Source organism: Segatella asaccharophila (assembly GCF_054687055.1).
The window spans coordinates 1-57,671 of sequence record NZ_BAACAN010000002.1; the positions used below are offsets into that span (position 1 = coordinate 1).

A 57,671-nucleotide genomic window follows, 5' to 3' on the forward strand; every position below is an offset into this window, starting at 1 on the left:
CAGCCGCGAGATGAGAACTCCACAAGAGAGGGCCGTCAGAGACGATGACGTAGATAGGGTGCAGGTGTAAAGGCGGTGACGTCAAAGCCGAGCACTACTAATTGCCCGAAAGCTTTCCCGTCTGCTGAAAGAGGTTCATACTTGTAGCTGCGTGCGGGTCAGTTCCCGCATGGAAGGTCAGTCCTGCTTCAGTGTCATTATTGTCAGACCCATATCAGGTGGTCATGGCGGTGGGGTCACACCTCTTCCCATTCCGAACAGAGAAGTTAAGCCCACAGGCGCCGATGGTACTGCAATGCAATGCGGGAGAGTAGGCAGCCGCCTCCTTTTTATCAAGAATAAGGAAAGAAAAGGAAGAGAGGGGCCCGGGAAGCAGGATACTGCATCCCGGGCCCCTTTTCATGTCAGGGCATGTCATATCGGATAAGGAATTTCTTTTCCAGGGTGTGGAAATGGATGAATCGTAGTCACTGATTCTCACGACGATAGTCACTCGTGACCGATATGGTGCATTATGGTACCCCGAAATGGTGCATATTGCTCCTCCATGAGGATACCGCCCGGAATCAGGCGTCAAGGCCAGTGATTTTAAGGCCTTAAAATCAGGGGTGTACCGTAAAACGGCAACCCTGTTATTGGAATCTCTTTATCCCTGAAACATAATAAGATGGTCAGCCCCCCCGACTTTATAAAATGATCCGCTTATGTCCGGAATTACACGGGTTATTCTTCTTCTAAGGGCATAGGCTTTTTGACGAAGACCAGTTCTTCAGGCATCTTTAACCATTTTCGGTTTCGCGCAATCTTCAGGGTACTTCCCTTGATCTGTTTCAGGGTATAAGTGCTGTCCTTATTCATGGTGAGGGTAGCCGTTAAATCTTCGCTGCCATAATCATTTATAACAGCGAGTTTAGCTATATTTGATGAGGTTATTTTGGCGGACGTGAACAGCCACTTCCGGCCATCGTGTATGTCTCCGAAGAAGCCTGGCAATTTTCCGAAAATCTCTTGATGAGGGACAGTAATATCATTCTGATAGAAATTGATCACCATGTACACTTCATATTTTGCATTATAGAGATACCCCCTGAATGTCTGGTTATCAGACTGTGCCTGGGCAGTAAAAGCCAGACATATAAATAATAATGTAAATAAGATTTTCTTCATATTTTTCCGTTTCTTGCAAAGTTATTGATTTTAGTTAATAATTCCAACGTTTTTAGAAATAATTCTGGATTAAATTGCAATATTACTATTTTTGGTTTATCTTTGTGAAGTTTTAGCAGAAGCATCATGGAAAAAAACAGACTATTTCCGGATTATATTTTTGAGTCGAGTTGGGAAGTATGCAACAAGGTAGGTGGAATCTATGCCGTTTTGTCTACAAGGGCAAAGACATTACAGGAGGTGATGAAGGATCATATCTTTTTTATTGGTCCGGATTTCAGGGATCAGAAAGTGAACCCTTATTTTAAGGCGGATGATTCTTTGTTTCCTTCATGGAAAGAGGATGCTGCAAAAAGGGGTCTTCATATAAGGATCGGACGCTGGCTTATACCCGGAGAACCGATAACTTTTCTGGTAGATTTCCAGCCTTATTTTAAATTAAAAAACCAGTTATATGGTCGCCTTTGGGATTTATTCCGTGTGGATAGTCTTCACGGCTATGGTGACTATGATGAAGCCTCAATGTTCTCATACGCTTCGGGATTGGTAGTAGAGAGTTTTTACAGATTTTATCTGAATGAGACTTATAAGGTGGTTTATCATGGCAATGAGTGGATGACAGGATTGGGACTTTTATATGTTCATTATAAATTGCCTTTTGTTGCCACTATGTTTACTACTCATGCCACGAGCATCGGCCGAAGTATAGCAGGAAACAATAAACCTCTTTACGCTTATCTGTATAATTATAATGGAGATCAGATGGCGGAAGAGTTAAATATGCAGAGCAAGCATTCCGTGGAGAAACAGACCGCTAAATATGTGGACTGTTTTACTACGGTGAGTGATATTACTGCCAGGGAATGCAAGGAGTTATTGGATAAACCTGTAGATCAGGTCCTGCCTAATGGTTTTGAAGACGATTTCGTCCCTCGCGAACCATTGTTTTCCCGAAAACGTGCTGCGGCGAGGGAGAAAATGCTGGAGGTAGCTAATGCTTTATTAGGAACTTCCCTTGATGATCATACCTTGATCGTGTCGACCAGTGGGAGATATGAGTTCCGCAATAAGGGTATTGATGAATTTATTGAAGCGATGAATCGGTTAAGGAAAGATGCCACACTGAGACGCCCAATTTTGGCTTTTATTGACGTGCCAGGTTGGGTTTCGGAACCTAGAGCTGATCTCCTTGCCCGTCTGAAGAGTGGGCAGAAAGCAAATATCCCTCTGGAGAAGCCTTATCTGACCCATTGGTTACATAATATGAATGACGACCGGGTCCTCAGTATGATGAATTATTTGAATTTCCATAATAGCAGCAATGATCAGGTAAAATTGATCTTCCTGCCCTGCTATCTGAATGGTCAGGATGGTATATTCAATATGACGTATTATGATGTGATATTAGGGAATGATTTGTGTGTTTATCCTTCTTATTATGAGCCGTGGGGGTATACCCCTCTTGAGGCGATTGCTTTTAAGGTATCTTGTATAACTACAGATCTCGCAGGGTTTGGACTGTGGGTGAATAAGGAACTTGGGAGAAGTGGTGAAATAGAAGATGGTGTCAAAGTGGTTCATCGTACAGACTTCAATTATTTTGATGTAGCTGATTCTATTATGAATACGGTACATAAATATGCTCAAATGACGCCCTCGCAGGTAGAGGAATGCAGGATGAAAGCTCGAAAACTCTCTCAAAAGGCTCTGTGGAGCCGTTTCTTTATCTATTATCGGGAGGCCTATGATCTGGCCCTTCGTAAGGTTTTGGAGAGAAGAAAATAGAAATGAATTGACTTTTAGAGAAATATAATTAAACTTCACGAGTATGAAAATTAAAGCAGATTATTCAAATACTCCTCAGTGGAAGGACCTGACGATCAAGTCACGACTTCCAGAGCAGTTAAAAGGTCTAAATGAACTTGCACATAATATGTGGTGGTCCTGGAACTATGAAGCTCGTAATATGTTCAAGAGTTTGGACGAACAACTTTATGAGGAAGTAGGGCATAATCCGGTTTTGTTGCTGGAACGTTTGAGCTATGATCGGAAAATGGATATTGTCAAGGATAAGGCCATGATGAAGAGGGTTGATGATGTCTGCACAAAGTTCCATAACTACATGAATGTCAAGCCAGACAAGACTCGCCCTTCTGTAGCCTATTTCAGTATGGAATATGGACTCGATCAAACTCTTAAAATTTATTCAGGCGGATTAGGAATGCTGGCTGGAGATTACTTGAAAGAAGCATCGGACAGTAATGTGGATCTGGTAGGAGTGGGATTCCTCTATCGGTATGGTTATTTCCAGCAATCGTTGAACATGGATGGCCAGCAGATTGCTAAATATGATGCTCAGGACTTCAACTCTCTTCCTATAGAGCGCGTCCTGGATAAGGATGGTAACCCGGTTATCGTAGATGTACCGTATGTCAATTATCAGGTACATGCTTATGTGTGGCGTGTGAATGTAGGGCGTATAAAACTCTATCTATTGGATACCGACAATGATCTGAACTCTCAATATGATCGTCCGATTACCTATAATTTATATGGAGGTGACTGGGAAAATCGCCTGAAGCAGGAAATTCTATTGGGCATGGGAGGTATTCTGATGCTTAAAAAACTGGGCATTAAGAAGACTCTTTACCATTGCAATGAAGGCCATGCTGCACTCTGTAATTTACAACGACTATTGGACTATGTCAAGACCGGCCTTGATTTTAATCAGGCTCTTGAATTAGTCCGTGCATCTTCGCTCTATACCGTCCATACGCCTGTACCAGCAGGACATGATTATTTTGATGAAGGACTTTTCGGAAAGTATATGGGAGGTTATCCTGCAAAATTAGGAATATCATGGGATGAATTCATCGGTATGGGGCGCCAGAACCCTGAAGATCATAGCGAGAAATTCTGTATGTCCACTTTTGCCTGTAACACTTGTCAGGAAATCAATGGGGTCAGCAAACTCCATGGGTGGACTTCTCAGAAAATGTTCGCTCCTATCTGGAAAGGCTATTATCCGGAGGAAAATCATGTGGGTTATGTTACCAATGGAGTACATTTCCCGACCTGGTGTGCATCGGAATGGCGTAAACTTTATGACGCTTATTTTGATCCGACTTTTATGAATGATCAAAGTAATGAAGAGTTGTGGCATGCCATTTATCATGTTGATGATGCGGAGATCTGGCAGACCCGTATGGCACTGAAGAAGAAACTGGTGGACTATATCCGTGAAAAGTTTACTCAAACCTGGCTGAAGAACCAGGGTGATCCTGCACGGGTTGTATCGTTGTTGGAGCGGATTAATCCAAATGCGTTGATGATCGGTTTCTGCCGCCGTTTTGCTACATATAAGCGGGCAAATTTGCTTTTTACGGATCTTGACCGTCTGTCTAAGATCGTGAATGATCCGGAACATCCGGTCTTGTTCTTCTTTTCCGGGAAAGCACATCCTGCTGATGGAGCTGGACAGGGATTAATCAAGATGATATTTGAAATTAGCCAGAGACCGGAGTTTTTAGGTAAAATCATCTTTCTGGAAAATTACGATATGCAACTGGCTCATCGTCTGGTTTCTGGTTGTGATATTTGGATGAATACGCCTACTCGTCCTTTGGAAGCATCCGGTACATCCGGTGAGAAGGCAGAGATGAATGGAGTGGTTAACCTGTCTGTTCTCGATGGCTGGTGGGTTGAAGGCTATCGTAAAGGTGCCGGTTGGGCACTTCCTCAGAAAAGGACTTACCAGAACCAGGCTTATCAGGATAAACTGGATGCTGCTACTATTTATAACCTTCTGGAGAATGAAATCGTTCCTCTTTATTACGATCAGGGGAAAGATGGTTATAGTCATAATTGGGTCAGCGTAATCAAAAATTCCATTGCTACGATCGCACCCCATTATACGATGAAGCGGCAGTTGGATGACTATTATAATAAGTTTTATATCAAAGAGGCAGAACGTTTTAAGAAACTGTCTGCGAATGATAATCGTCTGGCAAAAGAGATTGCTCTTTGGAAAGAAGAAGTGGCCCAGCGCTGGGATTCTATTAAAGTAGTATCCAAGGATACTTCCGTGCTCAGCAACGGTGGAGAAACTGGAATGAAGTACCGGTTGAATTACACTGTGGATGAGCAGGGATTAAATGATGCCATTGGCCTGGAACTGGTTACCTTGAAACCGGTCAGCTCAGATGATGAGCGTCAGGTATATAAAGTCTATCCATTTAAATTGAAGGGGCACGAGGGTAATAATTACACCTATGAGGCCGTAATAGAACCTGAGGAATCTGGGACGTTCCGGAGTTGTGTACGGATGTATCCTAAAAATCCAAATCTTCCTCATCGCCAGGATTTCTGTTATGTGAAGTGGCTGAGTTGAAAGACTTGGAGACATAGCGGCCTATGGTCAGCTGTGGAGGAATAAAAGAAGGGCGTCTGAATATTTTCGGACGCCCTTCTTCCTTTATACGAAAAGGAATATCATACTAAATACTGTGATGAAATACTTTCGTTAGCTTCTACCCGTCGGATAGTTTCAGCAAACATGGCTGCAACTGAAATCTGTTTGACTTTTGCACAACGGTTAGAATAAGGGATAGAATCGGTGAATACGATTTCTTCCAGAGCCGAGTTTTGAACTCTTTCAGATGCGGGACCACTCATGACACAATGTGATGCGCATGCCCTGACACTTTTGGCTCCTGCCTGTTTCATAATATCCGCAGCTTTGGTAATTGTGCCGGCAGTGTCTACCATGTCATCGATGATCACGACATTCTTCCCCCTTACATCACCGATAATCTGCATGCTTCCCACAACATTTGCACGATCCCGGGTCTTGTTGCAAAGAACCAGGGGACAGCCTAAATATTTGGCGTAGGTGTTGGCACGTTTTGATCCACCGACATCTGGTGAAGCGATGACTAGATCCTTGATGTGCAAGGACTGAACATAAGGCAGTAAAACGGCAGAAGCATAAAGATGATCTACGGGAACGTTGAAGAAGCCCTGGATCTGATCTGCATGAAGGTCCATTGTGATCAGACGGTCAATGCCGGCTACACTGAGTAAGTCGGCAACCAGTTTGGCGCCAATGCTTACTCTGGGTTTGTCCTTGCGATCCTGACGTGCCCAACCGAAATAAGGGATGACTGCAATGATGTTTCTTGCAGAGGCGCGTTTGGCGGCATCAATCATCAAGAGCAGTTCCATGAGATTGTCCGAATTAGGGAATGTACTTTGTACCAGGAACACGTCACGCCCCCGGATAGACTCTTCATAGGAGACGGCAAATTCACCGTCAGAGAACCGTGTAACTTGTAATTTGCCTAAAGGGACACCTAAACTTGCGCAGATTTTTTCTGCTAAATACCTTGTGTTTGTACCAGAAAATACCAAAAAAGAGTTTTTTTCGCTCATTACTATAAGTTTATGTTTGAAATATTGGTTTATCTTCAACTTCTTCAGTTATGGTCTGCCCGTTTGGCAATGTCCTCTCGTTTTGTAAGAAAAAATTGATGCTGACGGAATGCAGGATAACTGTTGTAATCAAACTCTCACTTTATCATTGGACGATCTAATCGGATGCAAAAGTAACTATTTTCTATCAGAAATTGCAAAATATCCGAAATAAAAAATTAACTTTGTGCGAAAAATCAAGATAAGACAATGATGAAAGTGAATTCAAAAACTTTTCAGGAAGTTCATGAACCGATGTATATTCTTGAAGAGAACCTTCTAAGGCGGAATTTGCAGTTGATCCATTCGATAGCTGACTCGGCAGATGTAGAAATTATTTTGGCCTTGAAGGCTTATGCCCTATGGAAAACATTCCCTATTTTCCGGGAATATATTCCGGCCACTACTGCCAGTTCTTTAAACGAAGCTCGTCTAGCTTTCGAGGAATTTGGTTGCCCGGTTCATACCTATACACCGGCCTATACTGAAGAGATGATAGACGAGATTGCAGGCTATTCGAGTCATTTGGTTTTCAATTCCTGGTCACAGTATGCCCGTTATCATGAACGGGTCTCCCGTGCGAATCCTCGGGTTAGCATTGGCATCCGGGTCAACCCCGAGTATTCAGAGATTAAAACGGCCTTGTATAATCCTTGTGCTCCAGGATCAAGGTTTGGAATTCTGGCTGGACAACTACCGGATCAGTTACCTTCGGATATTAAAGGTTTTCATGTGCATTGTCATTGTGAGAGTAGTGCTGATACTTTTCAGCGGACCCTTGCTCATATTGAAGATAAATTTGGCAAATGGTTTCCTCAGTTGGAATGGATTAATTTCGGTGGAGGGCATCTGGTGACTCATAAAAAATACGACACTCTTCTGTTGATCCATCTTTTGAAAGCTTTTCATTATCGTCATCCAGATCTGAAGATAATTATGGAGCCGGGCAGTGCTTTTGCCTGGCATACCGGCCCCTTAATAGCCCAAGTGGTTGATGTTGTTGAGAATAACGGGATTAGAACGGCTATTCTTAATGTGAGTTTTACTTGTCACATGCCAGACTGTCTAGAGATGCCGTATAAGCCTGATATACGAGGGGCGGAGAAATTATCTCTGGCCAAGGCGAAAGCTCCTTCAGAGGCACATATTTATCGTTTGGGTGGCAATTCCTGTCTGAGTGGAGATTTTATGGGAAGTTGGAAATTTAAACATGAATTGCAGATTGGAGAAAACATCATCTTTGAAGATATGATCCATTATACCATGGTAAAGACCAACATGTTCAATGGTATCAGCCATCCTTCTATTGCCTTGCTGCATTCCGATGGTGAGTTAGAAATACTTCGCCGTTTCGGTTATGATGATTATAAGGATCGTATGGATTGACAATCGTTTGTACAACTATACATCTGTACTGCCGCCCAGATCTGGTTTTGTCTATTTCTAAAAAAAGACACGAAAAATTTGTCAGGTTGGAAAAAAACTATTACCTTTGCAATCGCATTTGGAGAAATGTCCCTATAAGGGGGAAAGGCGGCAATAGCTCAGTTGGTAGAGCGCGACCTTGCCAAGGTCGAGGTCGCGGGTCCGAGTCCCGTTTGCCGCTCAACATTCTGAATAGATAAAAGGGTCTGACCTTTAAAAGCCCAGGTGGCGGAATTGGTAGACGCGCACGTTTCAGGTGCGTGTGTTTTACGACGTGCAGGTTCGAGTCCTGTTCTGGGCACTAATCTATTCAGAATGATTTATTGTTGGAGAGGTGGCGGAATTGGTAGACGCGCTACTTTGAGGGGGTAGTGAAAATTATTTCGTGGGAGTTCGAGTCTCCTCCTCTTCACAATTATTTTTGATTTTGCGGCAATAGCTCAGTTGGTAGAGCGCGACCTTGCCAAGGTCGAGGTCGCGGGTCCGAGTCCCGTTTGCCGCTCTTTTTTTATTTAAGGGAAACATACATTTTCATGAATTTATATCTTAGATATTTTGATAAAGAGACATTAGTTTCTAATGTCGATGAAGCCATTGATTTCTTGCGTAGTATACCTGAAATAAGTCTGGATGAAACTCTGGTTGAGGACATCCGGGATTATGTTGCTAGTGACGTGATGTATCCAAAACGCTATAAAGTCCGTCCGCGGGTTTACTTTATTATCATTAAGACAACTGCGGCGACGATGCTGGATTTCAAGGAAAAAAAAGCTGTGCATCCGAACGTGAGCGGAGTGTCCCCTGCAGCTGAGCGGCATGACCTGGCAGCTACTGCCATGACACGGCTTACGGTAGAGCATCAGGGATGGTATGAAGGTTCTCTGGATTTTAAACGCGTAGTAATGATCCCGGCAACGGGGAAGCATGAATATCGGGATACGCATTTTGTGGCTGATGTCAAGGCTGTCTCTGGTCAGGATTGTTATAATCGTATTGTTGAACACCTTCGTGCCCGTGTAGACAGCCGTAGTCAGTTTCCTTCTGCTAAGGGGAAAAATTTCCAGTTTAAATATTTGGGAATGTGGAAATAAGGTGAGCCTATGAATAAGGTTATGTTAATAGGAAATGTCGGAATGGATCCTGAAGTCAGATATTATGATCGTGACCAGGCTGTCGCGCAGGTGAGCCTTGCTACCACCGAGCGTGGCTATACGCTTCAGAATGGCACTCAGGTTCCGGATCATACAGATTGGCATCATCTGGTTTTTAACCGCGGCTTAGCGAAGGTTGTCGAGAAATATGTGCATAAAGGGGATAAACTTTATGTTGAAGGGCGGATCCGTTATCGTTCTTATGATGATAAGCAGGGACGCCGTCATTCTGTGACGGAGATTCTCGTTGAGAATATGGAAATGCTTTCTCCACGTGACAAGATGGAGCCTTCACACCCGGATGTGAAATCTTCTGATGCTGGCCAGCTTGATCCTTCTCAATCTCAATCTTCAACAGATAGAGAAGTAGAGAAGGGTTCGTTACCATTTTAGTTATTAAAGTTTTACGGATTTGTTCGCAGCATTTACATGTCAGATTAGTACGTTGGTAAGCTTCAAGCCTATCACGATGGGCATGGTGGCAGCGGCTGTTTTAACCGTTGTTCTTCTTCTCTTTTCAGGATTTGCCAGTGGATCAGAGATAGCCTTTTTCAGCCTTTCTCCGGAAGATCTTGATGACCTGGATCCGGAAAAAAGCATGAAAGACCGATGGATTCAGAAACTCCGTGATGATTCTGAACGTACTCTTGCAGCCATTCTTATTGCCAATGATTTTGTCAATGTGATGGTTATTATGCTCAGTAACTATATTCTCACTTCCTGGGTTCACTTTAAAGTCATCTGGCTTCAGTTTGTCTGCATTACGGTGCTTCTCACATTTCTTCTTCTCCTTTTCGGGGAGATTATGCCGAAATTATATAGCCGGCAGAATCCACTTCATTTTTGCAGGAAAGCCGTGGGAGGAATAGTCTTTCTGAGAAAGTTGTTTTGGCCTCTTGAGAGTTTGTTGGTCAAGAGCGGCTCAATAGCTGAGAAAGCTGTTCCAAAAGAAAACCGCCAACTGAGTGTAGACGATTTACAACAGGCCCTTGAACTTACTGATAAAAATGATATCAAGAATGAGCAGAGTATGCTACAGGGGATCATTCGTTTTGGGGATGAGACTGCCAAGGAAGTGATGACGACGCGTCAGGATATTGTGTTTCTGGATATGAGGAGTACTTATTCTGAAGTCTTGAAATTCATCGTGGAAAATAATTATAGCCGTGTTCCTGTTTATCAGGTGAATACGGATAATGTCAGGGGCATTCTTTACATCAAAGATCTTTTGCCTTATCTGTCCAAGCCTTCAAATTTTAGATGGCAGAGTTTGATCCGTCCACCGTATTTCGTTCCGGAGACAAAACCTATAGATGATTTACTTAGGGATTTTCAGGATAACCGGGTGCACATGGCCATTGTTGTGGATGAATATGGGGGAACCAGCGGACTGGTCACTCTGGATGATATTCTGGAAGAGATCGTTGGGGAGATCAATGATGAATATGATGAGGAAGAGAAAGTCTATCGCAAGATAGATGATCATGTTTATATTTTTGAAGGAAAAACCTTGCTGAGCGATGTCTGTAAGATTCTGAACCTCGCTGATGATGAATTTGATGAAGTCGCCGGTGATGCAGATTCTCTTGCCGGACTGCTTTTGGAAATCAAGGGTGACTTCCCTGAACTTCATGAAGTCATCACTTACAGAAATTATATCTTTGAAGTTATGGCCATTGAGGAACGTCGTATCAGTGAGGTAAAAGTTACGGTGCTTCCTGAAGCGAAGGATAATAGGGAAGAAGGAGAGTAGATGGCTCTTTTAGGAATACAATTTTGTAATCCGGATACCCAGATAGGTTTATGGAAGATTCAGGAAACCATTGCTGATTTTTATCATATTTATCCTTGTCTGCGACCTTTTCGGAAAAGGTTGTCAGCCCGTTATCACAGCGAGCATAGGCAGTTGGAGTTTTTGGCGGTGCATGCTTTAGTTCATGAGATGTCCCCGGAAGCAGGTATGAATATCCGGCATTCCCTGACAGGACAACCGCTTTTGGCAGGATGGAATATCAGCATTAGTCATACTGTGGGATATGCTGTTGTAGCTCTTTCTAAAAAATATCCTGTAGGGGTAGACATTGAATATTTCAGTGATCGTGTGACAAGAGTTGCCTCCCGCTTTCTCCGTAGTGATGAGATGGCTTTGGATTTGACACATCTGCTCATCCACTGGTGTGCTAAGGAGGCGGTTTATAAATATGATTCTGAGGCTAATCTTGGATATAAAGAAATGCGCCTGGAGCCTTTTCTGATACAGGATAGATTTTGTATCGTGGACAATTTGAAGTCCCAATGGAAGATAAAGGTTTTTCTTGAGGTTAATTCAGATTATGTGCTGACTTTGGTATCCGGGGCTCCACGAAAGGATGCGGATCCTGATATTCAGGTGGACCATACCGGTATACAATTCTGAAAAACAACGATCCTTACCCTGGATCTGAAATTCATGGAGAAGTCCAGATCTATAAGGTAAGTGCCATTAAATTATAATACTCCCTTAGAACTTGGCAGTTCGAAGTGGTAGATATCTCTCCGGACAGCCATCTTCAAGGCTCGGGCTAATGCTTTGAAGATACCTTCTATCTTATGATGTTCATTCGTTCCTTCAGCCTTGATATTCAGGTTCATCTTGGCAGTATCACTCAGGCTTTTGAAAAAGTGCATAAACATTTCCGTAGGCATTTCTCCAATCTTTTCCCTCTTGAATTCTGCATCCCATACCAGCCAGGGCCTTCCTCCAAAATCCAAGGCTACCTGGCAGAGGCAGTCATCCATAGGCAGGCAGAACCCGTACCGCTCTATTCCTCGTTTGTCCCCGAGTGCTTTCAATAGGCATTCTCCCAGTGCCAGAGCCGTATCTTCTATGGTATGATGCTCGTCCACGTACAGGTCACCTTTGGTATGGATGGTCAGGTCCATCATGCCATGTTTCCCAATTTGTTCCAGCATGTGGTCGAAGAAACCAATGCCAGTGGAAATATCACATTTCCCCGTGCCATCCAGATTCAATCTTACGTAGATGTCCGTTTCTTTCGTCGTTCTTTTCACCTCTGCTATTCTCTCACCTGCGAACAGAAGTTCTGCTATTTTATCCCAAGTCATCCCGTCTTTGCCTAAAATCAAAGATCTACACCCGATATTCCGGGCCAGTTGAGCGTCGCTGTCACGGTCACCGAGAACATAACTGTCTGGGATGTTATAAGCCGGATCATTCAGGTATTTCTTGAGCATTCCCGTCTCGGGTTTTCTCATCGGAGAGTGCTCTTCAGGGAAATGGCGGTCTATGAGCTGGTCATCGAAGGTTATTCCTTCTCCTTCAAAGGTCTGGAGGATAAAGTGATGAACAGGCCAGAAGGTATCTTCCGGGAAGGAGGGCGTACCTAAACCATCCTGATTGCTGACCATGACAAACTTGAAATCCAGGTGTGAGCGTATAAAACCTAAGTTTTTAAATACACCTTTTGTGAATTTAAGTTTTTCAAAGGAGTCTATTTGTTCATCTTCCGGTTCCTCAATAAGAGTTCCATCTCGGTCAATGAACAGGATTTTAGTTTTTTTCATTATATTTTATTGTCATTTCTTCTTTGGTCTTTTTCCGGGTATTTATTGAACCATAGACGTAGATGAAAGTTACGATAGTATAAATCATCGTTGCTGAAAAGAGGAGTGCAGTAATGGTGAATACAAGGAAAGAGAGGATCGGAAAGTAGCCCGGAAGGTTCGCTGGGTCGCCAATAAACAATCCCATTTGTGACGATATTTGGGCTGAGATCAAAACCATTGCTGGCATGGCTAGTATAAACATTATCAGGCCGATGATAATGGACAGCAGGAGTGTTGTCATGAACAGCATCCCCCAGCGATGGAATCCTGTGCTGAAATGCCTGAATAACTGTTTCCATTTGGCATCTTTCTCCATCATATATTTGGGAGCGACGTATAACATGGGGATGGTGATCAATAGGAAAAGTACAACGCAGATCAGGACATAGAGCGATAAGATGGTGAGGTGAGCAATGTGAGATAAGGGATGACTTCCAATGAGTGCGGTGAACAGGTTTTTCAAGCCCCAGCATACGAGGAAGAATACCGCATCAATAAGGATACTGACCAGAAAATACTGTAGGTATCTTCCGAAGTTTCTCGTTCTCCCATATCCGTTGACCGTATTGAAAACGGAACTGAAATATAAAATCTCCGAGATGAATGTACCTGCATAAATGATGGTCTGAACTATCCATGATGTCCATGGATGAGAGACTCCCCAGTTATGAAGACTCAGGTTGGGAAGCCTGAAGAAAACACATAGCGCAATCAATACCGAAAAGATCAGCGCCGGTATCCATACTTTTTGGGCAAAGGTTTCTATATTATCTATTAAGAAATCTCGTGCATCACGCAAGCATGCAGTAAAACTGCGGTTTTTATTGATTTCCAATTTCATATCTTCTAAATTCAGAACATATAATGGCCGTAGCTATTGCTACGTTCAAGCTATCTGTCGTTTGCCTTCCCTGAGGATAATTTGGGATCAGTAACCGGTGGGTGATCCTTTTAGATACTTTCTCCGATATTCCGTTTCCTTCATTTCCCATAATTAGAAGTCCATTGGAGGTAAGTTGTTGGGTATAGAGGTTCTTCCCTTTTAGGAAAGTACCATAAACAGGAATATCCGTTGATAATTCTGCCACGTACCGTTCAAGGTCAGTGTAGGTGAGGCTGACCCGTGCAATGCTGCCCATTGTAGCTTGTACTACTTTTGGATTGTATAAGTCAGCAGTATCTTCGGAGCAGACGATGGATTCAATACCAAACCAGTCTGCTATCCTTATGATTGTACCTAAATTCCCAGGGTCCTGTACACCATCGAGAGCTAAGGTCAGTTGGGTTTCTGGATGAGGTTCAAGAGGATTTTCCCTCTGGTCAAAAAGCGCTACTACCTCTTGTGGATGTTGAAGGAAACTGACTTTTTTCAACTCTTCTTCACTTACCTCGATGTATTCTGTAAAAAGGGCCTTTTCCTGCCTTTGCATCCACTCGGGGGTCGCAATAATGGTCCGCGCTGGTTGGATGGACAGGAGGTCACCAACTACCTTGGGGCCTTCTGCTATAAATACTTTCTCGCTCTTTCGGATCTTTTTGTGATTTAAAGAACGGATATATTTTATTTTTGCCTTACTGATCATTATTAAACAGATATGAATGCTTGCTGACTGAGGCCTTTTCCCGATGGGAAAATTCTCATCTGTTTTCAATAGATAAATTTTTATCTTGTTGCAAAAGTAAACATTTTAATCGAAACGGAGAAGAGGTGAGGATAGAATTATTCTTAATGCAAAAAAAACTGTGTTAACAGGGCTTTCCCTCTATGAAAAATTCATTACCTTTGCAAAAAATCAAGAATATTGAATACGACTAGTCCATATAGTATACTTCGGGGGAAGGTTTCCAAACTTCTTCTTGTGATGGGTGCGTCGTTCTTTATATCCCTGTTTTTTTCGTCTTGTTCGGTCACGAAGTTTGTGCCAAGCAAAAAATACCTTTTGACAAAGGTAGAGGTCCGTTCAGACCAGCCGGGATTTGATATATCTTCCCTGGAACCTTATATTCGGCAAAAGGCTAATTCCAAGTGGTTTTCTGTTTTTAAGGTTCCGTTATATACCTATGCTTTGTCAGGGAAAGATTCAACGAAATGGGTCAACCGTGAATTGAAAAAGATCGGCGAGCAGCCGGTTATTTACGATACTCTCCAGGCGCGCCTTTCCTGTCAGGATCTGAAGGCGACGATGCGGAATATGGGTTTTATGGATGCCCGTGTAGGACTCCAGACACGAGTGCACGGTAAAAAAATCGATGTAGTCTACACTCTTCATCCGGGATCAGCCTTTACGGTCAGTCAGGTGAATTATGTGATCGATGACGATTCTATCGCCCGCCTTCTCAGGTTAGATCAGGAAAGCAACAGAGGTCTGCACCCTGGAATGAAATTTACGGTTACAGCGCTGCAAGATGAGCGGAATCGCATCACTTCCTTGCTGAACAATCTGGGCTATTATCGTTTTCACAAAGAGTTTATCCAATATGTAGCGGATACTGTTCCGGGGAAAAAGGACATAGCTCTTACCTTTCATCTTTTAAAATACCGTGCGAACAGTGATTCCCGGGAGATGTTACATCCGAGGTACCAGATTCATTCTGTACATTTCCTAAGTGGTGATGCTGATCCCATTCATTTACGTTGGAAAGTGTTGGAGGATAATTCGGATATAAGAGCAGGGCAGTATTATAGTGCCATGGACTTACAACAGACTTATCGGAATTTCAGTCGTCTACAGGCTGTAAAGTTTACGAACATCCGGTTTAAGGAACTTCCTGATTCAAATCTTCTGGATTGTAACATTCAGATTAGTATGAACAAGCCCTCTTCTATTTCTTTCCAGCCTGAAGGTACGAACACGGCAGGAGATCTGGGAGCAGCGGCATCTCTTACGTATACTAACCGGAATGTGTTCCGCGGAAGTGAACAGTTGAGTGTAGCCTTGCGGGGGGCGTATGAAGCCATTACAGACCTTGAGGGATATAAGAACCAGGATTATCAGGAGTATTCTTTAGAGACGAAATTAACTTTCCCCCGATTTTTGATTCCTTTTGTATCACGAGAGTTTCGTGATCGTCAGACTGCTTCTACTGAGTTTTCTGTAAGCTGGGATTTTCAAAACCGACCGGAGTTTCATCGCCGGGTCTTTTCCACAACCTGGAGCTATCACTGGAATAACGCTCAGCATTATATAGCTTATCACTATGATTTTCTGAATCTGAATTATGTCTATATGCCTTGGATCTCAGAGACTTTCAAGCATGATTATCTGGATAGTGTCTCCAATCGGAATGCCATCCTGAAGTATAACTATGAAGATCTTTTTATTATGAGGACCGGGTTTGGTCTGAGCTATTCAAACGGAAAGGATGCTATTCGTGCCAATGTGGAGACTGCCGGGAATCTCTTACAAGGACTTTCCCACCTCCTTTCGTTCAAGGAAAACAGTAATGGGCAGCATACCCTTTTCAATATAGCTTATGCCCAGTATGCAAAATTTGATTTTGACTATACCCATTTGATTCATTTTGATACCAGGAATGCTCTTGCCCTTCATGGTGACTTTGGCATTGCTGTACCCTATGGTAATAGTCAAATCCTGCCTTTTGAAAAACGCTATTTCTCTGGCGGAGCCAATTCATTAAGAGGGTGGGGAGTCCGGGAACTCGGGCCTGGAAAGTTCCGGGGGACAGACGGGCGTATAGATTTTATCAATCAGACGGGTGATATGAAACTTGATATGAATGTGGAATACCGTACCTACCTGTTTTGGAAACTCTATGGAGCGGCGTTTGTTGATGCGGGGAATATCTGGACTCTGCGGAATTATGCCGACCAGCCCGGAGGAGAATTTAAGTGGAATAGTTTTTATCAGGAGATAGCAGTATCTTATGGCCTGGGATTACGATTCAATTTCAATTATTTCATTTTACGTTTTGATGTGGGGATGAAAGCTATTAACCCTGGCTATGAGACTCAGGATGAGCATTATGCTATCTTTCATCCTAATCTTAGTCGTGATCTGGCTTTTCACTTCGCGGTAGGTCTTCCATTTTGACTTTCCATTTGTGATTCTGAAAGATCATGGGCAAGCGGAATTGAGCATGGGAGACAACCCTGCCCGATTTACCTATGGTATCCATGCAGACATAGTCATTGACGGTTAGTATAACCTCCGCAGCCGAGTCATTTACAAACTTGATCTTATGGATGTGGCAGGATGCCCCGTCAGTTTTTCCTCGTAGGACGGGCAGGTCAGCTGTATGGACGTTTGAGGCTGCATATCGAAGCCACTTTTGGGAACCGGAGGTACAAAAAGGTATAGCCTTCCTGAACTGCCAGTTGAAATAGAATGTCGCAAAGGAATCTGCATCTGCCTTTAATTGTTTCTTGTCTCCTGCATGACTGGCGCTGCATCCTGCAGCCAGCAGTCCTGCAAATAAGACCAGACCATAGAGTGAGGCCTGGTGGAGTGGAAACCTGAGAGGATGGAAAATATTAAATTTCATCATGAAATTTTAAATCGTTCACAAAGATAACAAAATCTTTTGTTATCTTGATCTTTTTTCGTACTTTCGCATAAAATCCTATTGATAATGCTGAATTTTATTGCCATCGGTAGTGGAAGTAGCGGCAATTGCTACTACCTGTCTAATGGGACAGATTCCTTACTGATTGATTTAGGAGTGGGGATCAATACCCTGAAAAGATGTTCTCGGGAAGACCATATAGATTTTACCCGGATTCCTTGTATACTGATTACCCACGATCATTCTGATCATATCAAACTGGTAGGTCGTATCAGTGCCGATTACCATATTCCCGTCTATGCTACCAGGGAGGTGCATGATGGAATAGAGCGGAGCGTAGAGCACAACAATGAGTGTGTCAGCAGACGCTGCCTCTCTTCTCATAGCAAGAGTATTTCAGGTATCCAGAAGCAGATTCCTCCTGAGTGCAGACGCTTTATCAGAAAGGGTGTTCCTTTTATATCCGGCTCTTTTAAAATCACCCCTTTCGGAGTGCCTCATGATAGTTCGGATAATGTAGGATATGCCATTGAATCCGAGGGAATTATGTTTTGCTTGATGACTGATATTGGACATTTTACAGAGGAGATGCTGACGTATATAGGGAAGGCTGATTATCTGGTGATTGAAGCTAATCATGATCAGAACAAATTAATGAATGGGCCTTATCCTATGTACTTGAAGCAGCGTATCCTGGGGGAGACTGGTCATCTGAGTAATACGGATTGTGGAATAGCCTTGGCCGAATATGCCTCCTGTCATCTTCGTCACATCTGGCTCTGTCATTTGAGTAAGACAAACAATTCTCCTGAACTGGCCCTCTCAGAGGTAAAGGAGACGATCCGGGACGATGTGGAGGAGGGGCAGAGAGGGCAGAATTTTGTCCTTCAGGTTCCTATAGACGTACTTGAAAGAGGCAAAACAAGCCCTGTCTTTCAATTGGGAGAATAGAATTGATGAGATTTGTTTCTTTAGGCAGTGGGACGAGCGGAAACTGCTATTTCCTCTATACAGATACGGATTCCCTTCTCATTGATGCGGGAGTGGGACTGAGAGTCTTGAAAAAACGGTTTTTGAATCGTGGCTTAAATTTCGGGATGATCAGGAATATTCTTGTTACCCATCCTCATGCGGATCATGTGAAGTCGGCCGGGAGCCTCAGCGCTGATTATCATATTCCGGTCTTTGCAACGGAGAAAGTCTTTAATGGAATTGTTCGTAATGCCAGTGTAAGGAGGAAGATACCTCAACCGTTTATGCACATTATTGAGGAGGGCGTTCCTTTCCGGTTAGGACCTTTTCGTATTACGCCGGTGGAAGTGCCTCATAATTGTCCTGAAAATGTGGGATATGTTATTGAAGAGGGTGAGGTTACTTTCTGCCTGATGACGGATATGGGATCTCTGACCCCAGGTATAGAAAATGCGATCCGGAGGTCTGACTATCTGGTTATAGAGGCAAATTATAATTCAGATATGTTGTTGCAGGGCCCTTATCCGGATAAGATGAAGAAACAGATTATGAGTGACAGGGGACATTTCAGTAATGAGGATTGTGGCAGGGCATTAGCTGATCATGCCGCCCCGCACCTTCGTCATGTCTGGCTTTGCCATCTAAGTGAAATGAATAATACGCCTGCCATAGCCTGTGCAGATGTGAAACGGGTAATAGAAGAGTCAGTGAAGGAAGATCCGCAGAGAAGTTTCCTGAAGATTCTTCCTGTTGAGGCTTTATCTCGTAAAATTCCCAGTGAGGTTTTTGAATTGAAATAAGATGGTTCAAATTATATGGTTTTTTAACGATAAGAATCATAATCACTGATTCTTACGACGATAGTCACTTGTGACCGATATGGTGCATTTTGCCCCCCCCCGAAATGGTTCATAATGCTCCTCCATGAGAATATCGCCTGGAATCAGGCGTCAAAATCAGTGACTTTAAGGCCTTAAAATCAGAGGTATACTGTAAAAACAACGGCCTATATTTGAGCCACTTTATTCCTGAAACATAATAAGATGGTTAAAACCCAACTTTATAAAATGATCCCACGATAGTCATTGTAGTACGGCTAAAACGAGGATTTATAATAAAACTGAAAAGCGGGAAGCCTTTATTTAAAGGGCTTCCCGCTAATTGTATGGAGGTACCAAGCAGAGTCGAACTGCTCTCCACGGTTTTGCAGACCGTTACCTAACCGCTCGGCCATGGTACCATTCTGTTTTACGGTTGCAAAGGTAAAATTTTTATTTTGTTCTTCCAAATTTTTTGCTCCTTTTTTTCTTCTTTCTTTTACAGGTGTCATAAAAGGCACATCCCGCACAGCGATAGTCTTTACAAAGCAGATTGCGCTTGATCGTTTTGTAAGTGCTGATCGCTATGTAGACGATTGCGACAGTCAGAATTAGTCCGATGATGATATATTGTATGATCATGTCTCTACCCGTTAGAGGGGTGGTTTTGTTTACTTCTTGCTATATCAGGAATTTGCCAACCTGAAAGACGGCTGCACTGATGATCCACGCCAGCAGACACGTGTATCCTGCCGCAAATCCTGCCCATTTCCAGCTCCCTGTTTCCCCCTTGATTGCCGCGATGGTCGCTATGCAGGGGACATACAGAAGGACAAAGAGAAGATAACAGTAGGCAGTTAGTCCTGCTATAGGACCGGCCTGTGATACGCTGATTCCATCTGATTGAGCTATGTCTTTTACCATTTCCTGATGTATCCTGTCAGTTCCATTGGAACCTTGGGGTACCGCCTCCTGGTTTGCGTAGAGTACTCCAAGGCTGGAGGCTACAATTTCCTTTGCGGCCACACCTGCGATCAGACCGACATCCAGCTTCCAGTTGAATCCCTGAGGACGAAATACCGGTGCTATCGTCCGTCCTATCTTGCCAAGATAGCTCTGTTCCTGTTGTTGCTGTGCTGTAAGTTTTTCAGAATGAGGAAAGTAACCTAATGCCCATACGATGATACTTCCCACTAAGATGACCCCGGCCATTTTCTTTAAGTATTGCTTGCCCTTTTCCCATGTATGGCGGCCCATAGCCTTCCATGTAGGGAACCGGTAAGGTGGCAGTTCCATGACAAATGGCGTATCTTCGCCCTTAAAGAAGAGTTTGCCGAACAGCAGACTCATCAGGATAGCCATGATGATGCCAATGAAGTAAAAGGAGGTAATGATGAGTCCTCGGTATTTCAACGGGAAGAATATTCCACAGATCATGACATAGATAGGTATGCGTGCCGTACAACTCATCATGGGGATGATCAGCATGGTGATGAGACGGGAGCGCTTGCTTTCTATGGTCCGAGTAGCCATAACAGCAGGGACATTACAGCCGAATCCCATGATCAGAGGGATGAACGACTTGCCGTGGAGTCCCATCTTATGCATCAACTTATCCATGATGAAGGCTGCACGTGCCATATAGCCTGAGTCTTCCATGAAGGAGATGAAGAAATAAAGGATGAGAATTTGTGGTACGAATACGACCACAGCTCCGACACCGCCTATAATACCGTCTACGATCATTGCCTTGACGGGGCCGTCAGGCATGGTCGTACTGATTACATTTCCCAACGCATTAATTCCATCTTGCAGCCATTCCTGAGGATAGGCACCTAATATGAAGGTGGCAGAGAACATGATAAAAAGGATCAAAAAAAAGATAGGGAATCCTATCCATTTGTTAGTGAGTATTTTATCGATCTGATGGGTAATCTGGTAGCTGTTCTTTTTCTTTCCAGTATGGTAACCGGCTTCCTCCAGAGCGCCGTGGATGAATCCGTATTTGGCATCCATGATAGCCGTTTCACTGTCTTCCCCCGTCTCTTCCTTGACTCTGGCAGCTGCGGTATCCCTATGAGCAAATATTTCCTTGGCATCAGGAAATTTCGATACCAGACTTTCTACGTCCTTGTCCTGTTGAAGGAGTTTGATGGCCAGGTAACGGGTGGAATAGCTTTGGCGGAGGTCTTTTTCTTTTTTCAGGTGTTCCTGTATTTCTTTGATGCCATTTTCAATTTCGTGACCATGATTGATATGAATGTGTCGGAAGTGAGGGTCACTTCCTTCTTCGGATTCATATACCCTGATGATCTGGTGAAAAAGTTCCTGGACGCCTTTTCCTCTTTTAAAGACGGTAGGAACCATGGGTATGCCCAGTAGTTCGCTGAGTTTGTCCCGGTCCACAAAATCTCCACGTTGATTGGCCTCATCGTAGAAATTAAGAGCTACGACCATGCTGATATGCATGTCGATCAGTTCTGTAGTGAGATAGAGGTTACGTTCGAGGTTGAAAGCATCGACGACATTGATGACTACATCCGGAGTTTTCTCTATAAGTTGTTTTCTTACATAGATCTCCTCGGGTGAATAGGCGGAGAGGGAATAGGTGCCCGGAAGGTCAACCAGATTGAATTCATACCCTTCAAATTCTGCGTGTCCTTCCTTTGCATCTACAGTGACACCGGCATAGTTGCCTACACGTTCATGAGCACCTGAGGCAAAGTTGAAAAGAGAAGTCTTGCCACAGTTAGGGTTGCCTACCAGTGCTACATTGATCACCCTGTGCTTTTCATCTGCGGCTTCCTCCCATTCCTTATTGATGAAAGGGCGGTCATCCGGGTCTTTGGCATCTGCAACAGTCCGTAGAGAAGGTTTCCCCTCAGCTACTTCTTCTTTCTTCTTTTCTTTTTCTATTGCTTTGGCTTCTTCGAGTGAGATGACTTCAATGAGTGCAGCTTCACTGTGCCTTAGAGATACTTCATATCCCATTACCCTGTATTTCACCGGGTCTTTTAACGGTGCATTCAGTAGGGCTTCCACTGTTTTACCTTTAATAAAGCCCATTTCAATGATTCTTTTACGGAAACCTCCATGACCGGAGACTTTTACGATTACTGCTTTTTCTCCTGTTTTAAGTTCTGATAATTTCATCTTTTACCGTTTATTCCTGTTCTGGTTGCAAATGTAGGTATAATTCATGGTAATTGGATTGACTGAAGACACTTATATTTAAGAATACCTACAAATGGTGAAGCGAGAATGGCTGATTCTGATTTTTCCTGCTTTCAGGTGATGGCATCTTCATTCTATAGTCAGAAAGACTATCTTTCAAAATAGTTATCCAGTTCTTGATTTGCTGAACCATTTTCATTGATGAGGTTTTTGAGTATGTGTCCCTTTTCCATAAGGATAATATGATCGCTGATTTCTACAGTATGCTGGAGGTTATGACTGGACAGAAGGATGGTGGCCTTTCTTTCCTGCTGATAGGTAGTCAAAAGCCTTTTCAAACAGTTCTGACCCGATGGGTCCAGAAAATTAAAGGGCTCATCCAGAATGAGAAGTTGGGGCCGGTTGATCATTGCGCCGATAATGCCGATCTTCTGTTTGTTTCCTGCAGAGAAATCCCGGATAAGTTTTTTCTGTCCGATTATTTCATCACCCATGAAGCTCTGTAGGGAAGAGAGTTGCTGCTGGAGTGTGTCCAGCGGCACTTGATTGATTTCTGCAATGAATTCAAAGTATTCTTCCGGGGTAAGAAAATCAATGAGAAAGCCCTCATCAATATAGGCACCGGTGAACTCCTTCCACTCTTCAGATTCAGCCGGGTTGATGTCGATGCTTCCCTTTTCCGTCAGGAACGTGAGATTTACGGATCCTGCATCACTTTTCAAAAGATCAAGGATCAGCCGGAACACAGTCGTCTTGCCGGCACCGTTATTTCCTACAATACCTGTGATTCCTCCTGAAGATAAGAAAAGTTCGGGGATGTCGACAGCTGTCTTTTCCCCGAACTTTTTAATGAGATGATGGAGTTCGATCTTCATAATCCCAACCTATGTTTAAAACAAGTTCCTTCCGTGGCAATACTTGAATTTCTTTCCACTTCCACACGGACAAGGGTCATTAGGGCGTGGCATCTTTTCTGCCCGGTAGGGGATATGGTTGCGTGTCGGCGCCCCCCCATTTCTGGTATCCTGGCGCATTGCAGCTTGTTGAGCCTCACGCTCCACACGTCTTCCCTCATCGTTAAGATCGTTTTTCTGTTCATTATAGCGTCTGGAGTGTTGCTCTGGTGCAGCTTCCTGAACCTGTTGTTGCATTTCTGGAATCTGGCCACGCATCAGAATTTCTGCGATGCGGTTGTTCATCTCATCAATCATGGAATCCCATACCTTCACGCTTTCAAGTTTGAAAACCAGCAGAGGGTCTTTCTGTTCATAACTTGCATTCTGTACAGAATGGCGAAGGTCATCCAACTGGCGGAGATTTTCTTTCCATTCATCGTCAATGATATGGAGCATGATGACCTTTTCAAACTGTTTGACCGCTGACTTAGCCTCCGAGTCGTATGCTTCCTTCAAGTTGCAAGGAATATTATAGACTCGTTTGCCATCAGTGACTGGTACCATAATACGCTGGTATATCTGGCCTTGCTTTTCATAAACATCCTTGATGATCGGCCAGGCAACAGACTGGATGCGGTCCGTCTTGCGCTTGAAGTCAGCCATGGCTGACTGGAATGCCCGTTCTGCGAGATCATTCTTGTTTCCATTTTCGAATTCATCGGCATCAAACGGAATTTCCATGGCCAGGACCTTGAGGAATTTTTCGGAAGCTTCTTCAAAATCATTATTGGTGACAATGTTCACTACCCGGTCCCAGATCACATTTGTAATATCCATGCCGATTCGTTCACCCATGAGGGCGTGGCGGCGCTTTTCATAAATGACGGTACGCTGCTTGTTCATCACGTCATCATATTCGAGCAGGTGCTTACGGATACCGAAATTGTTTTCTTCAACTTTCTTCTGGGCCCGTTCGATGCTCTTGGAGATCATCGGACTCTCGATGCGCTCTCCTTCGGAAAAGCCTAAGCGGTCCATGACTTTTGCTATACGCTCAGAACCGAAGAGACGCATCAGTTTGTCTTCCAGACTGACATAGAATACGGAGGATCCCGGGTCTCCCTGACGGCCTGCACGGCCACGCAACTGACGGTCTACACGGCGACTTTCATGCCGCTCAGTACCAATGATGGCCAGACCGCCGGCAGCCTTGACTTCAGGAGTCAACTTGATATCGGTTCCACGACCGGCCATATTCGTTGCAATGGTGATGGCCCCCAGCCCGTTTTCACTGCGTCCTGCCTCTGCTACAATCATAGCCTCTTTCTGGTGGAGTTTGGCATTCAATACATTATGAGGAATGTCACGCATCTTCAGCATCTTGCTCAGCAACTCGGAGATTTCCACGGAAGTTGTACCTACCAGACAGGGGCGTCCACTGTCCCGCATCGTTATAATCTCATCAATGACAGCCTTGTATTTTTCTCGAGCTGTCTTATAGATACGATCTTCCATATCCTTGCGGATTACAGGCTTGTTGGTCGGTATCTCTACTACATCCAGTTTATAGATGTCCCAGAATTCACCGGCTTCAGTACTGGCGGTACCCGTCATTCCGGCCAACTTATGGTACATACGGAAGTAGTTCTGGAGGGTGATAGTGGCATAAGTCTGGGTAGCAGCCTCTACCTTAACATGTTCCTTAGCTTCAATGGCCTGATGCAGACCGTCACTCCACCGGCGGCCTTCCATGATACGGCCTGTCTGCTCATCAACGATTTTTACTTGTCCGTCCATGACGACATATTCGTCATCCTTGTTGAACATGGTATAGGCTTTGAGGAGCTGCTGCAGGGTATGTACCCGTTCACTCTGTACACTGTAATGTGTCAGCAGGTCATCTTTCTTGTCTATGTATTCTTCATCCGTGTATTTACCTTCTTCTTTCTCTTTCTCAAGATCTGAAAGTTCACTGGCAATATCAGGAAGCACGAAAAGTTCAGGATCGTTGGTCTGTTTAGATAACCATGCATCCCCCCGGTCCGTCGTATCAGCAGAATTCATCTTTTCGTCGACAACGAAATACAGAGGTTCAATGGCTTTTGGCATTTCCCGGTTGTTATTAGCCATATAGAACTCTTCCGTTTTTAGCATACCTGCCTTTATTCCTTCTTCAGAGAGATATTTGATCAAAGGTTTATATTTCGGCAGTGCCTTATAAGAACGGTAAAGAGCAAGGAAGCCTTCGTCCAGTGTTTTCTGGTCGTTGTTCTGTTTCCCATTGGTGATCTTCTGTCTTGCCTCAGCCAGCATCTCCGTAGCCTGCCGGCGCTGTACTTCATAGAGACGTTCTACGAGTGGCTGGTATTCCTCATACATCTGGTCGTCACCTTTGGGGATAGGACCGGAGATAATCAGTGGGGTACGTGCATCATCGATCAAGACAGAGTCAACTTCATCCACAATGGCATAGTTGTGTTTGCGCTGTACGAGATCATCAGGGCTGATAGCCATATTATCACGTAAGTAATCAAAGCCGAACTCATTGTTGGTTCCGAATGTGATGTCTGCCTGATAGGCTTTGCGGCGTTGGGGAGAGTTGGGCTGATGGAGGTCAATACAGTCCACACTCAGTCCGTTGAATTCATAGAGAGGGCCCATCCACTGGCAGTCTCGTTTAGCCAGATAGTCATTGACAGTTACCATGTGCACACCCTTTCCGGTCAGTGCGTTCAGGAATACCGGCAGGGTAGCGACGAGCGTCTTTCCTTCACCGGTAGCCATCTCGGCGATCTTGCCTTGGTGAAGGACTACACCTCCGAATAACTGTACGTCGTAATGAACCATGTTCCATCTGATCTTGTTTCCTCCTGCGGTCCATTCATTATGATAGATGGCTTTGTCACCGTCAATAGTGATGAAGTCCTTGTTTGGGTCGGAAGCCAGTGCCCGGTCAAAATCCGTAGCGGTGACGATTGTCTCTTCGTTTTCTGTAAAGCGGCGGGCTGTATCTTTCATGATGCTGAAGGCAATCGGCATGACTTCATTCAGGGCATCTTCATATTTATCGTCTGCATCCTTGTTCAGTTTGTCTATCTGATCGAAGACGGCCTCACGTTCATCTATTGGTACATCCTCAATCGTCGCTTTGAGTTGGGCTATTTTATCCTTTTCTGCCTTGGCTGCATCCTGGACGTATTTTTTTATTTCATTTGTCTTAGCCCGTAACTCATCGTTACTGAGTTTCTTGATATCTGGGTAAGCGGCGTTGATTTTATCCACATAAGGCTTGATCAGTTTCATATCTCGTGTGGATTTGTCACCGAATAGAGATTTGAGAAATTTATTTAAATTCATTTTATATTGATTATTTCTTAAATTATAAAAGTGGTAAGATTCCGTATTCTCTTTGGTCTGCCAAAAGCATAGGGAGACTAAAGGTCACGAGAGTGGATTGGGCCCTCGGATTACTATGGAATAAGAAAGAATAAGTTTGATGTTCTCAGGTAACGGTCTTTCTTCCTTCTGGTATCTCCGTACCGGCTGTGAAATTATTCGGGGTGTTGTGGTATAAAAAGCATCTTTATACAGATGCTGTGTATGGATGATGTCCTGTCCCTTCCCGGCTTTTTTAAAGTTTCGCAGAACAGATAGAATATCGTTTCCTATTGCTTTGGCCTCCGGTGCCATTACTCCTCCGTTGGAGGCGTTTGACAGGGCCAGTTGCAGTGCTGAATGGCAGTCTTTGGCATCTACACCGGTAACAGCCAGTACGACCAGCATCGTTACTATGCAGCGGTTGACGGCGTAATCTTTATGTGCTTTTTCTAATTCTGTGCCCATTATATGCTTATGCCTTCAGTTTGATTTTCCTTGTCTTGGCTCTTTTGCTTATCACGGAGCATTTTCATCTTGAATATGCACCTGAGCAGTAACAGCCATGCCAGTGTTGTGATTCCTTCTGCATACGTTTGAAACACCCCTCCGATGATACCGAATATCAGTAAGGTAGTCCATACTCTCCATAAAGGATGGAGGATACCTTTCCGTTCATTTTTGATGAGAGGATAGGCGAAAAACAGTGTCAGAGGATTAAGAATGAGTATCTGGAAGTTCAGGCTTACTGTAGGCTGCTGGGAAAAGATCATCATGAAAAGGATGATTCCCGGTAGTCCTGTTGCCAGTAATAAAAAGAGGTCAATCCCCCAGAAATTCCGTTTTTTGAAATATTCCAGTGTGCTGAGTGCGATCAGAAGAAGGGCAAACAGAATGGATGCTATTTTCGGCGTGAAGCCTGTATCTGGCAGATAGGTGGCTGATGGAGAAATAAGGTAAGAAGATTTGCTGACCAATGATAGTCTTGACTTGTTCTTGTAACGGTACGTACGGCTGAAATCTTTGCTCAGGTGGTCCGGCAGGAATTCTTGCTGCTTGAAATGGAGTGCCTTGTCGGATTGTATTCCCAGAAGAAGGTCTTCCCCGAAACGGTCCCATCTGTGATTTTCCGTACATTTGTGGATTAGTTCCCTGTAGGAAGGATAAGACTTGGCTGTGTCGGGATTGATCAACCGTCCGGATGCATCCAGATGATTCAAAATCATATCTCTGGCCCGTGTCGTACAGTTGTCGTAGAAGTAATTATAGCGATAGGTGCGATTTTCTGGCAGGTTGTTTTTATTGAGAGCCTGGATAATGTTCCATTTCTCCAGTGGCGTGAGCCGAAGTTGCTGTTCCCTTACCCAACGTCCTTCTTCCCTGTATTCGGACAAGAAGTCTTCCGTGTCCATTACTCCCATCTGATAGTCAGTCAGTCCGAATATGAATCGCAAGACGAAATATTTCTGGCTGAAAGAGAACATTCCGTAGTTGGCTGAGATATCCATTCCGGTAGCATGGTCATTGATACGAATGGCGGTGTGACCGTAAAGACTCCATACTTCTTGCCCGGGACCGCATGTCAGCAGACTGATGTCTACCTGTTCCATGTGCCTGAGGGCAGTTTCGGGAGGAATCCCTGTAGTGGAGGCTGCTGCAGTTGTTAAATTCATTAACAATAAAGACACAGCAACACATAAAATAGATTTGAAACGTTTCACGATGCAAAAATAACTTTAATTTCTGACTTATCGTTCTTTTATATCAAAAATTTTCAATACTTTTGCAAACAAATATGTTAAAATAAGAGATTCGCGATGAGTGACGAGCAAATTGCCAACTCCTAAAAACAAAACGAATGAAGAAATTGATTCTGGCAGTCTTTTTCCTGACTGCAATATCTTTGTCAGTGATGGCTCAGAGTGGCACAAATTCTCCTTACAGTGCATACGGATTAGGAGAACTGGCAGATCAAACTACCGGTTTCAACAGAGGTATGAATGGTGTTGCTCTTGGTTTTCGGGAGCACAATCAGGTCAACTACCTTAATCCGGCATCCTATTCAGCTATAGATTCTTTATCTTTCATATTTGATATGGGTTTTTCCGGCCAGTCTACTCATTTTCGGGAAGCCGGCAAGACGCTGAATGCCAAGAATGCCGATCTGGAATATGTTGTTGCTGGCTTCAGGGCTTTCCGGCATCTGGGAGTCAGTTTCGGAATGGTTCCCTTTACAAATGTAGGATATGATTATACCTTAAGCGGAAATGTGGGGAATGCCACGAGCACAACCTATACAAATACGTATAGTGGCAGCGGAGGTGTTCACCAGGTATATCTGGGTACAGGATGGGAACTTTTCAAAGGTTTCTCCCTGGGTGCAAATGTATCTTATTTGTGGGGAGATTATGACAGGACCATCTCCAATGCCTATTCCGATTCTTATGTTAACACTCTGACACGAGACTATACCGGAACTTTTAAGAATTATAAACTTGACTTCGGACTTCAGTATACCTGTAAGTTGTTGAAGAAAGACTGGTTGACTGTTGGTCTGACTTATACCCCGGGGCATAGCATCGGGGGAGAACCGAAGGTGATTGTTACTTCCACGAATTCTCAGACCTCTGTAGCTGAAGCGGATACGTTGGGCGGAAAATCTTTACATCTCAGTATTCCGGATATGTTTGGGGCCGGATTAACGTGGAATCATAACAACCAGTTGAAAATAGGCTTTGATTATACTTTGCAGAAATGGGGCAAACTCGATTATCCGGAACTCGAAGACAATGACCAGTCCCAGTCCAGTTATGTGTTGAAGAGTGGCATTTTAAAAGACCGTCAGAAAGTGACACTCGGTGGCGAATATTGCCATGGAGAGTATGACCGTCATTTCCTGGGGCGTCTGCGCTATCGTGCCGGTTTTTCCTATGCTACTCCGTATACCACTATTAATGGTGCAAACGGCCCTAAGGAATATTCCGCATCTTTTGGCTTCGGAATTCCCATCGTGAATAGTCTCAATAATCGTTCTTTCTTGAATATAAGTGCCCAGTGGGTACATCGGTCGGCTTCTGGGATGATCAATGAGAATACTTTCAGAATAAATATAGGGATTACCTTCAATGAACGCTGGTTCCAGAAGTTTAAGGTGGAGTAATGAGGAAATCATGGCTCATCATTGTCTGTGTGGTGTTCATTTCTCTTCTTGGTGCATGCCAGCAGGAGGTAGAGCATACGGCTCCGGCTATTCATGACCGTGATTCTGTCCCCGTAATGACTTCTTATGGCGTAAATGCGTTGATTTCCGATTCGGGTGTGATCAAATACCGGATCGTTACGGAACGATGGGTCGTCAATCAGAATGTCAGGCCTTCCCGCTGGATATTCAATAAGGGTGTATTTCTGGAAGCTTTTGATGAACATTTCCATATTTACAGTTACCTTCAGGCTGATACGGCTTACTATTTTGACCAGAAGCGACTTTGGGAACTTCACGGGCGCGTCCGCATCCTGACCAAGGATGGTTTGCGCTTTTCAAGTAATGAACTCTTTTGGGATGAGAACCAGCATGAAATCTATTCTAATCAGTTTTCCCGTTTGGTTACCCCAGACCGGACGCTGCAGGGGACCTATTTCAGAAGTGATGAGCAGATGACCAAGTATTTTGTTTCCAACACGAAAGGCTCATTTGTCAAGGGTGATATGATGTCTGGGGGGAAAGATACAATGCGTACGGCACCGGATTCGATGAAGTCTAAATTAAGACCGCAGGCTGTTCCGAGACCGAAGAACACTTCAATACCGCTGACCCATTGACTTGCATAAAGATAATACCAGAAAATAAGGGAATTGTTGAGAAAGGAATATAAATGAACATACCGCTTTTAGCAGGGATACTATTGACGATGTTGCTCTCCGCCTTCTTCAGTGGAATGGAGATTGCGTTTGTATCAAGTAACAGGATGCTTGCAGAAATGGATAAGGGGAAGAACGGACCGGTTCAGAAATTTCTCTCCGTGTTCTATAATCATCCTAATGGCTTTGTCTCTACTATGCTGGTGGGTAATAATATCGTGCTGGTCATTTATGGTATGCTCTTTGCCAACTTCTTTGACGCAACGCTTTTTAAGGATTTCGGACCTGCCACAAGGGTGATCGGAGATACTCTCCTGTCTACGCTGGTCATCCTTTTTACGGGAGAATTCCTCCCTAAGGTGTTCTTTAAAAGTAATGCAAACCGGTTGCTGGCCTTTTTTTCGCCGATAGCTTACTTCTTCTATATCCTTCTTTGGCCTATATCTAATTTCTCTACCTTTCTTGCCAAGGAATTATTGAAAATACTCGGCGTAAGGCTGGCTAAAGATAATGACGATGAGGGCTTCTCTAAAGTTGACCTTGATTATCTGGTGAGTTCGAGCATTGACAGTGCCAAGGATGACGGGAAGGTGGAGGATGACATGAAGATTTTTCATAATGCTCTGGATTTCCCGGATACGAAAGTACGTGACTGTATGATCCCGCGAACGGAAATCAATGCCGTTGAGGAGAACTGTTCTACAGATGAATTGATGCAGATGTTCATTGAAAGCGGGAATAGCAAGATCATCGTTTATCGGGATGACATTGATCATGTCATAGGCTATATTCATAGCTCTGAGATGTTTCATGATCCTGGTTCCTGGCACCAGCGTATCCGTACGATGCCATTTGTGCCGGAGACCATGGCAGCACAGAAACTGATGCAACTTTTCCTGCAGCAGAAAAAATCACTTGGCGTGGTCGTGGATGAGTTCGGGGGGACGAGTGGTATCGTCAGCCTGGAAGATGTAGTGGAAGAAATTTTCGGAGATATTGAGGATGAACATGACAGCAATCATCTGATTGCGAAACAGACAGATAAGGATACTTATATCCTTTCTGCAAGATTGGAGATAGATAAGGTGAATGAGATGTTTGATCTTGATCTTCCTGAAAGTGAAGATTACATGACCGTGGGGGGATTAATCCTCTATGAATATAAAAGTTTTCCGAAACTTAATGAGGTGATTAAGATCGGAAAGTTCAAGTTTCAAATCATTAAGAACACGATGAAAAAGATAGAATTGGTGAAATTGACTGTTGAAAGTTGAGGTGTTGCCCCTGCCCGGAATATCCTTGCTCTCTGATAGTGAGATAGTTTCTCTTGGCAGAGGAACAACGAGAAATAAGCTCGAAAATTTAATTTTATTAGGAAAGATTCACGTGTTTGATAATTTATTCGTATTTTTGTAGTCACTCTGAAAAAGATAATAATAATATAAATAATAATTGAATAATAATGGCAGCATTAGGAAAAATTAGATCCAGAGGTACCATTCTGATCATCATCATCGGATTGGGTCTCTTTGCTTTTATTGCCGAGGAGTTATTCCGCTCTTGCGAGACGACGTCAAATGACCGCAGGCAGCAGGTAGGTGAAGTGCTCGGTGAGAAAATCAGCGTCAATGACTTTCAAAAGCTTGTTGATGATTATACGGATGTCATCAAGATGCAACAGGGAACTGAAAATATTCCTGAAGATCAGATGAACCAGGTGAAAGATATGGTTTGGAACACGTATGTCCAGACTCATATCGTGGAGAAGGAAGCTAAGGAGCTGGGACTCAGGGTTACTGACCAGGAGATGCAGAACATCCTCAATGAGGGTACGAACCCTATGCTTCTTCAGACTCCGTTCGTCAACCAGCAGACGGGTCGTTTTGATGCCACTGCCCTGCAGAAGTTCCTGGCTGAGTACAAGGCCAATGAAAACAAACCTTCTTCTAACCCTCAGGAGCAGGAGCAGTATGATAAGATCTATAAATATTGGACTTTCATAGAAAAGACACTCCGGCAGCAGGTTCTCGCACAGAAATATCAGAGTTTGTTTGCTCACTGCTTCCTGTCTAATCCTATTGAGGCTAAGATGGCTTTCAAGGAAGATAATCAGGAGAGTTCTATCCAACTGGCTTCTTTCCCTTATTCTGACATCAATGATAGTCAGGTGAAAATTACCAAGGGTGATCTGCAAAAGAAATATGATGAACTGAAACTCCGGTTCAAACAACCTGTCGAGAGTCGGGATATTAGTTATGTAGATGAAAAGGTTGTAGCTTCTCATGCTGATCGTTCTGCGTTGATGAATACATTTCAAGGTTACCAGAAACAACTCGCCACTGCGGCTGATCCTACTAATATCATCCGTAAATCTGAGTCACAGGTTCCTTATTTGGGGGTTCCGGCTCCCAAGGCATTCTATCCTGCTAATATCGCAGCCGAACTGGATTCGATAGGTGTGGGAACTACTACGGGTATCAAGGAAGATAAGCAGGATAATACCTTGAATATTGTCAAATTGATTTCTAAAGTTTCTCTGCCTGATTCCGTGCAGTACCGTTCCATACAGGTCGTAGCAAGTACTCCGGCTGCATCCCGTGAAAAGGCGGATAGCCTCATTAAGGCGCTTCAGAAGGGTGCTAATTTCCAGGCTTTGGCCAAGAAATCAGGCCAGACTGGTAATCAGTCATGGGTAACCAGTCAGCAACTTTTAGGCAGTTTGGTTCAGAATGCTTCTGTGGATAATCGGAAGATGGTAAGTGCCATCCAGAGTGGCCAGGTGAATGCTTACTCGAATATTTCCCTGACTCAGGGCAATATCATCCTTCAGGTGACTGACCGTAAGGGCTTCAAGGATAATTTCCAGGCAGCAATCATCAAGAAGTCCATCGATTTCTCTAAGGATACATATCGTAACGCTTACAATAAGTTTGCTGCTTTTGTGAGTGCTGACCAGACAGCAGGTGCCATTGTTCGCAATGCGGCTCATTATGGCTATAAGGTTCAGTCCTTCAATGATATTACGACTGCGGCTCATTATGTGGGTAACGTCCATGCTACCCGTGATGCCTTAAAATGGATTTTTGACGGAGGGACTCATGAAGGTGCTGTCTCGCCGATGTATGAATGTGGTGACAATGATCACCTGATGGTCGTTATACTTAATAAGATTCATCATGTCGGCTACCGCAGTCTGGATGATCCTCATGTGATGGAAGTTGTTAAGGCTGAGGTCATCAAGGATAAGAAAGCAGCCATGATCATGGCAAAGATCAAGGGCGTGAATAGTATTGGTGCAGCCAAGGCCAAAGGGGCTAAGGTCAGCACAGTCAATCAGGTTACCTTTTCAGCTCCTGTATTCGTAGCTGCTACGGGGGCTAGTGAGCCGGCCCTCTCAGGTGCAGTGTATGCTACACCGAAAGGCAAATTCGTTGACCATGCCGTAAAGGGTAATGCAGGTGTCTATCTCTTCGCAGTTATAAATAAGACCATGCTGCCGGCTAAGTTTGACGAGAAATCGGAAGAGCAGAAGTTGCGCCAGAAAGAAATGCAATATGCAAGTAATTTCATGCAGGAACTTTATCTGAATGCCCATGTGGTAGACAATAGATATTTGTTCTTCTAAATGGTTTTGCCCTGCAACTTGCAGGGTGGACTGATCTGGATAAAAAGAAAGCCCGGTGCTCTATGATGGAGTATCGGGCTTTCTCTTTGTTCATTCCCTTTATTGCCGGCGCACCAGGGATGGTTCCTGAAAGAAAGCAGACTTTATAGGGCCTTCTGGATTTTCTCAATATAGTCCAGGATCTCCTCCCGGCCAGTTTTCTTCAGACTGCTTGTGATAAAATAGGGAGGGAGTGTCTCCCAGGTGTCTTTCAGGGTAGCCATCCATCTTTCTGCATTCTCTTTAGCCTTGACACGGCCTAACTTGTCAGCTTTGGTGAAGATTATGGAAAAAGGTATGTCCTTTTCCCCTAACCAGTCGACGAACTGACGGTCGATATTATGCTGTTCGTGGCGAATATCAATGAGCACAAAAACATTGACGAGCTGCTGGCGCTGCAGGATATAACCTATGATCATCTGATCTAATTTCTGCTTTTCCACTTTAGACCGTTTTGCAAATCCATAGCCTGGAAGATCTACCAGATACCAGGCATCATTAATGATAAAATGATTGATCAGAAGGGTCTTCCCAGGGGTGGAGGAGGTCTTGGCGAGTCCTTTATGGGCACAGAGCATGTTGATGAGACTTGACTTTCCTACGTTACTCCTGCCAATAAAGGCATATTCTGGTTTATCGTCTTTTGGACATAGTTCTACACCGGGTGCAGAGATTATAAATTCTGACTTTTTGATTTCCATAAGAAAAATGATTTATGATGTATGGGGGGCCTGTTTGCAAAGGTAGGAAAAAAAAGAAAAGTATCCGACAATTGAGACTTATATTTGTGATAAATAGCAGGAAGTTAATAAAATGTGTAAAAAAAAAGTTGCCTTTCAGTAGGAAAATATTATCTTTGCATGAAAGATACATGAGATTATGAAAGAGATAAGCTGGGGCTTTATTGGCTGTGGAGAGGTGACCGAGAAGAAATCAGGGCCTGCTTTTAATGCGGTTCAGGGTTCACATGTCGAGGCGGTAATGTGCCGCTCTGAGGTTCAGGTGCGTTCTTATGCTGAGCGCCATCATATTCCTAAATGGTATACAGATGCCCAGGAGCTCATAGATGATCCTGCTGTGAATGCGATCTATATAGCTACGCCTCCTTCCTGTCATGCTACTTATGCTATCATGGCGATGCGTGCGGGCAAACCTTGCTATGTGGAAAAACCGCTTGCTGCACGTTATGCTGACTGTATCCGGGTGAACCGGATCAGCGAGAAGACTGGTGTTCCGTGTTTCGTAGCTTATTATCGTCGTTATCTTCCTTATTTCCAGAAAGTAAAGTCGCTTATACAGAGTGGGGTAATCGGAAAGACGGTGAATGTATTACTGCGCTTTTCGGTGCCTCCCCGAGCGTTGGATTATAAGTCGAAAGGAAAATTGTCCTGGAGACTGAAACCGGATATTTCAGGAGGTGGATATTTTTATGACCTTGCCCCTCATCAGTTCGATCTCCTTCAGGATCTTTTCGGAGTGATCACAAGGGCACACGGCTATCCGGCTAATGTGGCCCATCTCTATCAGGCGGAAGATACTATATCAGCTTGTTTCTTCTTTGAGAGTGGTATCCCGGGAAGTGGCAGCTGGTGTTTTGTCGGGCATGAGAGCGCAAGGGAGGATCGTATTGAGGTCATTGGCACAAAGGGGACCTTGTCTTTTTCTGTATTTAATTATGACCCGATCAAGTTAATTACAAGTGAAGGTACTGTGAGTATTATTGTGCCTAATCCTCCATACGTGCAGCTCCCGATTATCAAGTCGGTCATTGAGGACCTTCAGGGGATCGGCAATTGTTCCTGTACGAGTATATCTGCCACTCCGACCAACTGGGTGCTGGATCGTATCCTTTGGAAAAATTGATTATCTTTTAATCTGTCGCATGTTTTGTTAAGTCTCAGACGATATATTTTCTTTCTTCTTATAGGTGTTTCTCTTGCTTGCTGGGGGAAACAGAAAAGAGGTGCATCCGCTGTAGATGATACTGATTCCCTCTCTCTGAAAACGGGCACATCTGCTTCACCGGAAGGTCACATGGTAGTCAAAGATGACAGTATCATGACTATGCATGTTCATCGTAGCCTCTTTCATCGTATCGGGCATGGACTCTCTCTTTTCTTCCGGGAATTCAATAATTATGATCATTCTTATATAGAGCCTCAGCATTATAACTTTACGGTGATGATGCAGAATACGAATTCCTACGAAGGTTATACGTTGACTACAGCAACGGGCAAACGGGTGTCCCTGGCTCCGGAGGCATCCTATCGGCTGGGGCCTTACGTCGGCTGGCAATGGGTGTTCTTTGGCTATACCATTGATCTCGCGCATATCAGCGTGAGCAAGAATGACCAGAATCGAAAAGAGCTTGACCTGAGTATCTATAGTAATATGCTGGGCATTGATCTCTATTGGAAAAAAACAGGTAATAATTATAAAATCCGGTCGTTGAATTTAGGGGATCATCTGGATACGAGTCCCATGGATAATGAAGATTTTGGTGGTTTCAACTCGAGTATCAGGTCGGTGAATATCTATTATATCTTCAATCATCATTATTTCTCTTACCCTGCTGCCTACAGTCAGAGTACGGTTCAGAAAAAGAGCGTAGGGAGCATGTTGCTGGGACTCGGGTATATGAACCATGAGATAAACATGGATTGGGGGAAATTGGACCAGATGGTACAGAGTCGCCTCGGCTCTAATGTGGAATTGGGATTGGATAGTACTCAGTTCGTAGGAAGTGTACACTATACGGACTGGAATATCAGTGGAGGATACAGTTACAACTGGGTGTTTGCTAAAAACTGGCTTCTCAATGCAAGTCTGTCTCTCGCTATGGCTTATAATTATACGAAAGGGGATGAGAAGCATAATCATTTTACATTCCGTGACTTCAGTATTCATAATTTTAATCTGGATGGTATCGGCAGATTCGGGATTGTTTGGAATAATACACGCTGGTACGCCGGGAGCAGCGCTATTTTTCATTCTTATAACTATAAGAAGAACCGCTTCTCGGCAACAAATTATTTTGGCTCTTTGAATTTCTATGTAGGATTTAATTTTGGTTGAATATGAAAAAAATAGGATTGTTGCTCTTTTTCTTCTGTATATTGCTGTTTCCTGCTCAGGCCCAGGAAGGGGTCAGTTGCTCAAACTCGGATAGGGTGAAAATAACCCAATGGCTTCAGGAAGCAAAAGGGTTGAAAAAAAAGCCTGCTGACTGGATGCTCTATTTTGGACGGAAGTTTATCGGGACGCCCTATGTGGGGAGTACTCTTGATCGGGCCGACCGGGAACGACTGGTCGTGAAGGTCAGTGGGGTAGACTGTACGACTTTTGTTGAACAGGCAGCTGCTCTGGCATTATGCGCTCAGTCTGGTAAATTTACATTCACGGCTTTCTGTGATCGTCTGGTTCATGTTCGTTACATTGGCGGACATATTAGCTATGTGGACAGGGAACATTATTTTACGGTTTGGATCAATGACAATGTCAGGGAAGGAATTGTAACTGATGTTCAGACACCTGATCCTCCTTTCTCTGCGGTTCAGAAAATTGATGTCAACTATATGTCTGTTCATTGGCAGGACTATCACATGCTTAGTGTTCATCCTGAATGGGTCAAAGGTATACGGAAGATGGAAACGGGCATCAATGGTAAAACTTATCGGTATATTCCCAAACGGTTGCTGGGGAATGCCAGACTAATGCGTAGGGCGGTTCGCAATGGTGATATTATTGCCATTGTTACAAATAAGAAAGGACTGGATATCGCTCATGTCGGCATTGCCGTATGGAACAAAAACGGTACCTTGCATCTTCTGAATGCTTCCAGTATTCATCACCGGGTGGTCTTGGAACCTATGACGTTGTTCCAGTATATGGGCGGCCATGCGAGCCAGTTGGGTATCCGGGTATGCCGGTTGAGATAGGCTCTCATCCGTTCTCTGTTGGATAGCCGGCGTATTTCCTCGTAAATCAGGGGCTTTCATCCTTTAAAAATGCTCATTCCGTGAAACATTTTGGGGAATATCTTTTCAGGGACTAAAGAAAAGTGATCAGAAATGACCCGGTATCACAGAAAAAATGTATCTTTGCAATAGACCGCTTCTGTGCTGTAAGGTATGGAAAAAGCTCTCGGTCAGGTTCATAAAACGGTGATTTATCAAAAAGGGGCGCATGGCATCAAGAAGATTGAAAAGCCTTTTGTCAGTGGATAGGTCTTTCTGCAAGGGAAAACGAAAGATATTCAGGAATATCTGAAACAAAACTATCCTCTTCTTCATTTGGTCATGGATCGCAACAATGAGGGTTGAGCCGTATACTGGCCTTGCCACCGTTCCTTCACGGTTTACCTTTATTTTAGAGGGGTTGAATTATCTTGAAAAATAAATATACAATGGAAAAGAAAGTAGCCCTGATAACGGGCATCACGGGCCAGGACGGATCATACCTGGCAGAGTTCCTGATCAATAAGGGTTATGAGGTTCACGGCATTCTCCGCCGTTCTTCATCGTTTAATACGGGTCGTATCGAGCACCTCTACCTGGATGAGTGGGTGAGGGATATGAAAAAGAAACGCCTGGTCAACCTCCACTGGGGGGACATGACGGACTCGTCATCGCTGATCCGGATCATCTCGGAGGTCCAGCCGACGGAGATCTATAACCTTGCCGCCCAGAGTCATGTAAAGGTGAGTTTTGACGTGCCTGAGTATACGGCAGACGTCGTGGCCGTAGGCGTGCTCCGTCTGCTGGAGGCTGTCCGCATCTGCGGTCTGACGCATTCATGCCGGATCTACCAGGCAAGCACGTCGGAGCTTTTCGGCAAGGTGGCCGAGGTCCCACAGAAGGAGACGACACCCTTCCATCCCCGTTCCCCGTATTCAGTGGCCAAACTCTATGGCTACTGGATCATGCAGAATTACAGGGAGAGCTATGGGATGTACTGCTGCAACGGTATCCTTTTCAATCATGAAAGTGAGCGCCGTGGCGAAAACTTCGTCACGAGGAAGATCACGCTGGCAGCCTGCCGCATTGCGGAAGGCTATCAGGACAAACTCTATCTGGGTGATCTGGGTGCACGCCGTGACTGGGGCTATGCAAAGGATTATGTGGAGTGTATGTGGATGATTCTGCAGCAGCCGGAGCCGGATGACTTCGTCATCGCTACAGGGGAGATGCATACCGTCCGGGAGTTCTGTACCCTGGCGTTCCATGACGCGGGCATCGACCTCGAATGGAAAGGAGAAGGCCTGGAAGAGAAGGGCATCGATACGGCTACGGGCCGTGTGCTGGTAGAGGTGGACCCGAAATATTTCCGCCCGGCGGAGGTGGACCAGCTGCTGGGTGATCCTTCCAAGGCGAAGCGCGTCTTGGGCTGGAACCCGCGGCAGACGACATTTACCCAACTGGTCAGGCTGATGGTTGACCATGACCGTAAATATGTGAAGAAACTCTATCTGCGTGCGCAGATGCCGGAATAACGGATATAAAAAACATTGATCATGTCATTATTGGATAAGAATAGTAAGATTTATGTAGCAGGTCACCACGGCCTCGTGGGTTCGGCGATATGGAAGAACCTTGAGTCCCGGGGTTATCATAACCTGGTGGGGCGTACCCACCGTGAACTGGACCTGACGGATCAGGATGCGGTGAAGTCTTTCTTTGACCGGGAGCGTCCTGATGCCGTGGTGCTGGCGGCTGCCTTCGTGGGCGGTATCATGGCCAACTCGCTGTATCGTGCGGACTTCATCATGCAGAACATGAAGATGCAGTGCAATGTCATCTCCAATGCCTACAGCCATCACGTGAAGAAACTCCTGTTCCTGGGTTCGACGTGTATCTATCCTAAGGATGCCCCTCAGCCGATGAAGGAGGATGAACTCCTGACTTCCCCGCTGGAATATACGAATGAGGAGTATGCGATCTCGAAGATCGCGGGGCTGAAGATGTGCGAGAGCTATAACCTTCAGTATGGAACCAATTATATCGCCGTGATGCCCACCAATCTCTATGGGCCGAATGACAATTTCCACCTGGAGAACTCCCATGTGATGCCGGCCATGATGCGTAAGATCTACCTCTCTAAACTTCTGCACGATGACAATTGGGATGCGGTACGGACGGATATGGACAAGCGTCCTGTCAATCCGGACAGCAAGCTGGCTGCCACGATAGGGGAAGGCAACGTAGATGGTAACAATCCTAAGGAGAGGATTCTCAAGGCGCTGGCATTCTATGGCATCGAAAACAATAAGGTGACCCTGTGGGGAACCGGAAAGCCTTTACGGGAGTTTCTCTGGAGTGAGGATATGGCGGATGCGAGTGTGTACCTGCTGTTGAATGTGGACTTCAAGGACATCATCGGCATCGAAAAATATTCGAGCGTGTTCTATGGCGTGAAGACGGACGGTCCGGTCAACCGCAATAACAGTGAGGGCAGAGGCGGTGCCATCCCGTCGCTGGGTGAGATCCGCAACTGCCATATCAATGTGGGTACAGGCAAGGAACTGACTATCCGGGCACTGAGTGAACTGGTAGCAAAGACAGTAGGTTTTGAAGGTCAGATTATCTTTGATTCTTCCAAACCGGACGGTGTGATGCGCAAACTCATTGATGTGAGCAAACTCCACCGGCTGGGCTGGCATCATCAGGTAGAAATTGAAGATGGCGTCCAACGGCTCTACGAGTGGTATCGCAAAAGTCTTTCAGAATAAATGAGGATCCGGAGTGATCGTCACTCCGGTACCTTTTTGATAATGTTAGATGTTAGCGGTATTTTGCCTATAGATAATAAGATTTTGGCAGTATTAATATGTAAGAGAATTCTTAGGCCTGTATTTTCCCGAAAAACCAGAGGGAAAGGTTATAAGTGATTATAGCGGGTGTTGCAATATCCTCATTATAGTCTCGTCATGACGGTTATGAATAATTTCATTGCAGCAGATAGTGCCGTGAAGGGGATTAGAACAAGAAAATGCTATTGAAAGTATCATCAATGATCCTGTATTCCTGTTGAAAATAAGGTGTTCTTGACATTATTGAAATACGGTTGCTAAGATTCTGTTAATTGGATATTTACTAATTCACACATGGCATATAGATATTTCCTTTTTTTTACTTGCATTTGCATTCTCCCTCCTGTGTCCTGCGCAGACAGGGGTGAGGTACACCACTATCTGCCTGAATATGCGGAAGTCTGCAACGGCGAAATCTGCCGTTGTCACCCGGCTGCCTAAAGGAACAAAAGTTACCGTAGAAGATGACTGTAATTGCAAATGGATCCCGGTATCTTATAGAGGCAACATCGGATATGTCTCTTCACGGTATCTCAGTAAACGCCATATTCGTGTTACAGATAGACAGCCCTATGCGACGGGCTCAATAAGGTATTACAACAATTCTTCAGGCAGACGGATTCAGTCACCCACCCGTTACAATACCGTCCCGGCAGGGGCAACAGCTCTCTGTAATGATGGTACCTATAGTTTCAGTCAGAGCCATAGAGGTACCTGCTCTCACCATGGTGGAGTGCGGAAATGGTTCAAATGAGCGTTTCTGTTCAAATTATTTCTCATCGTAGGATTATCTTGATGTTTTTATCTTTGGTGATGGTAATATCGTTGGGTTGTTCAATGATTCCTGAGAGGAGACACAAAAGAATACTAAGAAGAAATATGGACAATTGATTAGAGAAAAATGCAGGGTTAAACTTCTGGAGTGGTATTCCATTTTCATGATTAATCGTTTCTTGAGGATAGATGGTCAACTTATCGAGGAAGGAACAAGATCTTTTTAATTTTTTCCGTGATATTCGGCCTGCGGGATGACCGGATGCTGGTGCCTCTGGAGGATAGGGAAGGGTGTCTGACGGGGGAGGTTCCGAAGGGTCCGTATATCATTCTGCTTTATTATTTGTCCGTAAACCTCGTTTAGGGTTTCGATTAAATTAACAAAAATAGTTGTTTCTATTGATTGATTTTCTTTTCCATAAAAAACACGATAATTCATTGCTCGTTTCCATTTTATTTGCTATCTTTGAACCATTGATCTTACCGGAGTACTTCAGGATTGTGGGGGATTACCTCTTTGCCTCTTGCTTCGGCTTCTCTCGTACGACAGCTCTTCACCCTAATCTGAACAGCCGCTAAAAAATAATAGATCTAAGAATTCCTGAGTTATTTGGGAGTACCGGAAAGAGGTGTTTTGTGTAGACCGATAACAGTGCAGATGTATCGGATGTGTTGGACGGGAGATGCAAGAGTATTGCTGAATAGTACGGGGATTTTTTAAAACCGAAGTCTGATGCTGAGAAAATACTGTTTCTTGCTATCGGAAAACAAAAATAAATCAGTAGATCCTAATTATGTCATCTCATGTACATGAACTAAGCAACCGGAACGGCAGTCTGCTGAGAGGCTTGGTGACTGTGGCGGATCTGCTATTCCTGAACATTTACACGTGGGTTTTTACGGAGGCTGTCAACTCTCCGCTTACGAGGATTAAGAGTTTCTGGCTGGTGATCTGTTTTGCTTATTTGATCAGCATTCATTTTTTCCCGCCGGTTTTCCATCTGCGTCAGTCTACCAATCTGTCGGTGACCGGCAGACTGATCAAGACCTGGACGTTCTTCATGGTGCTGTCCCTGAGTTGTGTGTGTTTCCTGCATTGCACGGTTCTTTTGAACTGGTATTACTGGATCCTGTATTACGGCCTGTTCTTCATTCTTTTCTCCATGGGTCATCTGGCCGGACGGAGGATGTTGCTGGCATACCGGAGGCGGAAGGGCGTGAAACATGAGGTGCTGTTCGTGGGACAGAGCTCGAACCTGGAGGACCTGTATGCGGCGATGCGGGATGACGCGTCTTACAATTACTGCCTGAAAGGTTATTTCGCCGATGCTCCGAAGGAGGACTTTCTGGAAGGGATTCCTTACCTCGGAGGTGTATCTGAGGTGAATGCCTGGCTGGACGGTTATCCCGGCAGAATCTCTGCCGTGTATTGCAGTCTGCCTTCTGCGAGGGCAGAGGAGATACGGCAGTTGATCGAATGCTGCACGTATCACGTGGTGCTGTTCTATAGTGTTCCGAACGTTCGTAATTATCTGAAGCGGAAGATGAACATGGCTCTCTACGGTGATGTGCCGGTGCTGTATATCAGTGAGATTCCGCTGAACCGTCCGGTTAATAAGTTTTTTAAGCGTGTGTTTGACGTGGTCGTGTCGGGGATGTTTCTGTTGTGCCTTTTTCCGTGGATCTATCTGATTGTAGGTGCAATCATCAAACTCACAATGCCGGGGCCGGTGTTCTTCAGACAGAGGCGGACCGGGCTGGACGGCAGGGATTTCTGGTGCTATAAGTTCCGTAGCATGAAGGTGAATGATGAGGCGGACAGTGTCCAGGCGACTAAGGATGACCCGAGGAAGACGGAGTTTGGTAATTTCATGCGGCATACGAATATCGATGAACTGCCGCAGTTCTGGAACGTGTTCACGGGCACGATGTCAATTGTGGGCCCTCGTCCTCACATGCTCAGTCATACGAAAATTTACTCTCAGCTTATTTCCAAATATATGGTGCGTCATTTCGTGAAACCTGGGATCACTGGCTGGGCTCAGGTGACCGGCTGTCGTGGGGAAACGCACGAACTGTGGCAGATGGAGGAAAGGGTGAAAAAGGACCTTTGGTATATCGAGAACTGGTCATTCCTCCTGGACTTGAAGATTATCTGGCTGACGGTCTGGAACGTGATCTCGGAAAAGAACGGCGAAGCCTACTGAAGGGACGGGATGCTTTGCTTTAGGGTCAACTGAATAAATGTGGTTGACATTTATTTTACTGATGATCAGTGAGATGTATCGCTTGGTATTTACGGCTCAATTAACAGGAATCGAGTTAATAAAGGTAAAATGTTATGAGTCTTTCAGATTTAATTCTTAATTTTGACTCGTACTTAATAAGATAACTACTAAAACAATCACTAACATAAAAACAATGAAAAAAGTAATCTGTTACTTGGATTTCTTCAGTTGCGTTGTACTCTTGTGTAGTTGTGGAGATCATGGTGTATCTGCTGTAAGTCAGCCGATTGTGAATAACCCTGTGGTGAATACAAATGCGATTTTTGTTTCTCCTACAGGAAATGATCATAACAAAGGTACGATAGATTCACCTATTGCTTCATTTGCTCATGCCCAGGATATTGCTTCACCTGGTGACACCGTTTATTTCCGTGGTGGTACGTACAAGGTCAATACCTATACAGATATACAGGAGTCCCTTTATGCTTGTATTTTTGATTTGACCAAGAGTGGGACAGAAAGTAAACCTATCTGCTATTTCGGGTATCCGGGCGAACGGCCGGTATTTGATTTCTCGGATGTGAAACCCGTAGGATACAGGGTGGCGGGATTCTATATCCATGCAGATTATCTGCATCTGAAGAATTTTGATGTTATTGGCACCCAGGTCACGATCACTACACATACACAATCGGAGGGGGTTACTATCCGCCGTGGAAATCATGATAATGTGATTGAAGATATAGCCGTACATGACGGGATGGGCATCGGATTTTATGTTACTAAGGGTAGTAATAACCTTTTTCTGAACTGCGATGCTTATAACAACTATGACTGTGTATCTGAAGGTGGTATAGGCGGCAATACTGATGGATTTGGATGCCATGTGCGTGCAGAGGATACCGGAAATGTTTTCCGAGGGTGCAGGGCATGGTGTAACAGTGATGATGGATATGATTGTATCAACAATTATGCTTCGGTGGTTTTCGATCATTGCTGGTCGTTTTATAATGGGTATAAGAATTTTAGTAATTTAAGTGAAGGTGATGGCAATGGTTTCAAGGGGGGAGGCTATGGCCTAAGGGCGTTGCCTGCAGAAATTAAAGCTCCTGTGAATACTATTGAGAACTGCATCGCTTATCATAACAAGGCCAATGGTTTTTATGCTAACCATCATCTCAATGGTGATGATTGGTATAATAATACCGCTTGTTATAATAAGTATAATTTCTGCATGGTAAACCAGAAGTCCTGGGATGATGCTGTGGATGTGGACGGCTATGATCATGTACTGGTCAATAATATAGCACTTTCCGGAGTAAAAGGAAATTTTACTCAAATTGATCAGACGAAGTGTACGATCGTGAATAATTCTTTTTTGCCTTACGATTATTCTCCGTCTTCTGGTGATTTTGAAAACACCACTGATTATCAGCAGTTGACAGGACCGCGGAAAGCAGACGGCAGTTTGCCTGATCTGACATTCCTCCTTTTAAAGAAAAGCAGTCCTTTATATAATAAGCAAATGGGATACCAGTTTGATTTCAAGTCTACTAACTATGCAAAGGGTATCCTTCCTTGATGCAGAGGATCGGAGTTTTCTGTGATCAGTTCTGAACTGATAATAATGGAGACGTGCCAGATTGGTAACTTCGTGAGGAGAAGTAGCATTAGTACAGGCATACTCGGCTATTTCTAACGAGTAAGAAATCAATTGATTTTTTATTTCCTGAAAAAAGCATCGGTTCAACGGACCGGTGCTTTTTAGTTAAAAGGGGCATTATTCTAAAAGGACCTGATCTTAAAATTAGATATACAAAAGATGCTCCTCTAATTTTCTAGCCTTCTGCATCATAATATTTTCTGATGTATTTCTATATGAAATTGAAACTTTTGATGTTTTTTTAGACGTTTCCCGGTTCCAGTAGTAATTTAGATGATACAACCGTAAGTGGTTTAATCCTTATCCCATTTCATTTCTTCATGAGTTTTATGAGTATGCATAAAAAGACTGCCGTTTGCTGTTTTTCCCATAATTGACCCTTGATGGTGTCAATCTCCTTTTGATCTGATCTGAATGAAGGCATATCCTATGCACCACAGTGTTAACTCCGATGCACTATAGCATCGATCGCGATGTACCATTGGGATGAGCTGGATGCACCATACAGGGTGGCTGAATGCACCATAGAGATGATGCAGATGCACCATTGGGGTGGGTGACGGGTGATAATAATTCCTGATGGGAGAGGCGGAATTTGACGGCTATCCCGGATAATGGAGATGTCTTTTACTTTATGACCATCTGGAGAGTGTATCAAAACTCTATTTTTGAAAGACCTTACTCATAATCTGTAAGCGGATAATGGTAAGGCCCAATAAGAGCCATATCTTTCCCATATCTATATGGGTTAAATATGGCTTTTATCTTTGTTAATTACGATTCGTAACATGTAGGGGATCGTAATTCCATTTTGACTCACCTTCAGGTATCGGCCGGATGATGGTTCAGATGCAACCCTTTCAGTTGGTTGTCCTTCCTTGCCTTGGCCGCCACATTAAAATAGTGGGCGAGTTTGAACCATCGCTTGGTGCCGGGAAGGGTCCTGAAGGCGGAGCAGATGAAATGGAAGAAACCATCCCGCTCTGGGAAAGGTTTCATTGACTTCTTCAGCTTCAGGTATTCGGGACTGGCATTATGGACAATGAGTTGGATGACCGTGTTCTCCATCCTGCTCGGCACACAACCCAGGTCCGTGATCCTGCCGAAATCAAACCGGTCATCGCCGATAGCATAATGGGTGAACAGCTGTTGCATTTCAGACCTGAACCTGCGGTCGTGGTTCATGTATTCGTTAAGGTCATCAAAGATGAATGATTTGTTGAAATAGCGTCTGTAGATGGCGCGTGATACACTGGGTGAAGTCAGTTGTACTTCACCGATCTGCTCTTCCTCTTCGGTTAAAGTATTCTCCATGTTGTTAGGTTTAAAGGTTTAGATATTTCCTCAGAATTCCTCTTTTCGTCTGAGTGTTTTTTAATACCGGCCTATAATAATACTTTTTTTTGAGAAACAAGCACGTTTAAGCATATTTTTATGCTTTTATGCAGTTTTTTTGCAGAATATGCTCTTCCTACCACTTTGGATATGGAGAAGGCTAAGGAATATGATGATGGATGTGCATAGTGCTATCCTGATAGCAATCATGATAAACAGGAATGATTATCATAGTTTTATAAAAAACTTAAGGAAAAGGTTGACAATGTGCGGAAATATTAGTAGTTTTGTAAACTAAAGGAAGAAGAGCTATGTCAGCAGAAATGGAATTGAGAAAACTATTCGGTCAAAGACTTAGGAACGCCCGGGTTATGAGAGGCTTTTCTATGGATGGGTTGTGCAAGAGAATGGGGAACAGAGTTTCCAAACAGGCCATTTCCAAATATGAGGGTGGAAAAATGTTTCCTGATTCTTCTGTACATATTGCTTTGGCTGATGCTTTGGGAGTGAAGGCAGACTATTTTGTGCGTCCGTTTCATGATCCGTTGAAGTGTATAGAATTTCGCAAGAAGTCAGGATTGGGAATCAGACAGACAGAGTCTATCCGTGAAACGGTAAGGGACCGGATAGAACGATATTCGGAGATAGAAAAGATTTTCGGGATTGATTCTGAATTTGAGTATTCTCTATCTTCTGACAAGATCAAGGACCAGAAGGATGTGATGGATCTGGCAGAGAAGGTCAGACATGACTGGAATTTAGGCGAAGAGGGCATACCGTCTGTCATTGAATTACTTGAGAACCACCAAATTAAAGTGATAGAAATTGAGGCCTTGGATGCTTTTGACGGGATGTGCGGTCTTGTTGATGATCATCGGCCTATAATCGTATTGAACCAGCATTATACGGTAGAGAGAAAGCGATTGACTGCTTTACATGAGTTGGGACATATCCTGCTCCATTTCCGGGAGGGAACAGAACTAAAGGAAAAGGAACATTTGTGCTCTACCTTTGCCAATGAACTGCTGATCCCTGCTAAGGTTTTTCTGGATATAATTGGCAATAAACGGCATGATATTTCTCTTAAGGAACTGAGGGATATCCAACTTAGATTTGGCGTGTCTGTGGATGCGCTCATGTTTAAGGCAAAATACCTGGACATTATCAGTGAACTGCGGTATCGGTATTTTTGTATGATGAAGAATAGAGACAAACGGTTTAAGAAGGAAGTGGAACGAAGTGTTTATCATTCTGATCAGTCAAATCGCTTTTCCCGTTTGGTCTATAAAGCTTTGGCTTGTGACCTCATTTCTTATTCTAAGGCAGCTGTACTGCTTGACTGTTCTTTAGAGGACGTGCGGAAAGAACTTGAACTCGTATGAGATGAATATTGTCATTAATGATGCTAATGTATTTGATCAGTTGGTGGAGTGTCGTGTTCTCTCAAGATCCAGAGCTGTCTCTAAGCTTAAGGAACTGGCTGCATCGAATCATCGTTTACCCTTAAAACTGATCAAAGCCAGGATAGAAGCCTGGCAAAAATAAAAGGCTCATGATCTTCCTCTCAGTACCTCTCAAGAGATGTAGAAGAATCCCAGACTGTCTCTTGATGCGGGGCTGGTCCATGATGTAAGAACGCCGGGTGCGGAACAGGGGATTGAGGGCCGAGATGGGATTGATGGTAAAAGATATGGAATATAGAATATTTCTTTTCTTATGGAGTTGTTGCGTGCCGGCAATCATGTGGGCACAGGAGGCCGGATATAAGGTAGAGGCCCAAAGCTCATGGTCTGACCGGGTGACGCCGCTCTGGCTGAACGCAAATAAGTACGGTTTGTCCTCACTGGAGAGATCCAACGGATATTTCCTGGCAGGAATTGAGAAAAAGGACAGCATTCCGGGGATTCGGAAGATCTCGTGGGGAGGCGGCATGGAAATGGCAGCGACCTATAACTATACTTCCACGCTGGTCCTGCAACAGGCTTACGTGGAGGGGAGATGGCTGCATGGGGCATTGACCGTCGGAGCGAAGGAATATCCGCTGCAGCTCAAGAATGCAAACTTATCATCGGGCTCACAGGCCCTGGGGATCAACGCCCGGCCGGTGCCTCAGGTAAGGATTGCGCTGCCGGAATACACGAAGATATGGAGATGGCTCTATATCAAGGGACATATCGCATACGGGATGTTTACGGATGATGCCTGGCAGAGGAAGTTTACGGGCAAGCATTCGATGTATTGCCAGCAGGTGCTCTACCATTCCAAGGCCGGGTATCTGAGGGTGGGGGATCCGGAACGACCCCTGACCGTGGAGCTGGGCCTGGAGATGGCTACCCAGTTTGGTGGCAGGAGTTATACCCCCGGCAGCGGAGTGGTGAAGGGAGGCGATGGCCTGAAAGACTGCTGGAACGTGTTCTGGGGCGACGGTGGTGATCCCGGTGAGGGGAAGTTTGCCAATGCAGAAGGTAATCAGTTAGGCAGCTGGGTCGGCCGGATCCGTTATGACCAGCCCTCCTACGACATCTCCTTCTATTGGGATCACTATTTCGAGGACCATTCCCAGATGTTCTTCCTGGACTATGACGGTTATGGCCATGGCAGTGAGTGGAACGAGAAGAAGAAATGGAAGTTTTATCTTTATGATTTCAAGGATATTATGCTGGGATCGGAACTGAATCTGAAAAGGGGCACCTGGCTGAGAGATGTGGTGGCAGAATACCTGTATACCAAATATCAGAGCGGACCGATCTATCACGACCATGGCACGCTGGAGTCCTATCATATTGCCGGTGACGATGACTACTGCAACCACCATATTTACTGTTCCTGGCAGCACTGGGGACAGGTGATGGGAAACCCGCTGTTCCGCTCCCCTCTCTATAACAGTGATCACCGTAACCGCGTGGAGGACAACCGCTTTGTAGCGTGGCATTTCGGTTTCGACGGTTGTCTGAATGCACGGATGGATGAAAGGGGAGAGATCCTTCCTGACCATCTGCTGTCCTATCGTGTCCTGGCTACCTTCCAGAAGGGTTGGGGGACATACACGGGACCGTATCTGCCCGTGAGGAAGGATTTCAGCATGATGCTTGAACTGAATTATGCCCTTAGCCATGGGTGGGTGGTCAAAGGTGCCCTCGGGCTGGATGCCGGTGGGATCTATGGCAACAACAAAGGTTTTCAATTGTCGGTGGTAAAGATCGGAATTTTATGAGAAAACTATTGTATCTGATTTTAGGAGTTATAGTGCTGGCTTCCTGCGACCTGCATACTTACAGTAACGGGAAACTGGATGGGTTCTGGCATCTCAAGGAAATAGATACGCTGAGTACGGGAGGGGTGGAAGACCTGTCCCGGACCGCATGTTTCTGGGGAGTGGAAGGCAAACTCATCAATGTTGGAAATGGGAATATCTTCTTCCTTCATCAACGGTACAGGGATACGCTGAGGCTCTATCATCCTTATATCCATGACTGGCATGAGGAATCCCTGCTGAAGAATACTGACCTGGTAAAGGCTTTTGGCATCAATTTTCTGGATGACCGTTTCAAGATCCTTCACCTGAATGAGAACAGTATGATCTTACGTGACAGTCTGTTGCAACTCGATTTCGAGAAGTACTGATCCCGATGGTTCTCCCTAACGGACGAGAAGAGGTTACGGCAAATCAACTGTTTTCCCGATACTTTTTGGGAGTAGTCCCGGTCAGCCGCTTAAAGAACCTGCTGAAAAAACTATCATTAGAGAAATGCAGTTGGTCTGCTATCTGGGTTATCTGTTTGTCACTGTGCTTCAACAGCACTTTGATTTCCGTTATAGCTGCACGGTCAATCCATTCTTTTGCGGTAATCCCACTTACATTTTTAATTATTGATCCTAAATATCTCTGAGATAAACACATCTTATCAGCATAATAATCAAGTTGACGCTCTATACCATTGGAACGGTTCACTAAATAGATGAATTTGTTGAAAATATCCCTCTCTCTGGATTTCGTCCGGTCTTCACTCTTATTATATTTGACAAACAGATAATTATAATAATGGATCAAGGCACTTATCATATCTCCAACCAATTCTTGATCGCTGTTTAACAAGGTTGCTACACTCCATAACATTGCCAGCAAATTCTTGAATATGGTTATTTCTTCTTCTGAAGGTATCAGATGGACATCATACATATCAAATGTCATCAATGAAGGAACATTACCATGCAAAGATATATTTAGTAAATCGTTTGGAATAGTAAAACCTTCAAGGTCAAAATCATCTGAATAATGATTTATCTGCATAATGCTCTCACTACTTATATACATCAACATGCCTTTTTTGATATGACAGGGTATAAGGTTGATGATGACATCGGCTTCGCCCGATTTGATGTATCCCATACGCATATCTTCAAATCGCAAAGGTATATTATTTTCAAATACTTTCTTTATCCCTTGTACAGCATTCAGTGTCACTCCAAAGCCACTGCCCGCAAAAGGCTCTGAATCAGAGTGGCCAGCTTTCTCTTCTATCATCTTGCGAAACCGGGAGAAGGTAATCCTTTTGAGTTGTTCTTTTTCCATCTTGATCTCCTGTAATAAGACACAAAGATAATAAATAATGCCCATATTTCACTATGAAAGCATTATAATCATACAAAAAGAACATTTTTTACTCTCAAAAGATAACAGGAAAGTGTGCTTTTCATCCTATATTTGCAACCTCAATCATATACGGATAAGATGAAACGACAATTATTCCTAGTATTGTTTGTGGCAATGGCAGTAAACGGTTTTGCAAAACTGACAATCGGCCAGTGCCACCAGTGGGCGCATGACAATTATCCAGCAATCAAAAGATATAACCTGATTGCACAGAGTTGTGATTTTACGGTCAGCAACGCCCTTAAAGGCTATATGCCGACGGTAAAAGTAAGCACCGGCGCAAATGCCTTCACGGACCTCATCAGTCTGCCGCCACAATTACAGTCGGCGACCGGCAGCATGAAAAATGACATGGCAGATGTGGACGTGCAGGTGAACCAAACCCTGTATGACGGCGGAGCCATTCAGGCTAAGAAACACCTGACACAGGCTCAGGCCGATGTTGACAAGGGCAGACTTAATGTGACGATGTATGCGATCAATGACCGCATTAACCAACTCTTTTTCGGTATTCTTATTCTAAATGAACAGATCAGGCAGAATCTGATCCTGCAGGATGATCTTTCTGTCAGTCTGAAGACCATAGAAGATATGATCAAGGGCGGCCTGGCCAGCCAGACGGATGCAGACCTGATCAGGGTAGAGCAGATCAAAGACCAGCAGGCGGAAAAGAGCCTGCGCATGTCCCGGCAGACCTACCTGGGTATGCTTGGGACCTTCATCGGGCGGAAGTTGGATGACCAGACGGTTCTGGAAATACCGGAACAGGAATACAGCCAACTGTCCTCACCGTCAAACAGGCCCGAGTTAGCGTTCTATGACGCCCAGGATCATCTGCTCGATGTCCAGAAAGAATCGGTCAATGCCCGGATCAGGCCCAGGCTCAGCGCTTTCGGCCTTGGAATGTACCACAGCCAGGTTTCAAGTTTGATGAAGAATCATCTCTTTGCAGCCGGGATAACGTTAAGTTGGAACCTGTCCGCATTTTACACCCATAAGAATGATTTGCGTAATATAGAAGTCCAACGCCAGGAGATAGAGAACGACCGGGAGACATTCCTGTTTGATACCCATCTGCAAAGTCAGAACGTCAACGGTAAGATACAGGACCTGCAGCAGCAGATCCAGCAAGATCAGCAGATCATTGCCCTGAGGGAACGTATATACGGTAAGTCAGCAAATAAGGTGGAGAATGGCACGGAGACCACGAACGAGTTGGTGAGAGATGTCAATGCCGTGAATCAGGCCCGGCAGCAAAAGGCAGTCCATGAAATATTATTATTGCAAGAAATCTATCAATTAAAGAACATTAATAACGATTAAGATGAATACGCCAAAGATATTGATTCTGGCAGTGGTGGCAACCCTTGCAGCCTGCGGCAGGAAAGATAAAGGGTATGATGCTACAGGCACTTTTGAAGCAACGGAAGTAACCGTGTCGGCAGAGCAAAATGGCCAACTGATGCAATTCAATGCAGAAGAAGGCAGCCAACTGAGGAAGGGGCAGCAGGTAGGGCTTATAGACACGGTACAGTTGGCTTTGAAGGCGCGCCAGTTAGGTGCTACCATGCAGTCGATTGCCTGCCAGCGTCCGGATGTCCAGACCCAGATAGCAGCAACACGCCAGCAACTGATTAAAGCGGAGCAGGAACAAGAGCGGTTTGAAAAACTCGTGAAAGGTGGAGCCGCGAACAGCAAGCAACTTGATGATGCGGCTTCTTCCGTCAGGGTCTTAAGGCGCCAGCTGGCTGCCCAGATCTCATCACTGAGCAACAACACCAGGGCTCTCAACTCACAGATCAGTGCCACCGACATACAGAAATACCAGATATTGGACCAACTCATGAAGTGTCATATCGTATCTCCCATTGACGGTACGGTACTGGAAAAGTACACCGAGCAGGGGGAGTTTGCGACGATCGGCAAGCCACTCTTCAAGATTGCTGATATAAAACACATATTCCTGCGGGCATACCTCACCTCACGGCAGTTGGAGAAGGTCAGGATCGGACAGAGAGTAAAGGTTATGGCGGACTATGGGGACCAGAAGCGCAGAACCTACGAAGGTACGGTCACCTGGATTTCAGCCAGTTCGGAGTTTACCCCTAAAACCATCCTTACCGATGATGAGCGGGCCGACCTGGTGTATGCCGTGAAAATAGCAGTGATCAATGACGGGTACATCAAGATAGGGATGTATGGAGAAATGAAATTATAAGATGAAAGCAATAGAAGTACAGGGCCTGTCCAAGAGCTACGGTGATAAGTCTGCGTTACAGGAGGTATCGTTTGACGTCGATGAAGGGGAAGTCTTTGGGATCATAGGACCCGACGGCGCCGGAAAGACCACCTTGTTCCGCACGATGACCACACTGCTGCTGCCAGATGCCGGCACCGTCAGGATAGAAGGCCTGGATGCCGTCAAGGAGATGAAGAAGATACGGCAGTGCGTGGGATACATGCCGGGGACCTTCTCACTCTACCAGGACCTTACCGTTGAAGAAAATCTTAAGTTTTTCGCAGATCTCTTTGATACCACCATCGAGGAAGGGTATGACACCATCAAAGCCATCTATTCGCAGATAGAACCCTTCAAGGACCGCAGGGCAGGAGCACTCTCCGGAGGGATGAAACAAAAGCTCGCACTCTCCTGCGCACTTATCCATCAGCCCCGTGTCCTTTTCCTTGACGAACCGACGACCGGTGTTGACCCCGTCTCCCGCAAAGAACTATGGCAGATGCTCTCCACCTTGAGAGAGCGCGGTATAACCATTGTTGCCGCAACCCCTTACCTGGATGAGATCCGCCGTTGTGACCGGGTGGCATTCCTTGACCAGGGGCATATCCGCGGGACCGGCAGTCCCGATCAGATACTGGTGGAATTCTCTGAAACATTGAATCCGCCACACTTGAAGAGAGATGAGGAGGCCGTCCTTATGGACAACCGGCATGAGGAGGTCATCAAAGTAGAGCATCTCGTCAAGGCTTTCGGCACATTCCGTGCTGTTGATGACATCTCTTTTTCCGTACACCGCGGAGAGATCTTCGGGTTCCTGGGAGCCAACGGCGCAGGGAAGACCACTGCGATGCATGTCCTGACCGGACTGAGCCAGCCGACAAGCGGCCATGGGACGGTCGCCGGGTATGATATTTCTACCCAGTACGAACAGATCAAACGCCATATCGGATATATGAGTCAGAAGTTTTCCCTTTACGAAGATTTAACGGTCGCCCAGAATATAAGATTATTTGGTGGCATCTACGGAATGAAGAAGAAGGAGATCTCCCGGAAGACCGATCACATCCTCCGGGATTTGGGGCTCTCCGGCAGCAGGAATGCCGTCGTGAGCTCCCTTCCCCTGGGCTGGAAACAGAAGTTGGCCTTTTCCATCAGCATCTTTCATGACCCGGAAGTTGTCTTCCTGGATGAACCGACCGGTGGTGTTGATCCGGCCACGCGCCGCCAGTTCTGGCAACTGATCTATGATGCCGCCCGCCGTGGCATCACCGTTTTCGTGACCACCCATTATATGGATGAGGCCGAATATTGTGACCGCATCTCCATCATGGTCGACGGTCAGATAAAAGCCCTCGATACCCCCGAAGGGTTAAAGAAGAAGTTCCACTTTCAGGATATGGACCACGTATTCACCTTCCTTGCCCGGCAGGCCAGGAGAAGAGATTAAAACAACAGACATGAAACGATTCCTCTCTTTCATCAAAAAAGAAACCAAGCATATCTTACGCGACCACAGGACCATGCTGATCCTCTTCGGCATGCCGGTGGTGATGATGTTCCTTTTCGGCTTTGCCATCAGGACGGACGTGAAGAATGTCAACCTCATTGCGGTGACCTCGGAGATGGATGACCAGACGCAGAAAATCCTTGACAGGATCAACGCATCTGAGTATTTCACCATCAAATACTGTGTGGCAACGACCGATGAGGCTCAGCAACTCATGCGTGACAACAAGGCAAACATGGCCGTTGTCTTCAATGACAATTTTGCCGGCAGGCGCTATGACGGCAGTGCCAGGATGCAGGTGATCGCTGATAATACCGATCCCAACATGGCCGAACTGGAAAATGTGTATATCCAGCAAACCATCACGAACGGAAAGCCGCCAGTGATCACGCGCCTGCTCTACAACCCGCAGATGAAAAGTTCCTATAATTTCGTCCCCGGCATCATGGGCATGCTGCTGATGATCATCTGTGCGATGATGACATCCGTAAGCATCGTAAAGGAAAAAGAGCAGGGGACGATGGAAGTGATACTGGTCTCTCCCGTGAGGCCCATCATCATTATCGTAGCGAAGGCCGTACCGTATATGATCCTGTCCCTCATCATTCTGACCTGTATCCTTCTCATCTCAAAATATATATTATTGGTACCCATAGCAGGCAGCATAACCGCAATCTTCGGTGTCTCCCTGTTGTATATTCTGTTAGCCCTGTCACTGGGACTGCTGATCAGCGTGATTGCCCGGACCCAGGTTGCGGCATTGCTCATCTCAGGCATGATCCTGCTCATGCCAAGCATGATGCTTTCCGGCATGATCTATCCTGTGGAGAGTATGCCGCGTATCCTGCAATATCTTGCCGACATCGTCCCGGCGCGGTGGTACATAGCCGCTATCCGCAAACTCATGATCATGGGCGTCGGGGTCAATATGATCTATCAGGAGCTGACCGTGCTCGCCATGATGACAGGAATACTGCTGACGATCTCACTCAAGAAATTTAAGACAAGACTGGAATGATACTGACTTATCTCATACAAAAGGAATTTATACAAATCCGGCACAATAAGTTCCTGCCGAGGATGATCCTGATTTTCCCCGTCGTAATCATGTGCGTGATCCCCTGGGTCACGAACCTTGAAGTAAAGAATATCCATATCTCCATCGTAGATAATGACCATTCCTCGCTCTCCCGGCTCCTCACCGACCGCATAGAAGCCTCACATTATTTCAAGTTCAGTGGCATGGCGCCGAACTACTCGGAAGGGTTGGATAAGGTAGAAAGGAGTGATGCCGACATCGTCGCTGTCATCCCCTGGCACTATGAACGTGATCTGGTTAATGGGAAATCTCCTCAGATATTCATTGCTGCCAATGCCGTGAATGGGACCAAAGGTGGTATAGGATCAGGATACCTGTCCCGGATCGTTCTCCAGAACATCGAAGAGTACCAGATGTCCTCAGCCCCGTCTCCTATCTCTACGATGGACCTGTTCAATCCGCATAAGGATTACAAACTCTATATGATACCCGCACTGATGGCCATACTCATTGTCCTTATATGCGGGTTTATGCCCGCGTTGAATATCGTAGGTGAAAAGGAAGCCGGTACCATCGAACAGATCAATGTCACTCCCGTAAGTAAATGGTCGTTTATTCTGGCTAAGCTCATCCCTTACTGGATCATTGCGATGTTTGTCATGACCGTTTGCTTCCTCCTGTCCTGGTTGGTTTATGACATCACCCCCGCAGGCAATGTTGCCCTTCTTTATCTGCTGGCCATGCTGCTTGCACTCATATTCAGCGGCATGGGACTCATCGTATCCAATTACAGCGATGCCATGCAACAGGCCATGTTTGTCATGTGGTTTATAATGGTCTGCATGATCCTGCTAAGTGGTATGTTCACTCCGGTAAGCAGTATGCCCAACTGGGCACAGGACCTGACGCTCCTCAATCCTATGAGGTATTTTATTGATGCCATGCGGAATGTCTTTGTCCGTGGGGGAGGACTGCCCAGCATTTATCTGCAAACGGCAGCTCTGTCTGGTTTTGCGGTCGTGATGGATTTATGGGCTGTGGTAAGTTATAAGAAAAACAAATAACGGAAGTCGCCCGCTTGAGCCGGTTTCCGTTGTGCCCGCTAAACCCTGTCTTTCTGGGAAATCCCGGAAAGACTTACAGACCCTCAAAAGGGCAGGAATCTTGAATTTTTATCTGGAGTGTGCGCCCTTAGGGATTCGAACCCTAGACCCACTGATTAAGAGTCAGTTGCTCTACCAACTGAGCTAAGGGCGCAAGAGATGCAATTCCGGCTGGAGATTTGTGCGCCCTTAGGGATTCGAACCCTAGACCCACTGATTAAG

44 protein-coding genes, 7 tRNA genes and 2 rRNA genes (1 of these 53 running past the window's edge) are annotated in these 57,671 nt (G+C 44.8%); 36 read left to right on the forward strand and 17 right to left on the reverse strand.

Annotated elements, in window-relative coordinates; all coding sequences use genetic code 11:
- Both ACYRYG_RS01315 and rrf read left to right on the forward strand, forming a co-directional pair.
- A 23S ribosomal RNA gene (locus ACYRYG_RS01315) occupies positions 1-122 on the forward strand; the annotation flags it as partial.
- Between the two features lie 92 nt (positions 123-214).
- Positions 215-327 (forward strand): 5S ribosomal RNA (rrf, locus tag ACYRYG_RS01320).
- 396 nt (positions 328-723) lie between these two features.
- Here the strand turns inward: rrf and ACYRYG_RS01325 are convergent.
- Positions 724-1,167 (reverse strand): hypothetical protein, encoded by a 444-nt coding sequence (locus tag ACYRYG_RS01325; RefSeq protein WP_293418777.1) that lies wholly within the window; start codon positions 1,165-1,167, stop codon positions 724-726.
- 126 nt (positions 1,168-1,293) lie between these two features.
- On the opposite strand from ACYRYG_RS01325, the gene ACYRYG_RS01330 reads away from it, so the two are divergent.
- A complete protein-coding gene (locus tag ACYRYG_RS01330; protein ID WP_460197394.1) occupies positions 1,294-2,952 on the forward strand; it encodes a glycogen/starch synthase in 1,659 nt (552 codons plus the stop codon).
- A gap of 43 nt (positions 2,953-2,995) precedes the next feature.
- Positions 2,996-5,557, forward strand: coding sequence for an alpha-glucan family phosphorylase (gene glgP / locus ACYRYG_RS01335; protein WP_460197395.1), 2,562 nt, complete (start codon positions 2,996-2,998; stop codon positions 5,555-5,557).
- 101 nt (positions 5,558-5,658) lie between these two features.
- Here the strand turns inward: glgP and ACYRYG_RS01340 are convergent, their stop codons facing one another.
- Positions 5,659-6,597, reverse strand: coding sequence for a ribose-phosphate pyrophosphokinase (locus ACYRYG_RS01340; protein ID WP_293418771.1), 939 nt, complete (start codon positions 6,595-6,597; stop codon positions 5,659-5,661).
- Between the two features lie 252 nt (positions 6,598-6,849).
- On the opposite strand from ACYRYG_RS01340, the gene nspC reads away from it, so the two are divergent.
- From nspC to ACYRYG_RS01385, 9 genes are all read left to right on the forward strand, one after another.
- Positions 6,850-8,022: a carboxynorspermidine decarboxylase gene (gene nspC / locus ACYRYG_RS01345; RefSeq protein WP_294076788.1), complete on the forward strand. Its 1,173-nt coding sequence runs from the start codon at positions 6,850-6,852 to the stop codon at positions 8,020-8,022.
- Between the two features lie 147 nt (positions 8,023-8,169).
- A tRNA-Gly gene (locus ACYRYG_RS01350) sits at positions 8,170-8,242 on the forward strand.
- A gap of 38 nt (positions 8,243-8,280) precedes the next feature.
- Positions 8,281-8,362: transfer RNA gene (locus tag ACYRYG_RS01355), tRNA-Leu, on the forward strand.
- A 27-nt stretch (positions 8,363-8,389) separates the two neighbouring features.
- A tRNA-Leu gene (locus ACYRYG_RS01360) sits at positions 8,390-8,473 on the forward strand.
- Between the two features lie 17 nt (positions 8,474-8,490).
- Positions 8,491-8,563 (forward strand) — tRNA-Gly (locus tag ACYRYG_RS01365).
- Between the two features lie 31 nt (positions 8,564-8,594).
- Complete coding sequence (locus ACYRYG_RS01370; protein ID WP_293418769.1) at positions 8,595-9,152, forward strand: hypothetical protein; 558 nt, start codon at positions 8,595-8,597, stop codon at positions 9,150-9,152.
- Positions 9,153-9,161: 9 nt separating this feature from the next.
- The gene (locus ACYRYG_RS01375; RefSeq protein ID WP_293418767.1) at positions 9,162-9,605 is read left to right on the forward strand and encodes a single-stranded DNA-binding protein; all 444 of its coding nucleotides are present in this window, start codon (positions 9,162-9,164) and stop codon (positions 9,603-9,605) included.
- A 76-nt stretch (positions 9,606-9,681) separates the two neighbouring features.
- Complete coding sequence (gene gldE / locus ACYRYG_RS01380) at positions 9,682-10,965, forward strand: gliding motility-associated protein GldE (RefSeq protein WP_460197397.1); 1,284 nt, start codon at positions 9,682-9,684, stop codon at positions 10,963-10,965.
- On the forward strand, positions 10,966-11,628 hold the full coding sequence (locus tag ACYRYG_RS01385) for a 4'-phosphopantetheinyl transferase superfamily protein (protein ID WP_293422367.1): 663 nt from the start codon (positions 10,966-10,968) through the stop codon (positions 11,626-11,628).
- 71 nt (positions 11,629-11,699) lie between these two features.
- Here the strand turns inward: ACYRYG_RS01385 and hisB are convergent, their stop codons facing one another.
- From hisB to ACYRYG_RS01400, 3 genes are read right to left on the reverse strand one after another with little or no spacing between them, the layout of a single operon-like run.
- Positions 11,700-12,776, reverse strand: a complete 1,077-nt coding sequence (hisB, locus tag ACYRYG_RS01390) for a bifunctional histidinol-phosphatase/imidazoleglycerol-phosphate dehydratase HisB (protein WP_293422370.1) — start codon at positions 12,774-12,776, stop codon at positions 11,700-11,702.
- Positions 12,763-13,659 carry a hypothetical protein gene (locus ACYRYG_RS01395; protein ID WP_293418761.1) on the reverse strand — a complete coding sequence of 299 codons (897 nt, stop codon included), beginning with the start codon at positions 13,657-13,659 and terminating at the stop codon, positions 12,763-12,765. Before ACYRYG_RS01395 ends, hisB begins: the two co-directional genes overlap by 14 nt.
- Positions 13,640-14,401 (reverse strand): TrmH family RNA methyltransferase, encoded by a 762-nt coding sequence (locus ACYRYG_RS01400; RefSeq protein WP_460197476.1) that lies wholly within the window; start codon positions 14,399-14,401, stop codon positions 13,640-13,642. The genes ACYRYG_RS01395 and ACYRYG_RS01400 overlap by 20 nt, the downstream gene beginning before the upstream one ends.
- Positions 14,402-14,680: 279 nt before the next feature.
- On the opposite strand from ACYRYG_RS01400, the gene tamL reads away from it, so the two are divergent.
- Positions 14,681-16,870, forward strand: coding sequence for a translocation and assembly module lipoprotein TamL (gene tamL, locus ACYRYG_RS01405; RefSeq protein ID WP_460197478.1), 2,190 nt, complete (start codon positions 14,681-14,683; stop codon positions 16,868-16,870).
- On the opposite strand, the gene ACYRYG_RS01410 is transcribed toward tamL, so the two are convergent.
- Complete coding sequence (locus tag ACYRYG_RS01410) at positions 16,824-17,321, reverse strand: hypothetical protein (RefSeq protein WP_294729082.1); 498 nt, start codon at positions 17,319-17,321, stop codon at positions 16,824-16,826. The genes tamL and ACYRYG_RS01410 overlap by 47 nt on opposite strands.
- Positions 17,322-17,408: 87 nt before the next feature.
- Between ACYRYG_RS01410 and ACYRYG_RS01415 the strand changes: the two genes are divergently transcribed.
- Together ACYRYG_RS01415 and ACYRYG_RS01420 are read left to right on the forward strand one after the other, a co-directional pair.
- Positions 17,409-18,293 carry an MBL fold metallo-hydrolase gene (locus ACYRYG_RS01415; RefSeq protein ID WP_294076783.1) on the forward strand — a complete coding sequence of 295 codons (885 nt, stop codon included), beginning with the start codon at positions 17,409-17,411 and terminating at the stop codon, positions 18,291-18,293.
- A gap of 5 nt (positions 18,294-18,298) precedes the next feature.
- A complete protein-coding gene (locus tag ACYRYG_RS01420) occupies positions 18,299-19,114 on the forward strand; it encodes an MBL fold metallo-hydrolase (RefSeq protein ID WP_460197399.1) in 816 nt (271 codons plus the stop codon).
- Between the two features lie 366 nt (positions 19,115-19,480).
- On the opposite strand, the gene ACYRYG_RS01425 is transcribed toward ACYRYG_RS01420, so the two are convergent.
- The 6 genes from ACYRYG_RS01425 to ACYRYG_RS01450 form a co-directional block, all read right to left on the reverse strand.
- Positions 19,481-19,554: transfer RNA gene (locus tag ACYRYG_RS01425), tRNA-Cys, on the reverse strand.
- A gap of 259 nt (positions 19,555-19,813) precedes the next feature.
- Positions 19,814-22,285: a ferrous iron transport protein B gene (gene feoB, locus ACYRYG_RS01430; RefSeq protein ID WP_293417031.1), complete on the reverse strand. Its 2,472-nt coding sequence runs from the start codon at positions 22,283-22,285 to the stop codon at positions 19,814-19,816.
- A 170-nt stretch (positions 22,286-22,455) separates the two neighbouring features.
- On the reverse strand, positions 22,456-23,181 hold the full coding sequence (locus ACYRYG_RS01435) for an ATP-binding cassette domain-containing protein (RefSeq protein WP_293417034.1): 726 nt from the start codon (positions 23,179-23,181) through the stop codon (positions 22,456-22,458).
- 15 nt (positions 23,182-23,196) lie between these two features.
- Complete coding sequence (gene secA / locus ACYRYG_RS01440) at positions 23,197-26,559, reverse strand: preprotein translocase subunit SecA (protein ID WP_293417037.1); 3,363 nt, start codon at positions 26,557-26,559, stop codon at positions 23,197-23,199.
- A gap of 84 nt (positions 26,560-26,643) precedes the next feature.
- Complete coding sequence (locus ACYRYG_RS01445; RefSeq protein WP_293417040.1) at positions 26,644-27,045, reverse strand: hypothetical protein; 402 nt, start codon at positions 27,043-27,045, stop codon at positions 26,644-26,646.
- The gene (locus ACYRYG_RS01450) at positions 27,045-28,250 is read right to left on the reverse strand and encodes an Lnb N-terminal periplasmic domain-containing protein (RefSeq protein WP_293417043.1); all 1,206 of its coding nucleotides are present in this window, start codon (positions 28,248-28,250) and stop codon (positions 27,045-27,047) included. The genes ACYRYG_RS01445 and ACYRYG_RS01450 overlap by 1 nt, the downstream gene beginning before the upstream one ends.
- 185 nt (positions 28,251-28,435) lie before the next feature.
- Between ACYRYG_RS01450 and ACYRYG_RS01455 the strand changes: the two genes are divergently transcribed.
- From ACYRYG_RS01455 to ACYRYG_RS01470, 4 genes are all read left to right on the forward strand, one after another.
- Positions 28,436-29,737, forward strand: coding sequence for a hypothetical protein (locus tag ACYRYG_RS01455; RefSeq protein WP_293417046.1), 1,302 nt, complete (start codon positions 28,436-28,438; stop codon positions 29,735-29,737).
- Positions 29,737-30,396 carry an LPS export ABC transporter periplasmic protein LptC gene (gene lptC / locus ACYRYG_RS01460; RefSeq protein WP_293417049.1) on the forward strand — a complete coding sequence of 220 codons (660 nt, stop codon included), beginning with the start codon at positions 29,737-29,739 and terminating at the stop codon, positions 30,394-30,396. The genes ACYRYG_RS01455 and lptC overlap by 1 nt, the downstream gene beginning before the upstream one ends.
- A 53-nt stretch (positions 30,397-30,449) precedes the next feature.
- Positions 30,450-31,709, forward strand: coding sequence for a hemolysin family protein (locus ACYRYG_RS01465; RefSeq protein ID WP_293417052.1), 1,260 nt, complete (start codon positions 30,450-30,452; stop codon positions 31,707-31,709).
- Positions 31,710-31,897: 188 nt separating this feature from the next.
- Entirely contained in the window at positions 31,898-34,060 is a 2,163-nt protein-coding gene (locus tag ACYRYG_RS01470; RefSeq protein ID WP_460197403.1) for a peptidylprolyl isomerase, read from the forward strand.
- A 143-nt stretch (positions 34,061-34,203) separates the two neighbouring features.
- Here ACYRYG_RS01470 and yihA read toward each other — a convergent pair whose 3' ends face one another.
- A complete protein-coding gene (yihA, locus tag ACYRYG_RS01475) occupies positions 34,204-34,800 on the reverse strand; it encodes a ribosome biogenesis GTP-binding protein YihA/YsxC (RefSeq protein WP_293417058.1) in 597 nt (198 codons plus the stop codon).
- Between the two features lie 178 nt (positions 34,801-34,978).
- Here yihA and ACYRYG_RS01480 point away from each other — a divergent pair, with 178 nt between their 5' ends.
- The 8 genes from ACYRYG_RS01480 to ACYRYG_RS01515 all read left to right on the forward strand — a co-directional run bounded on the left by ACYRYG_RS01480 (position 34,979) and on the right by ACYRYG_RS01515 (position 45,491).
- Positions 34,979-35,962 (forward strand): Gfo/Idh/MocA family protein, encoded by a 984-nt coding sequence (locus tag ACYRYG_RS01480; protein ID WP_293417061.1) that lies wholly within the window; start codon positions 34,979-34,981, stop codon positions 35,960-35,962.
- A 24-nt stretch (positions 35,963-35,986) separates the two neighbouring features.
- A complete protein-coding gene (locus ACYRYG_RS01485) occupies positions 35,987-37,174 on the forward strand; it encodes a DUF4421 domain-containing protein (RefSeq protein WP_460197405.1) in 1,188 nt (395 codons plus the stop codon).
- Positions 37,175-37,176: 2 nt separating this feature from the next.
- Positions 37,177-38,037: an N-acetylmuramoyl-L-alanine amidase-like domain-containing protein gene (locus ACYRYG_RS01490; protein WP_293417065.1), complete on the forward strand. Its 861-nt coding sequence runs from the start codon at positions 37,177-37,179 to the stop codon at positions 38,035-38,037.
- A 467-nt stretch (positions 38,038-38,504) separates the two neighbouring features.
- Complete coding sequence (gene gmd, locus ACYRYG_RS01495; RefSeq protein ID WP_293417067.1) at positions 38,505-39,590, forward strand: GDP-mannose 4,6-dehydratase; 1,086 nt, start codon at positions 38,505-38,507, stop codon at positions 39,588-39,590.
- A gap of 21 nt (positions 39,591-39,611) precedes the next feature.
- Positions 39,612-40,826, forward strand: a complete 1,215-nt coding sequence (locus ACYRYG_RS01500) for a GDP-L-fucose synthase family protein (protein WP_293417069.1) — start codon at positions 39,612-39,614, stop codon at positions 40,824-40,826.
- 472 nt (positions 40,827-41,298) lie between these two features.
- Entirely contained in the window at positions 41,299-41,661 is a 363-nt protein-coding gene (locus ACYRYG_RS01505; protein WP_294076776.1) for a DUF3761 domain-containing protein, read from the forward strand.
- Between the two features lie 814 nt (positions 41,662-42,475).
- Complete coding sequence (locus ACYRYG_RS01510; protein ID WP_293417079.1) at positions 42,476-43,888, forward strand: undecaprenyl-phosphate glucose phosphotransferase; 1,413 nt, start codon at positions 42,476-42,478, stop codon at positions 43,886-43,888.
- Between the two features lie 214 nt (positions 43,889-44,102).
- Entirely contained in the window at positions 44,103-45,491 is a 1,389-nt protein-coding gene (locus tag ACYRYG_RS01515) for a right-handed parallel beta-helix repeat-containing protein (RefSeq protein ID WP_293417081.1), read from the forward strand.
- A gap of 903 nt (positions 45,492-46,394) precedes the next feature.
- Here the strand turns inward: ACYRYG_RS01515 and ACYRYG_RS01520 are convergent.
- On the reverse strand, positions 46,395-46,886 hold the full coding sequence (locus ACYRYG_RS01520) for a hypothetical protein (protein WP_293433433.1): 492 nt from the start codon (positions 46,884-46,886) through the stop codon (positions 46,395-46,397).
- Between the two features lie 332 nt (positions 46,887-47,218).
- On the opposite strand from ACYRYG_RS01520, the gene ACYRYG_RS01525 reads away from it, so the two are divergent.
- From ACYRYG_RS01525 to ACYRYG_RS01535, 3 genes are all read left to right on the forward strand, one after another.
- Positions 47,219-48,289: a helix-turn-helix domain-containing protein gene (locus ACYRYG_RS01525; protein WP_460197406.1), complete on the forward strand. Its 1,071-nt coding sequence runs from the start codon at positions 47,219-47,221 to the stop codon at positions 48,287-48,289.
- Positions 48,290-48,597: 308 nt separating this feature from the next.
- On the forward strand, positions 48,598-50,121 hold the full coding sequence (locus ACYRYG_RS01530; protein ID WP_460197407.1) for a capsule assembly Wzi family protein: 1,524 nt from the start codon (positions 48,598-48,600) through the stop codon (positions 50,119-50,121).
- On the forward strand, positions 50,118-50,531 hold the full coding sequence (locus tag ACYRYG_RS01535) for a lipocalin-like domain-containing protein (RefSeq protein WP_460197408.1): 414 nt from the start codon (positions 50,118-50,120) through the stop codon (positions 50,529-50,531). Before ACYRYG_RS01530 ends, ACYRYG_RS01535 begins: the two co-directional genes overlap by 4 nt.
- 43 nt (positions 50,532-50,574) lie before the next feature.
- On the opposite strand, the gene ACYRYG_RS01540 is transcribed toward ACYRYG_RS01535, so the two are convergent.
- Positions 50,575-51,480, reverse strand: a complete 906-nt coding sequence (locus ACYRYG_RS01540; protein WP_460197410.1) for a helix-turn-helix domain-containing protein — start codon at positions 51,478-51,480, stop codon at positions 50,575-50,577.
- Between the two features lie 159 nt (positions 51,481-51,639).
- On the opposite strand from ACYRYG_RS01540, the gene ACYRYG_RS01545 reads away from it, so the two are divergent.
- From ACYRYG_RS01545 to ACYRYG_RS01565, 5 genes are read left to right on the forward strand one after another with little or no spacing between them, the layout of a single operon-like run.
- Entirely contained in the window at positions 51,640-52,884 is a 1,245-nt protein-coding gene (locus ACYRYG_RS01545; RefSeq protein WP_293426504.1) for a TolC family protein, read from the forward strand.
- Between the two features lies 1 nt (position 52,885).
- Positions 52,886-53,779 carry an HlyD family secretion protein gene (locus tag ACYRYG_RS01550; RefSeq protein ID WP_460197411.1) on the forward strand — a complete coding sequence of 298 codons (894 nt, stop codon included), beginning with the start codon at positions 52,886-52,888 and terminating at the stop codon, positions 53,777-53,779.
- A gap of 1 nt (position 53,780) precedes the next feature.
- On the forward strand, positions 53,781-55,247 hold the full coding sequence (locus ACYRYG_RS01555) for an ATP-binding cassette domain-containing protein (RefSeq protein WP_298671828.1): 1,467 nt from the start codon (positions 53,781-53,783) through the stop codon (positions 55,245-55,247).
- Positions 55,248-55,257: 10 nt separating this feature from the next.
- A complete protein-coding gene (locus ACYRYG_RS01560; protein ID WP_293442830.1) occupies positions 55,258-56,325 on the forward strand; it encodes an ABC transporter permease in 1,068 nt (355 codons plus the stop codon).
- On the forward strand, positions 56,322-57,410 hold the full coding sequence (locus ACYRYG_RS01565) for an ABC transporter permease (RefSeq protein ID WP_460197414.1): 1,089 nt from the start codon (positions 56,322-56,324) through the stop codon (positions 57,408-57,410). Before ACYRYG_RS01560 ends, ACYRYG_RS01565 begins: the two co-directional genes overlap by 4 nt.
- Positions 57,411-57,530: 120 nt before the next feature.
- On the opposite strand, the gene ACYRYG_RS01570 is transcribed toward ACYRYG_RS01565, so the two are convergent.
- A tRNA-Lys gene (locus tag ACYRYG_RS01570) sits at positions 57,531-57,603 on the reverse strand.
- Between the two features lie 28 nt (positions 57,604-57,631).
- Positions 57,632-57,671: transfer RNA gene (locus ACYRYG_RS01575), tRNA-Lys, on the reverse strand; it runs 33 nt beyond the window's last position.

What these genes read in the sequence shown, in the direction of transcription:
- ACYRYG_RS01450 (WP_293417043.1), bottom strand. Translation starts at nt 28,250, where the DNA reads ATGAATTTAACAACTGCAGCAGCCTCCACTACAGGGATTCCTCCCGAA.
- tamL (WP_460197478.1), top strand. Translation starts at nt 14,681, where the DNA reads ATGGGTGCGTCGTTCTTTATATCCCTGTTTTTTTCGTCTTGTTCGGTC.
- ACYRYG_RS01555 (WP_298671828.1), top strand. Translation starts at nt 53,781, where the DNA reads ATGAAAGCAATAGAAGTACAGGGCCTGTCCAAGAGCTACGGTGATAAG.
- ACYRYG_RS01540 (WP_460197410.1), bottom strand. Translation starts at nt 51,480, where the DNA reads ATGGAAAAAGAACAACTCAAAAGGATTACCTTCTCCCGGTTTCGCAAG.
- ACYRYG_RS01395 (WP_293418761.1), bottom strand. Translation starts at nt 13,659, where the DNA reads ATGAAATTGGAAATCAATAAAAACCGCAGTTTTACTGCATGCTTGCGT.
- ACYRYG_RS01330 (WP_460197394.1), top strand. Translation starts at nt 1,294, where the DNA reads ATGGAAAAAAACAGACTATTTCCGGATTATATTTTTGAGTCGAGTTGG.
- ACYRYG_RS01525 (WP_460197406.1), top strand. Translation starts at nt 47,219, where the DNA reads ATGTCAGCAGAAATGGAATTGAGAAAACTATTCGGTCAAAGACTTAGG.
- ACYRYG_RS01410 (WP_294729082.1), bottom strand. Translation starts at nt 17,321, where the DNA reads ATGAAATTTAATATTTTCCATCCTCTCAGGTTTCCACTCCACCAGGCC.
- gmd (WP_293417067.1), top strand. Translation starts at nt 38,505, where the DNA reads ATGGAAAAGAAAGTAGCCCTGATAACGGGCATCACGGGCCAGGACGGA.
- ACYRYG_RS01545 (WP_293426504.1), top strand. Translation starts at nt 51,640, where the DNA reads ATGAAACGACAATTATTCCTAGTATTGTTTGTGGCAATGGCAGTAAAC.
- ACYRYG_RS01420 (WP_460197399.1), top strand. Translation starts at nt 18,299, where the DNA reads ATGAGATTTGTTTCTTTAGGCAGTGGGACGAGCGGAAACTGCTATTTC.
- ACYRYG_RS01500 (WP_293417069.1), top strand. Translation starts at nt 39,612, where the DNA reads ATGTCATTATTGGATAAGAATAGTAAGATTTATGTAGCAGGTCACCAC.
- ACYRYG_RS01465 (WP_293417052.1), top strand. Translation starts at nt 30,450, where the DNA reads ATGAACATACCGCTTTTAGCAGGGATACTATTGACGATGTTGCTCTCC.
- glgP (WP_460197395.1), top strand. Translation starts at nt 2,996, where the DNA reads ATGAAAATTAAAGCAGATTATTCAAATACTCCTCAGTGGAAGGACCTG.
- ACYRYG_RS01455 (WP_293417046.1), top strand. Translation starts at nt 28,436, where the DNA reads ATGAAGAAATTGATTCTGGCAGTCTTTTTCCTGACTGCAATATCTTTG.
- ACYRYG_RS01515 (WP_293417081.1), top strand. Translation starts at nt 44,103, where the DNA reads ATGAAAAAAGTAATCTGTTACTTGGATTTCTTCAGTTGCGTTGTACTC.
- nspC (WP_294076788.1), top strand. Translation starts at nt 6,850, where the DNA reads ATGAAAGTGAATTCAAAAACTTTTCAGGAAGTTCATGAACCGATGTAT.
- ACYRYG_RS01400 (WP_460197476.1), bottom strand. Translation starts at nt 14,401, where the DNA reads ATGATCAGTAAGGCAAAAATAAAATATATCCGTTCTTTAAATCACAAA.
- ACYRYG_RS01550 (WP_460197411.1), top strand. Translation starts at nt 52,886, where the DNA reads ATGAATACGCCAAAGATATTGATTCTGGCAGTGGTGGCAACCCTTGCA.
- ACYRYG_RS01565 (WP_460197414.1), top strand. Translation starts at nt 56,322, where the DNA reads ATGATACTGACTTATCTCATACAAAAGGAATTTATACAAATCCGGCAC.
- ACYRYG_RS01510 (WP_293417079.1), top strand. Translation starts at nt 42,476, where the DNA reads ATGTCATCTCATGTACATGAACTAAGCAACCGGAACGGCAGTCTGCTG.
- feoB (WP_293417031.1), bottom strand. Translation starts at nt 22,285, where the DNA reads ATGAAATTATCAGAACTTAAAACAGGAGAAAAAGCAGTAATCGTAAAA.
- ACYRYG_RS01415 (WP_294076783.1), top strand. Translation starts at nt 17,409, where the DNA reads ATGCTGAATTTTATTGCCATCGGTAGTGGAAGTAGCGGCAATTGCTAC.
- secA (WP_293417037.1), bottom strand. Translation starts at nt 26,559, where the DNA reads ATGAATTTAAATAAATTTCTCAAATCTCTATTCGGTGACAAATCCACA.
- ACYRYG_RS01490 (WP_293417065.1), top strand. Translation starts at nt 37,177, where the DNA reads ATGAAAAAAATAGGATTGTTGCTCTTTTTCTTCTGTATATTGCTGTTT.
- ACYRYG_RS01530 (WP_460197407.1), top strand. Translation starts at nt 48,598, where the DNA reads ATGGAATATAGAATATTTCTTTTCTTATGGAGTTGTTGCGTGCCGGCA.
- ACYRYG_RS01520 (WP_293433433.1), bottom strand. Translation starts at nt 46,886, where the DNA reads ATGGAGAATACTTTAACCGAAGAGGAAGAGCAGATCGGTGAAGTACAA.
- ACYRYG_RS01370 (WP_293418769.1), top strand. Translation starts at nt 8,595, where the DNA reads ATGAATTTATATCTTAGATATTTTGATAAAGAGACATTAGTTTCTAAT.
- ACYRYG_RS01445 (WP_293417040.1), bottom strand. Translation starts at nt 27,045, where the DNA reads ATGGGCACAGAATTAGAAAAAGCACATAAAGATTACGCCGTCAACCGC.
- lptC (WP_293417049.1), top strand. Translation starts at nt 29,737, where the DNA reads ATGAGGAAATCATGGCTCATCATTGTCTGTGTGGTGTTCATTTCTCTT.
- ACYRYG_RS01470 (WP_460197403.1), top strand. Translation starts at nt 31,898, where the DNA reads ATGGCAGCATTAGGAAAAATTAGATCCAGAGGTACCATTCTGATCATC.
- ACYRYG_RS01535 (WP_460197408.1), top strand. Translation starts at nt 50,118, where the DNA reads ATGAGAAAACTATTGTATCTGATTTTAGGAGTTATAGTGCTGGCTTCC.
- ACYRYG_RS01435 (WP_293417034.1), bottom strand. Translation starts at nt 23,181, where the DNA reads ATGAAGATCGAACTCCATCATCTCATTAAAAAGTTCGGGGAAAAGACA.
- gldE (WP_460197397.1), top strand. Translation starts at nt 9,682, where the DNA reads ATGGGCATGGTGGCAGCGGCTGTTTTAACCGTTGTTCTTCTTCTCTTT.
- ACYRYG_RS01385 (WP_293422367.1), top strand. Translation starts at nt 10,966, where the DNA reads ATGGCTCTTTTAGGAATACAATTTTGTAATCCGGATACCCAGATAGGT.
- yihA (WP_293417058.1), bottom strand. Translation starts at nt 34,800, where the DNA reads ATGGAAATCAAAAAGTCAGAATTTATAATCTCTGCACCCGGTGTAGAA.
- ACYRYG_RS01560 (WP_293442830.1), top strand. Translation starts at nt 55,258, where the DNA reads ATGAAACGATTCCTCTCTTTCATCAAAAAAGAAACCAAGCATATCTTA.
- ACYRYG_RS01505 (WP_294076776.1), top strand. Translation starts at nt 41,299, where the DNA reads ATGCGGAAGTCTGCAACGGCGAAATCTGCCGTTGTCACCCGGCTGCCT.
- ACYRYG_RS01480 (WP_293417061.1), top strand. Translation starts at nt 34,979, where the DNA reads ATGAAAGAGATAAGCTGGGGCTTTATTGGCTGTGGAGAGGTGACCGAG.
- ACYRYG_RS01340 (WP_293418771.1), bottom strand. Translation starts at nt 6,597, where the DNA reads ATGAGCGAAAAAAACTCTTTTTTGGTATTTTCTGGTACAAACACAAGG.
- hisB (WP_293422370.1), bottom strand. Translation starts at nt 12,776, where the DNA reads ATGAAAAAAACTAAAATCCTGTTCATTGACCGAGATGGAACTCTTATT.
- ACYRYG_RS01325 (WP_293418777.1), bottom strand. Translation starts at nt 1,167, where the DNA reads ATGAAGAAAATCTTATTTACATTATTATTTATATGTCTGGCTTTTACT.
- ACYRYG_RS01375 (WP_293418767.1), top strand. Translation starts at nt 9,162, where the DNA reads ATGAATAAGGTTATGTTAATAGGAAATGTCGGAATGGATCCTGAAGTC.